This window comes from Actinosynnema sp. NPDC023587 (assembly GCF_040640215.1).
Classification (GTDB): domain Bacteria; phylum Actinomycetota; class Actinomycetes; order Mycobacteriales; family Pseudonocardiaceae; genus Actinosynnema.
Window position 1 is genome coordinate 229,137 of record NZ_JBFABG010000002.1, and the last position, 56,773, is coordinate 285,909.

Here is a 56,773-nt window from a genome sequence, read left to right on the forward strand (position 1 = left end):
CCGGCACCGGGACTACACGTCCGACCCGGAGTGGGACCGCGCGGTGGCCATCGCGGCGGGTCTGGAGACCGTGGCGGCCCCGCCGCCGAGCCCGGTGCTGCCGATGGCCCGCCAGGCCCCGCGCCGATCGCCGGAACCCGAGACGCACTGAGGGCCGGGTCCGCCCCTCGTCCGCCGGGCGAGGGGCGTCGGGCAGTCCCGGGAAGAGCACCCGATTCCGTACTCGCGACGGTAGCTCGCGGACGCCGTCCGGTGCTCCACTGGACGCCGCCGGGCGCGCTGTTCCGCCGGGACCGGTGGGCAGGTGGGGAAGGCGTGGCCCGGTCCGGGACAACCCACCGATCCCCCACCGGACCTCTAGGCTGAACAGCCGTACAACCCTCGACGAGGAGGAGCCGCACCGTGCCGGGGAACGGGCTTTGGCGCACGAAGTCGATCGAGCAGTCGATCGCCGACACCGACGAGCCGGACACCAAGCTGCGCAGAGACCTGACCGCGTGGGACCTGACCGTCTTCGGCGTCGCGGTGGTGATCGGGGCCGGCATCTTCACGCTGACCGCGTCCACCGCCGGCAACCTCGCCGGACCGTCGGTCTCCCTCGCGTTCGTGCTGGCCGCGATCGCCTGCGCGCTGGCCGCCCTGTGCTACGCCGAATTCGCGTCCACGGTGCCCGTCGCGGGCAGCGCGTACACGTTCTCCTACGCCACCTTCGGCGAGTTCGTGGCGTGGATCATCGGCTGGGACCTGGTCCTGGAGTTCGCGGTGGGCGCGGCGGCCGTGGCCAAGGGCTGGTCGCAGTACCTCCAGACCGTGCTCGGGCAGCTCGGGTTCGACCTGAAGACCACGGTCCCGGTCGGCGGGCTGGAGGTCGACTGGGGCTCGCTGCTGCTGGTGGTCGCGCTGACCGTGCTGCTCGCGGTCGGCACCAAGCTGTCGTCACGGGTCAGCGCGGTGATCACGGCCGTCAAGGTGGCCGTGGTGCTGCTGGTGATCGTGCTCGGCATCGGCTACGTCAAAGCGGCGAACTACAGCCCGTACATCCCGCCGGCGGAAACCGGCGGCAGCACCGGCAGCGGGCTTGAGCAGTCGTTGTTCTCACTGGTCACCGGCTTCTCGGGCAGCACCTACGGCGTGCTCGGCCTGCTCGCGGCGGCGTCGCTGGTGTTCTTCGCGTTCATCGGCTTCGACGTCGTCGCGACCACCGCCGAGGAGACCCGCAACCCGCAGAAGGCCGTGCCGCGCGGCATCCTGGGCTCGCTCGCGATCGTCACCGTGCTCTACGTCGCGGTGTCGCTGGTGATCACCGGCATGCTGCCGTACGACCGGTTGAAGACCCAGCCGGACGGCAGCCGCGCCACGCTCGCCACGGCGTTCTCGGAGAACGGCGTCGAGTGGGCCGCCACCGTCATCTCGGTGGGCGCGCTGGCCGGTCTGACCACGGTCGTGATGGTGCTGATGCTGGGCCAGTCGCGGGTGCTGTTCGCGATGTCGCGGGACGGCCTGCTGCCGCGCGGCCTGGCGAAGACCGGCAAGCGCGGCACGCCGTTCCGGATCACGCTCTGCATCGGCGTCCTGGTCGCGATCGCGGCGGGCTTCTTCCCGGCGGGCAAGCTGGAGGAGATGGTCAACGTCGGCACGCTGTTCGCGTTCGTGCTGGTGTCGGCGGGCGTGCTGGTGCTCCGCAAGACCCGGCCGGACCTGCCGCGCGGCTTCCGGGTGCCGCTGGTCCCGCTGGTCCCGATCCTGGCGATCGTCGCGTGCGCCTGGCTGATGCTGAACCTGACCGCGCTGACCTGGGTCCGGTTCCTGGCGTGGATGGCGCTGGGCGTGGTCGTGTACTTCGCCTACAGCCGGCGGAACTCCCTGCTGGGCAAGCGGAAGGGCGCGACCGCCGTCCCCGTGGTGAAGCCCGACGAGGTGCCGTAGTGACGAGCCGCGCGAGGGTGACGAGTCCGGCTCGTCACCCCCGCGCGGTGCCTACGACTGGGTGGTCGAGCGGTCCAGGTCGGGCTCCAGGTAGATCAGCCGGGCGGCCGGGACCTTGGTCCGGACCCGCTGCTCGGCCTCGTCGATCGCCTGAGCGACCTCGCTGACCGGCAGACCCGGGCTGAGCGCGATCTTCGCCGCCACCAGCAGCTCGTCCGGCCCGATGTACTGGGTCCGGATGTGGATGACCCGCCGCACCTCGCCCGACGTGAGCTCGTCCACGATCGTGTCCAGCTCGACCGGGGCCGCGCCCTCGCCGATCAGCAGCGACTTCATCTCCACGATCAGGATGATCGCGATGATGCCCAGCAGCACACCGATGCAGATGGTGCCGACGGCGTCCCACACCGGGTCGCCGGTGACCGTCGACAGCCCGACGCCGAGCAGCGCCAGGACCAGGCCGAACAGCGCGCCCGCGTCCTCCAGCAGCACCACGGGCAGCTCGGGCACCTTCGACTGCCGGATGAACTGCCACCAGGTCGCGTTGCCCTTGACCAGCTTCGACTCGGTGATCGCGGTCTTGAAGCTGTAGGTCTCCAGCCCGATCGCGACCACCAGGATGATCACCGCGACCAGCGGCGACGACAGCGCCTCGGGGGCCTGCAACTTGTGGATGCCCTCGTACAGCGCGAACACCGAACCCATGCTGAACAGCAGCAGGGCGACCACGAACGAGTAGAAGTACCGGTCCCGGCCGAAGCCGAACGGGTGGTTGCTCGTGGCCCTGCGCCGGGACGTCTTCTGGCCGAGCAGCAGCAGACCCTGGTTGGAGGTGTCCGCGACCGAGTGCACCGCCTCGGCGAGCATCGACGACGAACCCGTCACCAGGAAGCCGACGAACTTCGCCACCGCGATCCCGGCGTTCGCCACCAGCGCGGCGATGATGGCCTTGGTACCGCCCCCTGCTGACACAGCTTCTCCCTCGCCCAAAGTCCGATTTGTCGGAGTGACCCGGTTCCGCGGGTGACCCTAGTGGGCAGACCCTAATCGGTGCCCGCGGTGGCCCGGAAAAGGCGCGTCGGCTCGTCGGCGGTGACCACGACCACCGGGTCGGACGCGGGCAGCCACACCGACTGGCCGCGCTCGACCAGCAGCGACGCGCCGGACGGGTTCGTCAACCGCGCCCGGCCCCGGGTGACCAGGAGGATCTGCGGACCGTCGTGGTCGACCGCCAACTCCTCGCCGGGGACGACCTCCAGCCTGGACAGCTCGAACTCCGGGCTCGGCGTGCGGTAGGTCCACAGGCCCGGCGCGGTCTGCTCGCCGGTCTGCACGGGCATGTCCCCGCACGCGAAGTCCAGCACGCGCATCAGCTCGGGCACGTCCACGTGCTTGGGGGTGAGGCCGCAGCGCAGCACGTTGTCCGAGTTCGCCAGGATCTCCACGGCCGTGCCGTGCAGGTACGCGTGCAGGTTGCCGGCGGGCAGGTGGATGGCCTCGCCGGGCTGGAGCACCAGCCGGTTGAGCAGCATCGCGGCCAGCACACCGGCGTCACCGGGGTACGCCTCGCCGAGCTCCAGGACCGTGCGGCACTCCATGTCGAAGTCACCCCGGCCCTTCACGTGCAGCACGCACGCGTCCAAGACCTGCGGCAGCAGGCCGTCCAGCGCGGTCTGCGGCAGGGTGATCAGGGTGGTGAACAGGGCGCGCAACCCGTTCTCGTCGGGCTGGGCGGCCAGCAGCTCCGTGTACGGGGCGAAGTCCGGGGCCTCCAGCGACCGCAGCAGCGCCACCGTCCGGTCCGGCGCGCGGAACCCGGCCAGGGCGTGGAACTCGGTCAACGCGCAGACCAGCTCGGGCTTCGCGGACGGGTCCTTGTAGTTGCGCACCGACGAGTCCAGCGCCAGGCCCGCCGCCTCCTCGGTGGCGAACCCGCGCGCGGCCTGCGCGGCCGACGGGTGCGCCTGGAGGCTCAGCGGCTCCTCCGCCGCCAGCACCTTGAGCAGGAACGGCAGCCTGCTGCCCCAGCGGTCCGCGCACCGGGTCCCGAGCTGGCCGGCGGGGTCCTCGGCGAGCAGCTCCACCAGCGAGCGGGCCCCGTCCGGGCGGATCACCCGGGACGGGTCGCCCGGGTGGGCACCCATCCACAGCTCCGCCTCGGGGTGCGGGGCCGGCACCTCCCTCCCGAGGAGTTCGGCGATGGCCGTGCGCGATCCCCACGCGTACGCCCGCACCGCGTTGTGCAGCAGTTCCACAGCCAGCTTCCCCTCAGACGGCGGGCGCGTACTGCCCCGGACCGCCCAGCGTTCCCGCCGCCAGACCCAGGTACAGCGCCGCCAGTTCGAACCGCAGCGCGAGCAGCGCGGCACACACCGCGTCGCCCCCGGTCACTTCCTCGGCCGGTTCGAGCACGTCGGCTCCCGGCAAGGTCTCCATCGCGGACCGCCGCGCGAACTCGGCCTGCCGCCCCCGGCGCACGGCCAGCAGCAGCACGCGCACCAGCCCGTCCTGCTCGTCGTCCGGGTCGGCGAAGATGTCCGACCCGGACGTGCCGTGCACGGCGCGGCGGTGCAGCACCGACTTGGTCAAGGCCTGCGGGTAGCCCGAGACGTCGCTCACCAGGCCGGCGTAGCAGGCGAGCACGCCCGCGCCGTGCGCGGCGACCGCCGTCGCCGGCCCGTCCAGGCCCCACAGCAGCGGGGTCCGGTCGGCGACCCGCAGGGCCAGGGACTTGGCCGGGTTCACGAACGACTCGTGCACCGGGTGGTCGCGCTCGGCCTCCCGGTCCAGTTCGTCGGCGATCGCCTGGACGTCCACGTCGAGCAGGTGCAGCGCGTTGAGCGCCAGCACCCACGCCGCGAAGCCGCGGGCGAAGCCGAAGCCCTGCGGCACCGGCACGCGCGGCGGGATGAGCAGCGCGTGCTGCGCGGCGGACGCGGCCACCGGCCCCTCGGCCTCGGCGGTCAGCAGCACCCGCGCGCCCCGCCGGGCCGCCCGGTCCACCGCTTCGGCGAGCACCACGTCACCGGGGTCCTCGGTGTGCGCGAGGACCACGTCCAGCGCGCCCACCCAGCCCGGCACGTCGTCGGCCACCACCACCGGCACCGGGCAGTGCGGCCCGAGCAGGGAGTTCACCAGCTTGGCCACCGAGTGGCCGACGCCGGGGCGGGTGACCAGCACCAACGCCCGTGGCCGGTCCTGGAGCACCCGTCGCACCCCCAGTTCCTCGGCCGCTTCGGCGGTGGCCCTGACCTGTGCGCCGGCCCGTGCCGCAGCGTGCAGCAGGCCGCCGGTGTCGGCGTCGAGGAGGCGGGACCGGTCGTCCAGGAGGCTGTCGTCGAGCACCGGGGATCACCCCGCCGTCGGCGTGACGGCCTCGTCCAGCAGGAGCACCGGGATGCCCTCCCGGACCGGGAACGACCGGCCGCACGCCGTGCAGGTCAGGAAGTCCGCCTGCGCGTCCTCGGCCGTGCCGGGCCGCAGCGGCGCGTGCTCCGGGCACGGGCAGGCCAGGATCTCCAACAGCTTGGCGTCGAGTTGGACGACCACGGTGTTCATCCCCTCACGATCGCCAGGACCTCGTCGCGCAACGCCGCGACCGAGGCCGCGTCGGCGGCTTCGACGTTCAGCCGCAGCAGCGGCTCGGTGTTGGAGGCCCGCAGGTTGAACCACGAGCCGTCGGGCAGCCCGACGGTGAGACCGTCCAGCTCGTCCAGCGTGACGCCCTCGCGACCGCCGAACTCCGCCTTGATGGCGGCCAGCCGGCCGGCCTGGTCGTCCACCGTCGAGTTGACCTCGCCGGAGGCCGCGTAGCGCGCGTAGTCGGCGGTCAGCGCGGACAGCGGGCCGTCCTGCTCGCCCAGCGCGGCCAGCACGTGCAGCGCGGCCAGCATGCCCGTGTCGGCCCGCCAGAAGTCGCGGAAGTAGTAGTGCGCGGAGTGCTCGCCGCCGAAGATGGCACCGGTCCGGGCCATCTCCTCCTTGATGAACGAGTGCCCCACCCGGGTGCGCACCGGGTTGCCGCCGTGCTCGCGGACGATCTCCGGCACGCCGTGCGAGGTGATCAGGTTGTGGATGATCGTGCCGCCGGGGTCCTTGGCCAGCTCGCGCACGGCCACCAGGGCGGTGATCGCGCTGGGCGAGACCGGCTCGCCGCGCTCGTCCACCACGAAGCAGCGGTCCGCGTCGCCGTCGAACGCGACCCCCGCGTCCGCGCCCTCCTCGCGCACCCGCGCCTGGAGGTCGACGATGTTCTTCGGGTCGAGCGGGTTGGCCTCGTGGTTCGGGAAGCTGCCGTCCAGCTCGAAGTACATCGGGACCACCTCGATCGGCAGCCCGGCGAACACCTCCGGCACCGTGTAGCCGCCCATGCCGTTGCCCGCGTCGACCACGATCTTCAACGGCCGGGAGCCGGTCAGGTCGACCAGTTCGCGCAGGTAGGCGGCGTACTCGGTGAGCATGTCGCGCTGGGAGACCGAGCCGCGCGCCGCGCCCTCGGCGTCCGCCACGCCCTGCTCGACGTCGGCGCGGATCTGCCCCAGCCCGGTGTCCTGCCCGACCGGCGCGGCACCGGCGCGGCAGAGCTTGATGCCGTTGTACTTCGCCGGGTTGTGCGAGGCGGTGAACATCGCGCCGGGCAGGTCGAGCTTGCCGGAGGCGAAGTAGAGCATGTCGGTGCTGGCCAGACCGATGTCGATCACGTCGACACCCTGGCGCGTGACGCCCTCGGCGAACGCGGCGGCGAGACCGGGCGAGGACTCGCGCATGTCGTAGCCGACGACCACCGCCGACCCACCGACCAGCCGCGCGAACGCCGCGCCGAACTCGCGGACGACCTCCGCGTCGAGCTGTTCCCCGACGACACCGCGGATGTCGTAAGCCTTGACGATGCCGGACAGATCGCGCACAGCCACACTCCCGGTTTTGGCTCTTGACGTGGGCGTCGAAAGCCTACCGGCGCTCGCCCGCGAGCCGTGCCCGGTACATTCAGTCTTCGTTGGGATCGGGCAGGACCCGCAGGTGACCACGCCTGACCGTGCCCGCGCGCACCTCCGGCGGGTCCACCGGCCGGTCGGCGCGCCCCGCCTCCCGCACGGCCTCGGCCAGCGCGGTCAGGTCGTCCACGGTGGGTTCGGGGGCCCGGAACTCGCCCTGGTAGCGGACCACCTCCCAGCCGCGCGGCGCGGTGAGCCGGAGGGCGTGCTCCTCGCACAGGTCGTAGCTGTGCGGTTCGGAGTAGGTGGCCAGGGGTCCGACGACCGCCGTGGAGTCCGCATAGGCGTACGTGAGCGTGGCGACTGCCGGGTTAGCGCACCCGGTTCGCGAGCACCGTCTCACGCTCCGCACGGCGGGGACGATATCGCGTCGCGGCTGAGGTGTGTTGGATTACCTCCGGCGCGGCGGTCGAGTTCGGCAAGTCCGCAGGTCGCCGACAGCCTGTCGCCCCCGCCAACTACCCTCTACCCCGTGGTGATGGCCAGAGGTTCGCGACGACAGGGCAGCCCGCGCCGACGCAACCGCGACCGTCACGGCCGAGGTCTGCGCGGCCCGCTCTACCCGGCGACCCTGCCGGCCGCGCGGAGCCGGGCGGAACGGTTCGACGCGCTGGTGCTGGAGGCCCTGGAGCCCATCGAGACGCGGTGGCGGACGGAGCTGACGCAGTTGGACGTGGCGGTGGACGACGTCCCGGACGTGCAGGCGGCGGACGAAGACGGCGACATCGTGGAAGACGGCAACGTCCCCCTGGCCCGCCTGCTGGCGGCGGGGACGGACCGGAGGGCCAGGATCGTCCTCTACCGCCGTCCCCTGGAGGCCAGGGCGAAGGACGGCGCGGACCTGGCCGACCTGGTGCACGACGTCCTGGTGGAACAGGTGGCCAACTACCTGGGCCTGGACCCGGACGTGATCGACGGCGACTGACTCCAGCCAAGTCCCCTAAGACCCCCGCCACCACCTGCGCTCCCGCGCCCGCCCGCCCGCCCGCGCCCGCCCGCGCTCCCGCCCGCCCGCGCTCCCGCTCCCGCACACAACCCCTCCCCCCATGCCCCCCACGCCACAGGCGCGCAAGCCCACCACCAAGCCGCGCTTCCTCCCGTATGGCCTGCCCGCAGGGAACCGCAGGTGTCAAGGGGATAGACCGCACCACCAACCCCGACGTCAGCAAGATCCCCTTGACGCCTGTGGTTGTCTTTGACCAGGCCATACGGGAGGAAGCGACGCTCCTCCCCCGGAGGTCTGCCGCGCGGCGAGCGCCGCTTTCAAGCTAGAAAACCCGGCCCGCCGCCGCCACCACTTCACCGCCTCCACCACTTCACCGCCGCAGCCACCACGCCGCCGTCGCCGCAGCCACTTCACCAAACACGCCACTTCACCGTCGTCGCGACGGGATCGCCGTGAGCACCGTGAACAGGGCAGCCGCCGCCTGGACCAGCAGCAGCAGTTCGCGCAACGTCCCCGGCACCTCCACCCGCACCTCGGACCCGGAGGCCGGCACCGGCACGCCCACCAGGTGTCCCCAGGCCCGGACGACCGCCACCGCGCGGCCGTCCACCGTCGCGCTCCACGCCGGTTCCTCCTCGGCCGCCACCACGAGCAGCCGGCCCCCGGGCCCGTCCGACACCCGGGCCCCCACCTCCGGCGGTCCGGCCTCGACCGGGGCGATCCCCGGCACACCGAGCGAGTCCGGCGGGTTCCCGCCGGTCCGGGCGCGCCGGGCCAGCTCCGGCGACAGCAGCACCGCGTTGCCCGCCGCCAACTGCACCCGCAGCACCGGCCGTCCGTCCGACATCGGCGGCGCGACGGTTACCAGGTCGCCCACCGCGTCCCGCACCCGCTGGGCGGACGCCCGGTCCGGCACCACCACGAACGCCACCCCCGACGCGGCGGCCTGCGCCAAGGCCACCTTCGCCGAGCCCGCCGACCCGGACACCAGGTCCCGGTTCCACCGCGCCAACCGCGCGGCACTGGTCACCACCGGCACGAGATCGTCGTCCCCGAAGGCGGGCAACCGCCCCGCGACCAGCCGCGCCACCACCCCCGACCCGTCCGTCCCATCCGACCCCAGCACCAGCACCGACCGCCCCGTCCGGGGCAACTCCCGCTCCACCGTCGACGGCAACCGGGCCGTCGACGCCGTCAACGGCCCGGACCGCAACCCGGCGAAACCGAAACCGGCCATCCCCACCACACCGACCACGCCGACGACCCCCACCACCCGCGCCCAGGGCACCGGCACCGCGTCCCGCCGGCACGCGGCCAAGACCACCCACAGCAACCCCCACGACGCCACCACCAGCGGCGCACCGGTCCACCCGTGGAAGGAGACCCCGCCGACCACCGGAGTGACCGGCACGGTCCGCAGCACGATCACCGCGAACCCCGCGAGCGCCACCACCGCCAGGCCGGGCAGCATCGCCCGCGACGGCCGGGTCACCGCCGCACCCAGCGCGAACAGCACGACCAGCACCCCGACGAACGCCTCCGCACCCGGTCCGCCGGGCCGCAGCGCCACCAGGTCGACCAACCCGACCGGCGCGTTCTCCAGGTACGCGCCCACCCCGTGCAGCACGACGGACGGGTTCCGCAGCACCACGGCCGGCCACGGCAGGAGCAACGCCATCGGCAGCAGCACGACGGTGAACAACCCGGCCACCCGCCGCCGCCCGTCGCCTTCCCTCCCCGGCACCACGACGAACCCGATCAGCGCCCCGAGCACCACCAGCGCGTGCACCAGCGGCGAGAACGCGCCCAGCGCGGCGACCGCCAACGCGGTCCCCGACGCCACGGGCAGCCAGGCCGCCCCGCTGCCGCCCCGCAGCACGGCCGCCACCCCGGCGAACACCAGCGGCGCGAGGACGTGCACCACGACGACGTCCAGCCGCCCCTGCCCGACGGCGGACGTGGCGGCGGGCACCAGCGCGTAGGCCGCCGCGACCACCGCGCGCGCCGGCCGCCGGACGGGCAGCCGCCGGGACGCCAGGTACGCGGTCAGCCCGGCCAGCGGCGCGTCGCCGAGGAACAGCACCGCGACCAGGGCCGGCGGTCCGCCGAACACCACGCCCACCGTCCCCAGCACCGCCAGCGCGGCGGGCGCGGGAGCGGTGGTCCCGCCGCCGACCGGGTGCCAGGAGGCCAGGTACGACGACCACGTCCCACCCAGGTCCCGCACCGGTAACAACCGGCCGCCCGACAGGTCCAGCCCGATCCGCCCGGCGTTCGCCAGGACGCCGAACACCGCCAGCCCGAACACCAGCAGCAGCGGCGGCCCGAGCACCAGCGACCGCAGCACCCGGGCCCGGTCGACTTCGACGAACACCACGGCGGGCGCGCCCCCGCGCGGCGACGGCGACGGGCGCGGGCGCGGCGAGGGCCGCGACGCGCCCGGTAACGAGGCTTCGACCGGCACGGTGGTCGCGGGCAGCCGCAACCCGCCGGTCACCCGGACGGGTCGCCTGCGGGACAGCACGCCGGCCGGCAGCGCGGGCGGCCCGACCACCCGGCGCTCCACTTCGGACGGTGGCGACCAGACGGCGGACCGGCCGCCGCCCTCGGGCAGCCGGCCGAGTGCGGCGTCCGCCTCGACCCGCCGCCGGATCAGGTACGCCGAAGCGCCGCCGATCGCGTTGCGCAGCCGGGTGACCCGGCTGGTGGACAGTCCACGAACGACACCCCTCGCCGGCCGCGCGGCGCGGGCCGCGCGCAGGCGCGCCCGACCGCCCAGCAGGTAGCCGAGCGCGCCGAGTTCCGCGTGCGCGTCGGAGAACCGCCGCACCAGCGCGAAGCCCAGCGCCCGCAGCAGTCCGAGCACGACCAGTCGCGGCACGCCGACCGCGAACGACACCGTGCCGCAGTTCACCAGGAACGTGCGCAGCCCGTGCGCCCGGTCCACACCGCGCAGCGCCGGTCCGGGCCGGGCGGCGACCGCGTCCAGCCGGCGTTCACCGCGCGCGAGCGCGCGCGCGTGGCGAATCCGCGCGACGGGCACCGACAGCACCAGGTGGCCGGCCAGGTTGACCCGCCACCCGAAGTCGACGTCGTCGCGCAGCAACGGCAGCCGCCGGTCGTAACCGCCCAGCGACTCCCACACCGACCGCCGGACCAGCGACCCGGCCGACGCCACCGCCAGCGCCTCGGTGCTCTGCTCGAACGACCCGGACCACGCGGCCCCGACGCCGGCGACGCCGGTCTGCCGGTGCCCCGACGAGTCCGTCGACACCCCCGCTTCGACCACCACGCGCGGGTCGGCCCAGTCCAGGGCGAGCGGGCCGAGCACCGCCGCCGACGGCGACACGTCGGCCGCCGTCAGCAGCAGCGACAGGCAGTCCGGCTCGGGCGCGCAGTCGTCGTGCAGCAACCACAGCCACGCGCCCGGGTCACCCCACCGCTGCACGGCGTGCTCGACCGCCGCGTGCACCGCTTCGCCGAAGCCGGTGCCGCGCGGCAGCGTCAGCACGCCGTCTATCACCCGATCGGGACCTTCGGATGCCTCCGCCAGCAGTTTCGGCGTGCGGTCCAGCGATCCCGTGTCGACCGCGATCACGTGCCGAGGCCGGGGCCGCTGCCCGCGCAACGCGGACAGGGCCGTGCCCAGCCACCGATCTCCGTCGTGGCACACCAGCACGGCCAGCACGGGCGCGGTGCGCAACCGCGCAGGGGCACCGCTCGTCAACTGCCGCTCCTCGTTCGTCCGACTACGCCGTGGAACGACCACGGTAAGCCGGCGCGATCACGAAGCGGATCACACGGCGCGCTTTTTGAGCTTCCTCCGCTCGCGTTCGGACAGCCCGCCCCAAATGCCGAAGCGCTCGTCGTGCTGCAAGGCGTACTCCAGGCATTCGGAGCGCACCTCGCAACCCAGGCAGATCCGCTTGGCCTCCCTCGTGGAGCCGCCCTTCTCCGGGAAGAACGCCTCGGGGTCGGTCTGCGCGCACAGGGCGCGCTCCTGCCAGTCCTGCTCATCGGTCGCGTCGAACAGATCGATCAACGCCGCCGGCTCCCGTGCCGACGCGTCCCCGTCCACGTTGCGACCCCCGTCGAATTCCTGCATACCGTCCGCCTCCTCGCCTTCCGCTCTCCCCGGTTGGCGGACACCACTCGCCGTCCCCACAACGACGAATGACACCGATGTGATTACACCTGTGTCACAACACCCGGTCAAGCCGAGTCCACAGGACGGGGGATATTCGCGCGGTTGGCGGCAAAAGCCTTGACTAGCAGCACAGACGGTGATTTAAGCGGCACGCCGAGCTATGACGGCTGCGCGGATGGCTCAGGCCACCCCTGTGGGGCACCGCACCCGGGAGGTCACACTGGGAGGGTGAAGCGATCAGCGGTGCGACCGAGTCCACTGTTCCTCAGCCTGCTCGCGGTGACGGTGGCAGGTGCCGTGCTGACCCTGTTCGACGACTCCGAGCCGGCGTTGATCGGCGGCACCGTGCTGCTCGTGCTGGGCGGGTGGGCGGTTTCGCTGTGCCTGCACGAGTTCGGCCACGCGATCGTGGCCTACCGGGGCGGTGACCACGCCGTGAAGGCGAAGGGCTACCTGACCCTGGACATCCGCCGCTACACCGACCCGATCATGTCCATCGTGCTGCCGCTGGTGCTGCTGGCGTTCGGCGGCATCCCGCTGCCCGGCGGCGCGGTGTGGATCAACCACCACGCCTTGCGCAACAAGCGGGTCGAGGCGCTGGTGTCGCTGGCCGGACCGCTGAGCAACCTCGTGCTGGGCGCGGTGCTGAGCCTGTCCGTGCTGCTGCTCGACCCGCCCGCCGGGCTGTCCGCCGCCCTGTCCTACCTGGCGCTGTTGCAGGTCTTCGCGTTCGTGCTGAACATCCTGCCGATCCCCGGCCTGGACGGCTGGGGCGTGATCGAGCCGTACATGTCGTACCAGGCGCAGCAGTTCGGCGCGAAGGCCCGGCCGTGGGCCCCGCTGGTGCTGTTCGCCGTGCTGATCGGGTTCCCGACCATCGCGCGGGTGTTCTTCGACCTCGCCGACGCGGTGTTCGTGCTGGTCGGCGGCGAGCCGCTGTGGGCCCAGTACGGGCAGGCGACGTTCATGTTCTGGCGCTAGGGACCGGTCCGGACGGGCCGCGCGGCGGCCCCGGGGCGTCAAGTCGGTGTGTGGTGGCGGAGTGGCGTTGGCGTTGCGGCGGCGCGGGACCCGGACCGGGTGCCGCGATGACCGCACCCGGTGGGAGGATGGCGACCCGTGAAGGTTGTCGTACTGGTGGGCGGGGTCGGCGGGGCGCGTTTCCTGGTCGGCCTCAAGGCGTTGTTGAGCGCGCCCGAGCACGAGATCACCGCGGTGGTGAACACCGGTGACGACGTGTGGATGCACGGGCTGCGGATCACCCCGGACCTGGACACCTGCATGTACACCCTGGGGGGTGGCATCGACGCCGAGCGCGGCTGGGGGCGGTCCGGCGAGTCGTGGTCGGTGAAGGAGGAGCTCGCCGCGTACGGGGCCGAGCCGTCCTGGTTCGGGCTCGGCGACCGGGACATCGCGACGCACCTGGTGCGCACGCGGATGCTCCGCGCGGGGTACCCCCTGTCGGCCGTGGTCGAGGCGCTGTGCGACCGCTGGCGGCCCGGCGTGCGGCTGCTGCCGATGTCCGACGACCGGGTGGAGACCCACGTCGTGGTCGAGGACGGCGACGAGACCCGGGCGATCCACTTCCAGGAGTGGTGGGTGAAGCACCGGGCCGGGCTGACCGCGCGGTCGTTCGCGTCGGTCGGCGCGGAGACCGCCACCGCCGCGCCCGGCGTGCTGGACGCCGTGCTGGAGGCCGACGCCGTGCTCATCGCCCCGTCGAACCCGGTGGTCAGCGTCGGCACGATCCTCGCCGTGCCGGGGGTGCGGGACGCGCTGCGCAAGACCGAGGCGGGGGTCATCGGCCTGGCACCCATCGTCGGCGGCAAGCCGCTGCGCGGGATGGCCGACGCGTGCCTGACCGCGATCGGCGTGGAGACCTCCGCCCAGGCCGTGGGGCGGCACTACGGCTCGCGCAAGACCACCGAGAACGGCGTGCTGGACGGCTGGCTGGTGCACACCGGCGACCGCTGCGACGTGCCCGGCGTGGCCGTGCGCGCGGTACCGCTGCTGATGTCCGATGTGGACGCGACGGCGGCGATGGCCCGTGCCGCGCTGGAGCTGGCCGGAGTCCCGCTTGCCTGAGCACACCCCCGCGACCCCGACCGGCGGACTCCCCGCCGACGGGCTCCCCGCCGACACACTCCCGACCGATCACGCCGCCGCCGACTCGCTCGTGGTGCGCCCCGTGCGGGGGCTGCCCGAGTTCCGGCCCGGCGACGACCTGGCCGGGGCGCTGGCGTCCGCCACGCCGTGGCTGGCCGACGGCGACGTCGTGGTGGTGACCAGCAAAGTCCTGTCCAAAGTGGAGGGACGGCTGGTCCGGGTGCCCGCCGACCCCGCCGAGCGGGACGCGGTCCGGCGCGCCCACGTGGCCGCCGAGGCGGTCCGGGTGCTGGCCCGCCGGGGCCGGACGCTGATCACCGAGAACAAGCTCGGCGTCGTGCAGGCGGCGTCCGGCGTGGACGCCTCGAACGTGGCCGGCGACGAGATCGCGTTGCTGCCGGTCGACCCGGACGGCTCGGCGGCGGCGTTGCGCGCCGCGCTGCGGGCGCGGCTCGGCGTCGAGGTCGCGGTGGTCGTCACCGACACCATGGGCCGCGCGTGGCGGGTCGGCCAGACCGACGCCGCGATCGGCGCGTCCGGGCTGGCCGTGCTGCACCGCTACGCGGGCGCGGTCGACCGCCAGGGCAACGAGCTGGTCGTCACGGAGGTCGCGGTGGCCGACGAGGTCGCCGCCGCCGCCGACCTGGTGAAGGGCAAGCTCGGCGCGGTCCCGGTGGCCGTGGTGCGCGGCCTGGCGGTGGCCGACGACGGCTCCACGGCCCGCGACCTGGTCCGCCCCGCCGCCGACGACATGTTCCGCCTGGGCGTCGAGGAGGCCGTGGCGCAGGGCCGGGCCGAAGCGGTGCTGGTGCGCCGGTCGGTGCGGTCGTTCACCGCCGAGCCGGTCGACCCCGACGTGCTCCGCCGCGCGGCGGGCGCGGCGCTGACCGCCCCCGCGCCGCACCACACCCGCCCGGTGCGGTTCGTCCACCTGACGGGTCGGCGGACGGCGCTGCTGGCCGCGATGCGCGACCGGTGGGCGGCCGACCTGCGCGGCGACGGCCACACCGCCGAGCAGATCACCCGGCGGCTGGCGCGCGGCGACTTCCTGCGCGACGCACCCGAGATCGTCCTGCCGTTCCTGGTCGCCGAGGGCGCGCACGCCTACCCGGACGCGGTCCGGGCGGCGGCCGAGCACACCATGTTCACGATCGCCGGCGGCGCGGCCGTGCAGGGCCTGCTGGTGGCGCTGGCCGCCGAGGGCCTGGGCTCGTGCTGGGTGTCGTCCACGATCTTCTGCGCCGACGTGGTCCGCGAGGTGCTGGACCTGCCGCCGTCGTGGGAACCGCTCGGCGCGGTCGCGGTGGGGCACCCCACCGAGCCGTTGACCCCCCGCCCGCCCCGGGCCCCGCACGAAGGGTTCCTCGCGCTGTGAGCCTGCACGCCGACGCCACGTCGGTCCTGACCGACTGGCGGCCACCGGACCACGGTCAGGAGGCGCTGCGCCAGGCCTACCTGGGCTTCCTCGCCGCGCGCGAGGACGCGTGCCGGCGGTCGTGCGAGCCCGGCCACCTCACCGCGTCGGCCCTGGTGCTGGACGCGACCGGGGACCGGACGCTGCTCACGCTGCACCCGAGGGTGGGCCGGTGGCTCCAGCTCGGCGGGCACTGCGAGCCGACCGACGAGACGCTGGCCGGTGCGGCGCTGCGGGAGGCCGTCGAGGAGTCCGGGATTCGCGGGCTGCGCATCGAGCCGATCCCGATCCACCTGGACGTGCACCCGATCACGTGCTCGCTGGGCGTGCCGACCCGGCACTTCGACGTGCGCTTCCTGGTCCGCGCGCCGATCAACGCCCAGCCGACGCGCAGCGCCGAGTCCGTGGACCTCCAGTGGTGGCCGCTGGACGCGATGCCGTCGAACGTGGACGACCTGTACCCGATGGTGGAAGCCGCCCTGGCCCGGCTGCGCTGACGCGGCCGGCCCAACCCCCGCCGCGCGGGCGTCAGCCCTCGCCGCTGAGCCGCCGGCTGAAGCCGGGGGGCCGCTGCTCCTGGCCGCCCGAGAGCCGCTGCGACAACGTCGGCCGGGAGGTCTCCACCTGCTGCACGGTCGGCACCGGGCCGGGCGCGACCCGCAGCTCGGGCTGGGTGTCGGTCGGCGGGAGCGGTGCCGGCGGGACGGGACGACCCGACACCACCTGCGCCGACAGGACCATGGTCGAGTCCGGGTCGGCGGTGCGCGGGTCGGCCGCGATGACCACCGAGCGGGGGATCTGCTGGGTTGCCGAGGAATCCATCGGCGACGTCATGTTGTCCGGGGTCACGACGTGGACGCCACGTGCACGAGCACGGGCGAGCGCAGCGTCGGCCCGAGCGCGGGGGTCCATCCGGATCTCTCCTGCGGTGCCTTGGGCCGGCGGGAAGCGCCGGCGGTGCCGATCGGTGACGCTCGCCGACACGGACCTGGGACCGTGTCGTCAAGGTGCTCGTGCCAGAGTATTCGCATCTACGGGTGGAAGTAAGCGGAGGAGGAAAAACGGCATGTCGGAGCCGCAAGGCGTCGAGGCGGTGGTCCTGGTCGGCGGGAAGGGGACCCGGCTGCGGCCACTGACCCTGTCCGCCCCCAAGCCCATGCTGCCCACGGCCGGGGTGCCGTTCCTGACCCACCTGCTGTCCCGTATCCGGGAGGTGGGCATCACGCACGTGGTGCTGGGCACGTCCTACAAGGCCGAGGTGTTCCAGGAGCACTTCGGCGACGGTTCGGCGCTCGGCCTCGAACTGGAGTACGTGGTCGAGGAGGTGCCGCTGGACACCGCCGGCGCGATCCGCAACGTGGCGCACAAGCTGCGCGAACGCGACGTGATGGTGTTCAACGGGGACATCCTCTCCGGCGTGGACCTGCGCGGCGTGCTGGACACCCACCGCCGGTCGTCCGCCGACGTGACGCTGCACCTGGTGAAGGTGGAGGACCCGCGCCGGTTCGGCTGCGTCCCCACGGACGCCGAGGGCCGGGTCACCGCGTTCCTGGAGAAGACCGAGAACCCGCCGACCGACCAGATCAACGCGGGGTGCTACGTGTTCCGCCGCGAGGTCGTCGAGGCGATCCCGACCGGCCGCCCGGTGTCCGTGGAGCGGGAGACGTTCCCTGGGCTGCTGGCGTCCGGCGCGCGGCTCCAGGGTCACATCGACACCTCCTACTGGCTCGACCTGGGCACACCGGCGGCGTTCGTGCGGGGCTCGGCCGACCTCGTGCGCGGGGTCGCGCCGTCCGCCGCGCTGCCCGCGCCGGTGGGTGACGCGATCGTGCTGGCGGGTGCGACCGTCGACCCGGGCGCGGTGCTGACCGGCGGTGCCACGATCGGCGCGGGCTGCACGGTCGCGGCGGGCGCGGTGGTCGACGGCTCGGTGCTGTTCGACGGGGCCGTGGTCGGCGAGGGCGCGCGCGTCGAGCGCAGCGTGGTCGGGGTGAACGCGCTGGTCCAGGCCGGGTCCGTGGTGTCGGACGCGGTGATCGGCGACAACGCGGTGATCGGCGCGCGCTGCGAGCTGATCGGCGGCGCGCGGGTGTGGCCGGGTGTCGTGCTGCCCGAGGCAGGAGTGCGGTTCTCCACCGATGCCTAGGACGTGGCGTCCCCCGTTCCCGCTGGACCTGGCCGGTGTGCTCGGTCCGCTCCGGCGGGGCCCGGGTGACGTCGCGTACCGCGAGTCCGGCGGTCTGTGGCTGACCGCCAACACCCCCGACGGCCCGGCCACGCTGCACGTGACCAGGCCGGACGACGTGTCGGCCGAGGCGTGGGGCGACGGCGCGGAGTGGCTGCTGGACCGGCTGCCGGCGCTGCTGGGCGCGGAGGACGACGATTCGGCGTTCGAGTGCCACCACCCGCTGGTCGCGGAGTCCCGCCGCCGCCGGCCGGGGTTCCGCCTGGGTGCGACGGGCCGGGTGTGGGACGTGCTGCTGCCGGCGGTGCTGGAGCAGAAGGTCACCGTGGTCGAGGCGCACCGCTCGTACCGGGAGCTGTGCCGGGGGTTCGGCACGCCCGCGCCGGGTCCCGCGCCGGCCGGGATGCGCGTGCCGCCGACCCCGCGAGCGGTCCTGGGCATCACGGACTGGGAGTGGCACCGCGCGGGCGTGGACGGCGCGCGCCGCCGTGCGCTGGTCGCCGCCGCCCAGGTGGCGCACCGCCTCGAAGCGGCGGCGCTGCTGCGGGGCGAGGAGGGCCGGGCGCTGCTGTGCAAGGTGCCGGGCGTCGGCGGGTGGACGGCCGCCGAGGTGGCCCAGCGCGCGTGGGGCGATCCGGACGCGGTCAGCTTCGGCGACTTCCACCTGGCCGGGCTGGTCGGGTGGGCGCTGCTGGGCCGTCCGCTGGACGACGACGGGATGGCCGAGGTGCTCACCCCGTACGCGCCGCAACGGCACCGCGCCGTGCGGTACGTGGAGATGTCGGGCGCGCGCAAGCCCCGGTTCGGCCCCCGCTTCTCGCCGCGCGACTACCGCGCGATGTGACCGGGAACCCCGGCGGCGCGGCGGACCGGACCCGTCAGCGCCGGGTGACGAGCTTGAGCCGCAGCCCCAGGCCGGCCTGCACGGCGACCCGCAGCGGGGCCCACAGCAGGCCCTGGTGGCGGTCGGCGAGGTAGCGGTAGGCGCTGCTGTGGTGGGCGGCCAGCATCCGGCTCGACGCGCGGGCCGTGGAGTGGCCGCCGATGTGGGTGACCTCGGCTTGCGGCACGTAGACGTTGAGCCAGCCGGCGCGACCGATCCGGTCGCCGAGGTCGACGTCCTCGAAGTACATGAAGTACCTCGGGTCGAACCCGTCGACCGAGTCGAACGCCTCGCGGCGCAGCAGCAGGCACGACCCGGACAGCCAGCCCGCGGTGCGCTCCCGGATGGACGCCTTCTCCTGCCGGTACCCGGTGGTCCACGGGTTGGCGGGCCAGACCTTGGCGAACACCGCGTGCCCGAGACCGCGCCCGAGCGCGGGTAGCTGCCGCGCCGACGGGTACACCGCGCCGTTCGGCTCGCGGATCAGCGGCCCGAACGCGCCGCCGCGCGGCCACCGCCCGGCGGCCTCCAGCAGCACGTCGAGGCTGCCGGGGCCCCAGGACAGGTCGGGGTTGGCGACGACGACCCAGCCGACGTCGTCGGGCAGCGCGGCGACGCCCCGGTTGGCACCGCCGCCGTAGCCGAGGTTGCCGCCGGTGGGCAGGAACGTCACGTGGTCGTGCTCGGCGGCGGCGCGCTCGGGCACGCCGTCGGTGGAGCCGTTGTCGGCCAGCACCACGGTGACCGGCCGGGTGGTGGCACCCGCCAGCGTGGTCAGGAAGCCGTCGAGAGTCTCCCCCGGCGAGTAGGTGACGGTCACGACCGCCAGTCCGTCTCCGTAGCGCGTCACGGCGGCCACCCTAGTGGTGGTGGAGGTGGTGCACGACGGCGTGCCCCTTGCCGCGCGCGATGAGCCACCGGTTGACCGGCACGGTCAGCACGAACGCGACGGCCAGGGAGAACGCCAGCGCGGTCCAGAACAGCCAGGACGCCAGGCCGGCGTCCATCGCGCCGGGCACGACGAGCATCACCGCGTTGTCCACGACCTCCATCACGAGGATGGAGACGGTGTCGGCGGCGAGCGCGGTCTTGAGGGCGGCCCGGAAGCCGAGGCCGGCGCGGAGCACGCCGCGCAGGGTCAGGGCGTAGCCGAAGAAGAAGGCCAGGACGACGGCCAGCACGATCGTGCCCCAGTTGGGCAGGCCGAGGGCGGTGCCGACGACCATGCCGAGCACCTCGCCGATGGCGCAGCCGGTGAGGCAGTGCAGGGTCGCCGACATCGCCGTCTTCCAGGAAGCGTCCATGCCGCACACCGTACCCCCTGGGGGTATATCCCGCACGGGGTGGCACCACGGGTCCACCGCCCCGCCGCAGCCGACCCGGACCGGTCGGGGGCGGCGGGCCCGCGTCAGAGCCGGTGGGTGCGGGCGGCGCGGTCGTAGGCCAGGCGGTGGCGCGCGGCCGACGTCGACCAGGAGAAGTCCTTGGCCCGCACCAGGGCCGCCGCCGCCAGCGCGTCCCGCCGGGCCGGGTCGTCGAGCAGCTCGCCCAGGGCGGCGGCGATGTCCCCGGCCCCGACGCCGCAGTACGCGACCGCGTCGCCGCCCACCTCCGGCAGGCTCAGCCGCCGGGTGGTCAGCACCGCCGCGCCGCAGGCCATCGCCTCCAGCACCGGCAACCCGAACCCCTCGCCCAACGACGGGTAGGCCACCACCTCGGCCCCGCCGAGGAAGCCCGCGAGCTGCTCGAACGGCAGGTACCCCGCCCGGATCACCCGCACCCGGTGCGGCACGGCGTCCAGGGCGCGCTCCACCTGGCTGTCCCAGCCCGGCTGCCCGGCCAGCACGAGCGTCGGCGGGTCGACCCGACCCCGGCACGCCTGCGCGAACCCCCGGATCAACGCCGGCACGTTCTTCCGGGGCTCCAACGCGCCCAGGAACGCCACGTAGGGCGCGCTGCCCAACGACAACGACCGCCGCACCACCGCCACCTCGTCGACCGTCGGCGGGTGGAACCGCTCGGTCTCGACGCCGTGCTGGGCGATGTGCAGCAAGCGCCGGTCGGCCCCGGCGACCCGGGCCAGCTCGTCGGCCGTCGCCCGGCTCGGCACGACGCACAGCGCCGCCCGCCGCAGCGCGGCCCTCGTCCAGGCCCGGAAGAACCGCGCCTTGACCGACGAGTGCAGCACGGGGTCGGTGAAGAACGTGGCGTCGTGCAGCGTCACCACCGACGCGGCCCGGTTCGCCAGCGGCACGGTGTAGTGCGGGGAGTGCACGACCTGCACGCCGAGCCGGGAGGCCAGGCGCGGCAACGAGGTCTGCTCCCAGGTCAGGCGCGCGGTGCGGGTGGCGACGGCATCGGCGGCGGTGATCACCCGCGACCGGGGCGCGAGCCGGGAGTACAGCTCGCCGTCCCGGGGCTGGCACACGACGCTGAGCCGCCCGCCGTCCGCGTCCAGGGCCGCCACCAGCGAATCCACGTACCGCCCGACCCCGCCCCGGTCCGTCGGCACGGCGGTGGCATCGATCAGCACGCTGGGTTCGGCGGATGACACGCGCAGAAGAGTACGGGTGGCGGACCGGCGGTTGCCGGGATTTGACTCAAACGGGACGCGGCTCCTCGGCCGACAGGTGTACCCCCCACACCGCGCGGGCGGCGTTTTCCCAGGTGAAGGCCCTTGCCCGGACCAGTCCCGAGGCAATTGCGCGATCCGCCACGTTCTTCTCGTGCCACACCGACCGCAGTGCGGCCACCAAGGCGGGCCGGTCGCCCCGGGGCGCGACCAGCCCGGCCCCGCCGGCCACCTCGACCAGGGCCGGGGCGTCGGAGTGCACCACCGGCACCCCCGCCGCCATGGCCTCCACCACCGGCAGCCCGAACCCCTCCGCCAGGCTCGGCGCGGCCAGCACCGCCGCCCGCCGCAGCACGTGGGCCAGCTCCGGGTCGGTCAGCCGGCCGAGCAGCCGGACGTGCGGCGCGCGCAGGTCCACCCCGCCCCACCCCTGCGGCCCGACGACCACCAGCGGCACGCCCAGCTCGGCGGTCGCGGCCACCAGCTCGGCGAACCCCTTGCGCGGCTCGATCGTGCCGATGGCCAGCACGTAGCGACCGGGCAGGTCGGGCACGGCCAGCTCGGTCCCGAACCCGGTCACGCCGTTGGGCACCACCCGGACCGGGGCGGGGCCGGGCGCGTGCCGGCGCAGCTCGTCCGCCACGGCGGCGGTCGGCACGACGATCGCGGCGGCCCGGGACACCGCCCGCAGGATCACCTTCCGGTGCCACGCCGCACCGCGCGCGGTCAGCGTCCCGGGGTGGGTCCACGGCACCACGTCGTGCACGGTCACCACCACGCGGCCCCGGGGTGGCGCGAGCGGGGTCGGCGCGTGCACCGCGTCCCCGCCCGGCCAGTACGGCACGCCGTGCTCCCACGCGGCGATCAGGGCGCGCCGGGGCAGAGGCAGGACGCGCGGCCCGTGCACGCCCGGGATCACCGCCCCGCGCACGTCGGCCCGCCTGCTCACCACCCCGGTGACCTCCCACCCCGGCGGGGCGGTGGCGGCCAGCGCGGCGGCCAGCTCGCGGGTGTGGCGACCGGTGCCGCCGGGCACCGGGGCCAGCAACTGCTCGGTCAGCACCACCAGGTTGGGCATGTCGCGTACCGTCTCACGCCGTGTCCATCCCGAGCACGACGGTGGTCGTGGTGACGTGGCGCGGCCGGGACCACATCACCGCGTGCCTCGACGCACTGGCCGAGCAACGTCCACACAGGACACTCGTGCTGGACAACGCGTCCGACGACGGCACCGCCGCGCTGGTCGCGGCCCACCCCACCGGGCCGACCGCGGTCCGGCTGCCGCGCAACGCGGGGTACGCGGGCGCGCTGGCGGCCGTGCTCCCGCACGTCGACACCGAGTTCATCGCCTGGCTGAACGACGACGCCGTCCCGGACGCGGGCTGGCTGGGCCACCTCGAAGACGCCCTGCGCGCCGCGCCGGGTGCCGCCGCCGCGACGTCGTCGTTGCTGCTCGCGGACGGTGCCACGCAGTCGGTCGGGGTCCGGTTGACGGCCGACGGCCACGGCGCGGACCTGGTCCGGGCGGGCCACGAGGTGTTCGGGTTCTGCGGCGGCGCGGCCCTGCTGCGCACCGACGCGCTCAAGTCCTGCGGCGGCGTGCCGAGCGGCTTCTTCTGCTACTACGAGGACACCGACACGGCGTTCCGGCTGCGCCTGGCCGGGCACCGGGTGATCCCGGTCGGCCCGGCGCGGGTCCGGCACCGGCACGGCGCGAGCACCAACCCCGGTTCCCGGCTGTTCCACCGCTGGAACGAGCGCAACCGGCTGCTCATGCTGCTGCGCTGCGCCCCGGCCCGGGTCGCGGTCGCCCAGGTGGCCCGCTTCGCCGCGCTGACCGCCGTGCTGCCGTTCCGCCGGGCCCCGGAGGCGGGGAACTTCCGGCTGCCGCTGCGCCTCCAGGTGCTGGCGGAGGTCGTGCTCCGGCTGCCCGCCACGGCGGTCCAGCGGTTCGCGATCGGCCGCCGCGCGAAGGTGTCCCGCGCCGCCGTGTGGCGGGACTGGGCCGGGCGGTAGTCGATTTCCCGCCGCCCGTCCGCCGGGGTGGAGCAGGATGGCCGGGGATGTGCCCGACGGGCCGTTCACCGGCCCGGTCTGTCGAGGGGAGTGACGTGGCGGAGTACGTCGAGGTGCGCACCGAGGACGGCGACCTGGTCCCGTTCGAGCTGGACGAGGAGGACTACGACGGGCCGACGCGCGCGGGCCGGCGCTGGGACGCCGCCGTGGAGAAGATGGACGAGACGCTCGAAGCCGGCGTCGAGCGGGCGAAGAAGGTGGCGCGGGCGGTCGCCACGAAGATCGGCAGCATGCCGAACCCCCGGCCGGACAAGGTGGCCGTGGAGATCGGCCTCAAGGTCGGCTCCAGCGCGGCGCTGGCGATCGCCAAGTCCTCGGCCGAGGCGCACATCAAGATCACCGTCGAGTGGCAGCGGGACAGCCTGCCCGCGCCCCCTCCGGTCGACGACCCGGACGACGACGGGGACGGTGACGGGGACGGCGGGGAGGCCGGGTCGGAGTCGTAGGGCCCCCTTCGTCGAGTACCCCGGAGCACCATGAGGCAGGCTTAGCGCGTGGAGCGAGCAAGCCTGCCTGACGTGTCGGTGGTCGTGGTGAACTACCGGGGCACCGACGACACCATCACCTGCCTGCGTTCCTTGTTCGCCGAGCTGTCCTACCCGGCGGAGAAGCTCCAGGTCATCTGCGTCGACAACGCCTCGGGCGACGGCGGCGCGGACCGCATCCGGGCGGCCGTGCCGGCGGCCCTGGTGGTCGACGCGCCGGAGAACCTGGGTTTCGCGGGCGGGTGCAACCTGGGCGCGCGGCACGCCACCGGCACGGTGCTCGCGTTCCTGAACAACGACGCCCGCCCCCACCCGGACTGGCTGCGCGCGGCGGTGCGGGTGCTGCGCGCCGAGCCGACCGTGGGCGCGGTGGCGTCGAAGGTGCTGGACTGGGACGGCCGGGCGATCGACTTCGTGGACGGCGGCCTGACCTGGTTCGGCATGGGCTACAAGCGGCACGCCGGGCAGCCCGACGACGGGACCCACGACGTGCCGCGCGACGTCCTGTTCGGCACCGGTTCGGCGCTGGTCGTGCGGGCCCGGCTGTTCCAGGAGCTCGACGGGTTCGACGAGCGCTTCTTCATGTTCTACGAGGACGTCGACCTCGGCTGGCGGCTGAACCTGCGGGGCTGGCGGGTGCGCTACGAGCCGACCTCGCTGACCTACCACAAGCACCACGCGTCGATGTCCACTGTGGACGCCAGCCGGGAGTTCTTCCTGCTGGAGCGCAACGCGCTGGCCGCGCTGTACAAGAACGTCTCGGACGAGACGCTGGCGAAGGCGCTGCCCGCCGCGCTGGCCCTGGTGGTCCGCCGGGCGACCGCGCGCGGCGGGATCGACCCGCTCCAACTGGAGATCACCCGCCGGCCCGCCGACCCCGCCGACGACGCCGCGCCGGTGCCCGTGTCGCGCCAGGCGCTGGCGGGCTTCCTGGCGATCGACCAGTTCGTCGAGCTGCTGCCCCGGTTGGCCGAGTCGCGCAAGGTCGAGCAGGCCGCGCGCCGGGTGTCCGACGCCGACCTGGTCCCGTTGATGCGCAAGGCGTTGGAGCCCGCGTACCCGCTGGAGCGGTACCTGGCCGCGCACGACGTGCTGGTGGACGTGTTCGGCATCGAGGAGCTGTACGGGCGACCGCGCCGGGTCCTGATCGTGACCGGCGACGCCATCTCGAAGAAGATGGCCGGGCCCGCCATCCGCGCGTGGAACATGGCCGACGTGCTCGCCGACGAGCACGAGGTCCGGCTGGTGACGTTCAACCCGCTGTGCGCGCCGCCCGACGCGCCCTTCGAGGTGCGGGGCATCCGGCCGCGCGAGGTCGACCCGCACCTGGTGTGGGCGGACGTGATCGTGTTGCAGGGCCACGCCCTGGAGCTCCTGCCGCAGCTCAAGACGCCGGGGTCGACCAAGATCGTCGTCTGCGACATCTACGACCCGATGCACCTGGAGCTGCTGGAGCAGGGCCGCGACGACACCGACGAGCAGCGCGAGAAGGACCTGGTCGGCGTCACCCGGGTGCTCAACAACCAGTTGGCGCGCGGCGACTTCTTCCTGTGCGCGTCGGAGCGCCAGCGGCACTTCTGGCTGGGCCACCTGGCGTCGATGGGTCGGCTCACCCCCGCCCTCTACGACACCGACCCGACGGTGAAGTCGCTGCTGGCCGTCGTCCCGTTCGGCCTGTCCGGCAAGCCGCCGCAGCGCACCGGGCCCGGCCTGCGCGACACCCTGGGCATCGACCCGGACGACAAGGTCGTGCTGTGGGCGGGCGGCGTCTATAGCTGGTTCGACCCGCTGACGCTGATCCACGCCGTGGACCGGCTGCGCGGCGCGCACCCGGACGCCAAGCTGGTGTTCCTCGGCATGAAGCACCCCAACCCCGAGGTGCCGGACATGGGCATCACCGGGCAGACCCGCGCGCTGGCCGAGCAGCTCGGGCTGACCGGGACGACCGTGTTCTTCAACGAGTCCTGGGTGCCCTACCAGGACCGGCAGAACTGGCTGCTGGACGCCGAGTGCGGTGTCACCACGCACTACGAGCACGTGGAGACCACCTTCGCGTTCCGCACGCGGGTGCTGGACTACCTCTGGGCCGGGCTGCCCATCGTGACCACGGACGGCGACTCGTTCGCGGACCTGGTGGAGCGCGAGGGCCTGGGCGTCGTGGTGCCCTCGGAGGACGCCGGGGCGCTGGCGGCGGCGCTGGAGAAGGTCCTGTACGACGAGGAGTTCGCCGCCGGGTGCGTGGAGCGCATCGCGGCGGTCCGCGAGCGCTTCACCTGGGAGGCGGTCCTGGCCCCGCTGGTCGACTTCTGCCGCCACCCCCGCCCCGCCGCCGACCGGCTGCCCGGCGCGGCCCCGATGATCCGCAACCGGCCGTTGGGCCGCAAGGAGAAGTTGCGGCGCGACGTGCTGCTGGTCAAGGAGTACCTGGACCAGGGCGGCGCGGCCGAGGTCGCCAAGCGCGCGACCGGCCGGGTCCTCAAGAAGCTGCGCGGCCGTGGCTAGGCCGCTCAAGGTGCTCATCGACGGCACCCCCCTGCTCGGTCACCGGACCGGGATCGGCCGGTACACCTCGGCGCTGGCCGAGGAGCTCGCTTCGATGCGGGACGACGTCGACGTCCGCGCGGTGGCCTTCACGCTGCGCGGGTGGCGTGCGCTGCGCACCGTGCTGCCGCACGACGTGATCGCGCGCGGGCTGCCGGTGTCGGCGCGGTTGCTGCGGCAGTTCTGGCTGCGCGGCCCGTTCCCGCCGGTCGAGTTCCTGGCCGGGCCGACGGACGTCATGCACGCCACGAACTTCGTGCTGCCGCCCGCGATCCGGGCGGGCGGCGTGGTCACCATCCACGACCTGGCCTTCCTCGACACGCCGCAGGACCTGCCCCACTCCGACCGCAGGCTGCCCGAGCTGGTCCACAAGTCGGCGATGCGGGCCGACATCGTGTGCACCCCGACCCAGGCGGTCGCGAACGTCGTCGTGGAGCGGTTCGAGGTCGACCCGGAGAAGATCGTGGTCACGCCGCTGGGCGTGGACCCGGCGTGGTTCGCCGCGAGGCCGCCGGGCGACGCGCTGAGGGCCCGGCTGGGGCTGCCCGCCGAGTACCTGCTCTTCGTCGGTGCCGGCGGCCCCCGCAAGGGCCTGGTGACGCTCGTGGAAGCCCACGCCACGCACCCCACCCTGCCGCCGCTGGTGCTCGCCGGACCCGGTCACGTCGGGACGGAGGGCCGCGTGCTGCGCACGGGCTACCTGAAGGACGTCGACCTGCGCAGCGTGGTCGCGGGCGCGACGGCCCTGGTGCTGCCGTCGCGGGACGAGGGCTTCGGCCTGCCGGTGCTGGAGGCGTTGGCCTGCAACGTGCCCGTGGTGTGCACGGACGTGCCGGCGCTGCGCGAGGTGGCCGGCGGTCACGCCGTGCACGTGCCGGTCGGCGACGCGGAGGCGCTGGGCCAGGCCCTGGTGGAGGCAGTGGAGACGCCGCCGGACGCGGCGGCCCAGGCCGCGCGGCGCACCCACGCGGCCGAGTTCACGTGGCGCAGGACGGCGGAGAAGACCGTGGAGGCCTACCGGTTGGCGGCATCCGCCCGGCGGTGACCGGGCCGGCTCCGGCACGGGCCGGTACCGCTGCGGCGCACCTCGGCGGCGAACACCCCGGGGCCGCCCTGACCCACGTCCGGTTCCGGATCATCCCCACCCGCGCGGGCGAGCACGTGGCAACGGGTGCCTTTCTCCTGCTTCCGATTCGACGGATGCGGAACCGTGGCGGTCGACCACTTGAGTAGAACGTTGTTTCTGGAAGAAGAACAGGACGTCGACCGGTATAGGCCCGCGTTCCGACACGTGTGCGGTGTCGCGCTGAGCCAACAGGATTCCCTGACCCTGCTCCGCCGCTACGGCGAAGAGGAGCACGACGAATGGGAAACGCCGGCCCTCATGGGCGTCCGCGACAGCAAGAACCCGGGAGCCGGCCGGTTGACCGTCACCCGCGCGACCTGGCCGATCTTCCTCGCCGACCAGCGCTGACCACCGGCATCGAGCTGGCGGCCCGCCCGCCGCCAATTGAGACACGCGAAGATACGCAGAGTTGTGCGACGCCGATCCCCGAACCGGGCGGATCGGTGCCCCTCGGCGTGCGCGCTAGGAAGTCCGCACCGGGCGTTCCGCCGAACCGCCGGTGAGGACGCTCCACGAGATCTGCCGCGAACCGGTCACGGCGCAGACGCGGCGCAAGAAGCGCTGGCGCTCACCATCGGAGCGCGGAACGGAGACATCAGCAAGTCGCCCGTGGTCGGACATGACGGAAAGGCTCTCGCATTGATTGTCCACAAAACCAGTGCGCGAGGCCGGCTCCACTCCAACGGCGCAACACCCGTCTCAGGTGGTCACTCAGCGCGTTCACTGCCATGATGCCGCCCATGAGTTTCACCGCTGTGTGGCCGATCAACGACCGGGCCGACGCCGAGGCCGCCGACGAGCTGACCGTCAGCACGCCGGACGACGTGGACGCGCTGCTGGGCCGCCTCGCCGAGCCCGGTGCCGGGCCCGCGGTGATCGAGCACCAGGACCGCCCGCTGATGGACGACACCGAGGGCCTCCTGGGCGCTCCCGGCCAGACCAAGATCCCGGACCACGACGTGGCCGCCACCGTCCACGGGGGCTACGGCTACCTCACCTACGCCGACCCGGACCACGACTACTCCACCCTGGTGGGCGAGCCGGACTCCCCCGGCTACCACTCGGAGTACGTCGACTACCCGGCGGGCGCGGGTGTGCCCGTGGAGGCGCTGGGCCTGGCGCTGAAGGACTTCCTCGCCACCGCCGCACGGCCGACCTGCGTGGCGTGGCAAGCGGCCTAGACCCGACGTCCCCCGTCCACAGGGCCCCGGTGGCCGCACGCGAGCGCGCCCACCGGGGTCGTGCGCGGCCTCACCGCCGGGATCAGGGGACGGCGTGCGTCGCGAACGCGGCCCGCAGGGCGTCCCGCCACGGCCGCAACGGCGTCAGCCCCGCCTCGGCCCACGACCGGCCGGACAGCACCGAGTACGCCGGACGCGGCGCGGGACGGGGGAAGTCGTCGGTGCCGCAGCCCCGCACCCGCTCCGGGTCGGCCCCGAGCTCCTCGAACACGGCCTGCGCGAACCCGCGCCACGTCGTCTCGCCGCTGCCCGTGGCGTGCAGCACGCGGGCCGCCGGCCCGGTCCGCACGGCCTGCCCGGCGAGCTCGACCAGCCCCGCCGCGAGGTCCAGCGACCACGTCGGCGAACCGCGCTGGTCGTCCACGACCGCCAGCGACTCGCGCTCGCCCTCCAGCCGGGCGATGGTGCGGACGAAGTTCGGCCCGCCCGCGCCGTACATCCACGACGTCCGGACGACCCAGGACCGCTCCCACGTGCGGAGCACCCGCTGCTCGCCGGCCAGTTTCGTGCGCCCGTAGGCGGATCGCGGGCCGGTCTCGTCACCGGGCTCGTACGGCCGCGTGCCGTCGCCCGGGAAGACGTAGTCCGTCGAGACGTGCAGCAGCGCCACGTTGTGGTCGCGGCACGCCTCGGCCAGCAGGCCGGCCCCGACCGCGTTCACCGCGAAGGCGCGCTCCTCGTCGGTCTCCGCGACGTCGACGGCGGTGTAGGCCGCCGCGTTCACCACCACGGGCCTGAGCTCGTTGTCCCGCGCGGAAGCCGCGAACGAGGCCACCGCGTCGGTGACCGCCTCGGCGTCGGTGACGTCCAGCTCGGCGGACGAGGGCGCGTGCACCAGGCCGTCGGCCGGGGTCGCGGCCACCAGGTCGTGCCCGAGCTGGCCACGGCCACCGGGTACCAGTAGCGCGAGCATCAGCCGGCCAGCGCCGCGCGCTGCTTGAGGGGCTCCCACCACGCCCGGTTGTCCCGGTACCACTCGACCGTCGCGGCCAGGCCGGCGGCGAAGTCGACCCGGGGCGCGTAGCCGAGCTCGGTGGAGATCTTGGTGATGTCGACCGAGTACCGCCGGTCGTGGCCCAGGCGGTCGGCGACCGGCTCGACGGAGGACCAGTCCCGGCCGGTGGCCGCCACCAGGCGCTCGGTGAGCTCGCGGTTGGTCAGCTCGGTGCCGCCGCCGATGTTGTAGACCTCGCCGCCCCGGCCGCCCTCCAGCACGAGCTGGATGCCGTGGCAGTGGTCGTCCACGTGCAGCCAGTCGCGGACGTTGAGGCCGTCGCCGTAGAGCGGGACCTTGCGGCCGTCCACGAGGTTGCTCACGAACAGCGGGATGACCTTCTCCGGGAACTGGTACGGCCCGTAGTTGTTCGAGCACCGGGTGATGCACACCGGCAGGCCGTGCGTCCGGTGGAACGCCCGCGCCAGCAGGTCCGAGGACGCCTTGGACGCCGAGTAGGGCGAGTTCGGCTCCAGGGCGTGCTCCTCGGTCCAGGAGCCCTCCTCGATGGTGCCGTACACCTCGTCGGTGGAGACGTGCACGAACTTCGCCACGTTCGCCTCCAGGGCCGCTTGGAGCAGCGTCTGGGTGCCCAGGACGTTGGTCAGCACGAAATCGGCGGACCCGGAGATCGACCGGTCCACGTGCGACTCGGCCGCGAAGTGCACGACCACGTCCGTCCGGGCCATGAGATCGGTCACCACGTCGCGGTCGCAGATGTCGCCGCGGACGAACGTCAGCCTGGGGTCGTCGGCGACGGGCGCGAGGTTGGCCTCGTTCCCGGCGTAGGTGAGCTTGTCCAGCACCACCACCTCGGCGTCCGCGTAGACCGGGTACGCGCCGCGCACCATCTCCCGCACGTAGTGCGAGCCGATGAAGCCGGCCCCACCCGTCACCAGTACGCGCATGGTCAATGCCCTTCCACAACCGTCGTCCACCGCAGTCTGTCACGGTGATTACCCGTGCAACCCACCCTGTCGTTACAGCGTCTCCCGTATTAAGTGGAAACAGCGGGCCGGAACCCCGGCCCGCCACTAACCTGGGACAGCAGTCGCGGGACACGGGGGAGGCACCACCAGTGGACACCAGTCCGCCCAAATCGGCCGCGAGACCGGCTGCTTTGCGTGTTCTCGTGGTCACTTGGCGTTCACTGATAGCGCTGGTCTCGGCAGCCGTGCTGGTCGTCTCCTGGTACGGGTGGACCTACCTGCGCGACATCAACGAGGGCATCGCCACCACGGACGTCATCCCGTCCTCGATCGCGGAGCAGGGCGCGGCCCGCAAGCCGCTCGACGGCGCGATCGACATCCTGCTGGTGGGGGTGGACAGCCGCACCGACGCGCAGGGCAAGCCCCTGTCGGACGAGGTGCTGGCGCTGCTCAACGGCGGTGTGGCGGACGGCACGTTGAACACCGACACCATGATCCTGGTGCACATCCCGCAGGACGGCACGCGGGCGGTCGCCATCTCCTTCCCGCGCGACGCCTACGTGGAGATCGCGGACGGTTTCGGCAAGCACAAGCTGAACTCGGCGATGCTCCGGCAGAAGACCGAGACCTCGGAGAGGCTGCGCGCCGAGGGCGTCGTGGACGAGGCGCGGATCGAGCGCGAGTCGACCCAGGCGGGCCGCCGCACGCTCATCAAGACCATCGAGGGCCTCACCGGCGGCGCGGTCACCGTCGACCGGTACGCCGAGGTGAACCTGGCGTCGTTCTACGAGGTGACGCAGGCCATCGGCGGGGTCGAGGTGTGCCTGAACGCCGCCACCCGCGACTCCGACTCGGGCGCGGACTTCCCGGCCGGGCGGCAGACCATCGCGGGCGCGGCGGCGCTGTCGTTCGTGCGGCAGCGCGGCGGGCTGACCGGCGGCGACCTGGACCGGATCGTGCGCCAGCAGGTGTTCATCGGCGCGCTGGCCCGCAAGGTGCTCTCCACCGGCACGCTGACCGACTTCGGCAAGCTCGACGAGCTGGTGACGGCGGTCAAGAGGTCCGTGGTGCTCAGCGAGCGGTGGAACATCACCGAGTTCGCCGAGCAGATGCAGGGCCTGGTGTCGGGCAACATCCAGTTCCGCACCATCCCGGTGGGCGACCCGACGGACACGTGGGGTGACGGCAACGTCCTGCCGGTGAACCCGGCGGAGGTGCGCCAGTTCATCAAGGGCCTGGCCGACGACCCGCCGCCGGAGTCCGGTTCGGCCGCGCCGACGACCACGTCGTCCGGGCCGCTGCCGGCGGACGTCACCGTGCGGGTGGTCAACTCCTCGGGTCTCGCCGGGAAGGCCGCCGAGGTGCTGGAGTCACTGGTGGGCAAGGGTTTCCGGCGTGGCGACGCGACCAGCGGCGACTACCTGGACAGCACCGTGGTGCGGCACCCGGCCGGGGAGCGGGCGAGTGCCGACCGGGTGATCTCCGCCCTGGGCGGTAACGCGGCGGCCGTCGAGGACGACTCCGTGCCGAGGGGGCACGTCCAGGTCTACGTGGGCGCGGACTTCGCACCGGCGGACGCGTCCGACATCGCGTCGGTCGGCGGTGCGACGACGATCCCGTCGGCCTCCTCGTCCGCTCCGCCGATCACCGCCCAGGGTGTGGTCTGCGTCAACTGAGGACCGCGTCCCCGGCGGTTGTCGCGTCCGACCGGCGGCAGGTGGTTAGCCTGGTCGGACCAGGCGGGGAGACCGTTCGCGCAGACTTAGGAGGACCGCCCGTGAAGGCCGCGGTGATGACCGGACGCACGCTGCTCGCGTTGCTGTCCGCGGCCGTGCTCGTCGTGGCGGGATATAGCTGGGCGACGCTCAAGCGGGTGCAGGAGAGCGTGAACACGACAGACGTGCTGAACGCGCTGTCGGACATCCCCAACGCCCCGCCCGCCGACGACGGCGCGCTGGACATCCTGCTGGTGGGCAGCGACAGCCGGACCGACGCGCAGGGCCGCCTGCTGCCCGACCGGGTGCTCCGCGAGCTGCGCACCGAGGCGACCGACACGGTCAACACGGACACCATCATCGTCGTCCGGGTGCCGCGCCACGGCGGCAAGGCGCACGCGGTGTCCATCCCGCGCGACACGTACGTGCCGATCCCGGACCACGGCGAGGAGAAGATCAACTCCGCGTACGGGGTGACCAAGTTCTTCACCATGGAGCGGCTCGCCGCCGAGGGCGGGCACGACCTGGAGGAGCGGTCCAAGCTCGGCGACCAGGCCGGGCGGCGCGCCCTGGTGCAGGTCGTGCAGGACCTGACCGGCGTCCGGGTGGACCACTACGCCGAGGTCAACCTCTACGGGTTCTACCTGCTGACGCAGGTGATCGGCGGGGTCGAGGTGTGCCTGAACAACGCCACCAGCGACCCCGACTCGGGCGCGGACTTCCGGGCCGGGGTGCAGACCATCGCCGGCGGCGACGCGCTGGCGTTCGTCCGGCAGCGCAAGAACATCCCCAACGGCGACCTCGGGCGGATCACCCGCCAGCAGGTGTTCCTGAAGTCGGCGGTGTCGCAGCTCCTGTCGGCGGGGACGTTGACCGACCCGGGCAAGCTCACCGGGCTGCTGGACGCGATGTCCAAGTCCGTGGTGGTGGACGAGGAGCTGGACCTCGCCACGCTGGCCGGCCAGGCGCAGGGCCTGGCGGGCGGGAACGTCGAGTTCACCACCATCCCGGTGACCGGCGTCGGCGCGCGCAACGAGCGCGGGCAGAGCATCGTGACCGTGGACCGGGACCAGGTCCGGGCGTTCGTGGCGCAGGTGCTGGGCGCGAAGACCCCCGCGCCGACCCCCGCCACGACGGCCGCCACGACGACCGTGCGGAAGTTCGCCGGCGGCAAGCCGGTGACCTTGGACGGACCGCGCCGCGAGCTCGCCCAGGGCCCGCCCTGCGTCGACTGACCCGGGCTGGGGCGGTTCGCGCCCGGATGGCAGGGTTGGCGGCATGACCGTCACGGAAACCCTGCTGACTCCGCTGTTCGCGGCGGGTCCCGGCCGTCCGCTGATCACGCACTACGACGACGCGGCGGGCACGCGGGTCGAGCTCTCGCGGGCGACCATCGGGAACTGGGCGGCGAAGACGGCCAACTGGCTGCGCGACGAGATGGACGTGGCGGCGGGCGACCCGGTGGCCGTGCTGCTGCCCGCGCACTGGCAGACCGCGGGCGTGCTGCTCGGCGCGTGGTGGTGCGGCGCGGTGGTGACCGAGGACCCGGCCGGCGCGAAGGTGGCGTTCGTGCCACCGGGCGGCGCGGCGGTCGGCGCGGACGCCGTGGCGACGGTTTCGCTGCACCCCATGGGGTTGGGCTGCGGGGCCGAGCTCGACTACGTGGACGAGGTGCGGGTCTACGGCGACGAGTTCACGCCGTGGGGCCCGGTCCCCGGTGCCACGCCCGCGCTCGGCAGGTCCACTGTGGACGAAGTGGTGGCCGAGGCGCGGCAGCGCGCGACCACGTTGGGGATCGGCCCGGACACGCGCGTGCTCTCGACCCTGGAGTGGGCGCAGCCGGACGGGCTGCTGAACGGCTTCCTGGCCGTGCTGGCCGGTGGCGGGTCGCTCGTGCAGTGCAGCAACGCGAAGGCGGACCTGCTGCCCGCGCGGCGGGTCAGCGAGCACACGACCCTGGACCTGGTCGGCTAGAGCTCCCCGCGAGCGGGGGGCGGGCGGTCCACCGCCCGCCCGCCCGCCGCCGCGCGGGTCAGGCCGGCTGCCTGCGCCGGATGAGCCGGTCCACGGTGAGCGAGCCCCCGTTGAAGCCCAGGGCGAGCGCGGCGACGCCGAGCGCGAGCACCAGTTCGTAGCCGCCCTGCCCGAGCAGGCCGTTGGGCAGGTGCACGATCAGCAGCGCGCCGGCCATGTCGATCGCCAGCAGGACGCCCACGACGGGCAGCGCCGCGCCCGCTATGAGCAGCGCGCCGCCGCCGAGTTCGACGAGGGCCGCGAACCAGGCGGACAGCGTCGGGAGCGGGACGCCCATGCCCTCGAAGGCCGCGGCGGTGCCGTCGAGCCCCCACTCGGTGAGCTTCTGCCAGCCGTGCGCGATGAACACCACGCCGACGCCGATCCGACCGATGAGTGCCGCCACGTCCCGAACCATGCCTGTCCCTTCGTCTGCGGATGGGGTTCCGCCGCGACGGTATATGAATCTTCAACAACTTCTTCGGCCACGCCGAGGGGTTGACAGCATGTCGACAGGCGCGTAGATAACTAGATGGTTAGATAACCGGTAGGTTAGGTGAAGATGGCAGACGACCCGCTGAGCACCACTTTCGCCGCGCTGGCCGATCCCACCAGGCGCGCCATCCTGGCCCGCCTGGCCGAGGGGGCGGCCACCGTGAAGGAGCTGTCCGCGCCGTTCGCGATGAGCGGCCCGGCCGTGTCCAAGCACCTGCGGGTGCTGGAACGGGCGGGGCTCGTCACGCGCGGCCGGGACGCCCAGTGGCGTCCCCGCGCGCTCGACGCGGCTCCGCTGCGCGAAGTGGCCGAGTGGACCGACGGCTTCCGCCGGTTCTGGGACGACAGCCACCGCCGCCTGGACGGGTACCTGGAACGGATGAAGGAGCAGGAAGATGACCGCTGACCCGGCAACCGCGTGGAGCACCCCGTCGGACCTGGAGGTGGCGGTCACCCGCCGCTTCGACGCGCCCCGGCGACTGGTGTTCGAGGCGTTCACGTCGCCGGAGCACGTGGTGCACTGGATGCTCGGCCCGGAGGGGTGGACCATGCCGGTGTGCGAGGCCGACCTGAGGTCGGGAGGGCGTGGCACCGGACGTGGCGACGGGCCGACGGCACCGAGATGTCGATGAGGGGGACGTACCTGTCGGTGACGCCGCACTCGGAGTTCGTGCAGACCGAGGAGTGGGGCGACGGGTGGCCGGAGATCGTGAACACGACGAGTTTCGTCGACGAGGGCCGGTGGACGACCGTGGTGCAGACGATGAGGTTCCCGTCGAAGGAGGCCCGTGACCGGGCGACGGCGACGGGGATGTCGACCGGCGCGGACACCAGCTACGACCGCTTGGTCGGCTACCTGGCCGAACTCGCCCCCTGACCCTTGAGCAGGGCGGGACCCCGGACGACGACACCTTCCGGGGATTCACACCAAGGACTCAGAAGGCGGACTGGACCAGCCCCAGGAGCGCTTCGACCAAGTGCGGCGCTGCGGCGATCGTGTGCGCCGACGCCGACGAGTGATCGTGCCCGGTGCTGTCGAGCACGATTGCCCCGGCCTCACGAGCGATGAGGACTCCGGCGGCGACATCGAGCGTCTGATTGGACAGGACTACCGCCCCGTCGATTCGGCCTTCCGCCACCCACACCAGATCGTGAGCAGCCGATCCGAACATGCGGACGCGCTCCACATCGGCCGCGAGCGCAGCGGTGACGGCAATACGCAGCCTGTTCTCCACAGCCGCCCGAGGGCCAAGCGCGTAGTCGCCGACGGCGATCATCGCCTTGGCGAGATCGACCGTCGGGCTTGCTCGAATCGACTTCCCATTGACAAACGCGCCGCCACCACGAACAGCCGAATAGTGCAGGTCGGACAGCGGCAGCGAGATTGCCGCGACCAACGCCCGATCTCCGCGCAGAAGAGCGAGGGAAACAGCGGACAGTGGTACTCCGTGCACGAAGTTGGCGGTACCGTCGATCGGGTCGAGCGCCCAGACGCACTCACTTTCCGCAGCCCGGTCGCTACGGCCCTCCTCTTCTCCGACAAACCCGATCTCGGGCGTCGCCTCAGCCAGATACGCGCGCACCTCGTGCTCGATCCTGATATCCACATCGGTGCAGGTGTCCCGGTCGGACTTCTCCGTGACCGCCTGCGGACGGGTGTGCTTGATCAGGTCGTTGCCGATGCGGACAGCTTTCTGCGCGATCTCGGCCAACTGGTCGAGGTGCCGCATCAGGCGATCTCCTTCGCTCGGTCCCACGTCGAGTCGAGCACCTGGCCGAAGGTGTGGAGATGGTGCGCCGCTGGTCGGCTATCCGCATGAGAAGCAATCGTTGCGGATGTCCGGTGACGGACTTCTCAAGATCACGGCGTGGAGGCGGCATGATCAGGGAATCAGCCGCCTCCACGCCGGGGTGAAGATCGTCGGTCTAGCCCTTGAGCAGGGCTCGCGACATCACGACGCGCTGGATCTGGTTCGTGCCCTCGTAGATCTGGGTGATCTTCGCGTCGCGCATCATGCGCTCGACCGGGAAGTCGCGGGTGTAGCCGGCACCGCCGAAGAGCTGGACGGCGTCGGTCGTCACCTCCATCGCGACGTCCGACGCGTAGCACTTGGCCGCCGCCGTGATGAAGCCGATGTTCGGCTCGCCGCGTTCCGCCTTCGCCGCCGCCACGTAGACCATGTGGCGGGCCGCCTCGACCTTCATCGCCATGTCGGCCAGCATGAACTGCACGCCCTGGAACTCGGCGACCGCCTTGCCGAACTGCTTGCGGTCCTTGACGTAGGCGATCGCGGCTTCCAGGGCTCCCTGGGCGATGCCCACCGCCTGCGCGCCGATGGTCGGGCGCGTGTGGTCCAGGGTGCGCAGGGCCGTCTTGAGGCCGGAGCCCGGCTCGCCGATGATGCGGTCCGCCGGGATCGTGCAGTTCTCGAAGTGGATCTCCCGCGTCGGGGAGCCCTTGATGCCGAGCTTGCGCTCCTTCGAGCCCACCACGAAGCCCGGGTCGTCCTTGTGCACCACGAACGCCGAGATGCCCTGCGACTTCTTCGGCGCGTCCGGGTCGGACACGGCCATCACGGTGTACCAGGTCGACTCGCCCGCGTTGGTGATCCAGGACTTCGTGCCGTTGAGCACCCAGTGGTCGCCGTCGAGCCGCGCGCGCGTGCGCATCGACGCCGTGTCGGAGCCCGCCTCGCGCTCGGACAGCGCGTAGGACGCCATCGCCTCGCCGGCCGCGATGGAGGGCAGCACCTGCCGCTTCAGCTCGTCCGACGCGGCCAGCAGGATCGGCATGGTGCCCAGCTTGTTCACGGCCGGGATCAGCGACGAGGACGCGCAGACGCGCGCGACCTCTTCGATCACGATGCAGGTGGCGACCGAGTCGGCACCCTGGCCGTCGTACTCCTCGGGCACGTGCACGGCCGCGAAACCGGATTTGACCAGGGCTTTGAGCGCTTCGACCGGGAAGCGCTCCTGTTCGTCGACCTCGGCCGCGTGCGGCGCGACCTCCTTGTCGGCGAGCGCCCGGACGGCCTCGCGCAGCGCCTCGTGCTCCTCGGCGAGCTGGTAGGTACCGAAACTCGGGTCCACGTTAAGTTACCTCCCGGTAGGTCTTCTACCGAGATGTTAGCGCGCGTTCACCGGCGGAAGCCCTGTGCCGTGGGCAACAGGGCCCGAACCGGCTACAGCGACGCCCGCAGCGCCGCGTCCTTCTCCAGCACCAGCCGCTCCAGCGACTCCTGGAACGCCGCCATCCGCTCCCGCAGCGCCGGGTCGGCCGCCGCCAGCACGCGCACCGCGAGCAGGCCCGCGTTGCGCGCGCCGCCGACCGACACGGTCGCCACCGGCACGCCGGCGGGCATCTGCACGATCGACAGCAGCGAGTCCATGCCGTCCAGGTACTTCAGCGGCACCGGCACGCCGATCACCGGCAGGACGGTCGCCGACGCGACCATGCCGGGCAGGTGGGCCGCGCCGCCCGCGCCGGCGATGATCACCCGCAGGCCGCGCCCGGCGGCCGACGCGGCGTAGTCGAGCATCCGCTGGGGCGTCCGGTGCGCGGACACCACGCTGACCTCGAACGACACGTCGAACTCGGCCAGCGCCTCGGTGGCGGCCTTCATCACCGGCCAGTCCGAATCGCTGCCCATGATCACGCCGACTGACGTCACTGCTGTCCTCCGTGGATGTCGTACCCGTCCAGCCACACGCCGTCGGACAGCCAGTGCGCCGCGAGCCGCGCCCGCTCCCGCACCTCGTCCAGCCGCTCCCCGAGCAGCGTCACGTGGCCGATCTTGCGTCCCGGTCGCTCCGCCTTGCCGTACAGGTGCACGTGCGCGTCGGGGAACCGGGCGAACAGGTGGTGCAGCCGCTCGTCGGGGCCCATGTCGGGCGGTGCCGCCGCGCCGAGGACGTTCGCCATCACGACGGCGGGCGCGACCAGGTCGGTCGCACCGAGCGGGTAGTCCAGCACGGCCCGCAGGTGCTGTTCGAACTGGGAGGTGCGCGCGCCCTCGATGGTCCAGTGGCCGGAGTTGTGCGGGCGCATGGCCAGCTCGTTGACCACGAGGCCGTCGGCGGTCTCGAACAGCTCCACGGCCAGCAGGCCGACCACGTCGAGCTCGGCGGCGATCCTCAGCGCCAGCTCCTGGGCCTCTTCGCCGGAGGTGTCGGGGGCGGGGGCGAGCACCTCGACGCAGATCCCCTCCTTCTGCACGGTCTGCACCACGGGCCACGCCGCGCCCTGCCCGAACGGCGAGCGCGCCACCAGCGCGGCCAGCTCGCGGTGCATCGGCACGCACTGCTCGACCATCAGCGGGGTCCCGGCGGCGAGCAGCTCGGGCACCACGCGCTGCGCGCTCTGCGGGGTGTTCAGCATCCAGACGCCGCGCCCGTCGTACCCGCCGCGCACCGCCTTCAGCACGCACGGCCACCCGTGCGCCGCGCCGAACTCCAGCACGTCCGCCGTGTCCAGCACCTCGCTGAACGGTGGCACCGGCAGCCCCAGCCCGGCCAGCCGGACCCGCATGACCAGCTTGTCCTGGGCGTGCTCCAGCGCCTCCGGACCGGGCTGCACCTTCACCCCGTCCGCGACCAGCGCCTTCAGGTGCTCCTGCGGCACGTGCTCGTGGTCGAACGTGAGCACGTCGCACGACTTGGCGAACGCCCGCAGGGCGTCGAGGTCGGTGTGCTTGCCGTACTCGACGTCCCGCGCGACCAGCGCGGCGGGGTCGGAGTCCGATTCGGCGAGCACCCGCAGCGACTGGCCCAGCGGGATGGCGGCCTGGTGGGTCATGCGGGCGAGCTGCCCGCCGCCGATCATGCCGACGATCGGGAGACGAGTTCGGGAGTCCACGGGAAGCGGATTCTACCTGGGCAAACGGAGGCCGCCGACCACCCCGTCGAACGGGTGCCGCGACGAGGAGGTCCCGCGCACCCCCCGAACGCGCGGGACCTCCCCCAGCGGGGCCGTTCGCGGTGCGACGGACCGGGTCAGAGCCGGTGCGACCGGCGGACCAGGCGGAAGGCCAGGGCCAGCAACCCGGCCGCGAGCACCGCGAAGACCGCGAACTCGAAGAGCTGGAACGGCACCAGGCGGTCGATCGGGTGGTGGTCGGCGAAGAACGAGACCACCCCGCTCTCCCGGAGGCACTGGTTGAAGTCGGTCTCGTAGCAGGAGCGCGAGAGCTCCACCTCGTTGCCGCTGCCGTCCAGGTACCCGCTGCCGACCGGCATGCTGTCGTCCATCTTCGCGTACAGCACGTCGAACTCCGCGCGACCTTGATCGTCGATCGGCGTGACCAGGCGCTCCGGTGTCCAGAAGCGCGGTCGCCACACCACCGCGACCAGCAGGCGGACCAGGAGGAAGAGCCCGAGCGCGATGCCCATCGAGACGACCGTCCGCCGGGTGAGGGCGCTCACCACCAGGCCCAGCGCGAACCCGAACGCCGCGAACCCGACCTGCACCAGCGGGTCGCTCTCGTAGGAGTCCAGCAGGAACGGCGGGAACGGCAGGTGCCCGGTGACCGTGCCCCGGGTGCCGACGTGGGTGTTCACCGCCGTCAGCAGGTGCTGCACCGCCGCGCCGGACACGGCCGTCAGACCGATCGCCGACACCCCGAGCAGCACCACCTTGCCGAGCAGCCAGCGGGCCGGCGAGAGGTCCTGGCCCCAGGCGACGAAGTGCGTCTTCTGCTCGTACTCGCTCGCCAGCAGCGGTGCCGCCCAGAACACCGCGACGAGCGCGCCGAACGCCATCGGGAACATCGTGAGCAACTGGCCCGCGACGCGGGGCTGGAGGTGCGCGGTCAGGAACTCGGCCGCGGAGTTGCCGGGGGAACCGACGGCCCAGGCCACGGCGACGGCGGTCAGCGAACCCAGCGCGGCCAGGCCGACGCCGATGACGATCAGCAGCCGGTGCTGCCGCCAGGTCAGCCACGCGAGGTCGCCCCAGCCGACCTTCGTCCGGGACCGAACCGGGGTGGACGTGGTGGCGGTCATGCGCCGACTTCCTTCCTGGTCACCGCGAGCTGCGCGAGCACGTACTCCTCCAACCCCACCGGCCGCCGCACCCACGGCTCCGCGACCACCGGCCGGGGCTGTCCCCCGGGCAGCTCGACCAGGAACGTCGACTGCGCGCCGTGGTGCCGGGCCTGCACGACCACGCCGGGCACGGGCGGTGCCTCCGAGGCCGGGCCGACGAACGTCGCGTGCCGGGCGAGCAGGTCGTCCACGTCGCCGCCGGCCAGCAGCCGGCCGTGCGCGAGCAGCAGCAGGTAGTCCGCGACGCCGCTGAGTTCGGCCACCACGTGGGTGGACAGCAGGACCGTCATGCCGGTCCGCTCGACCTCGGCGAGCAGCTCGGTGGTCACCTCGCGGCGGGCCAGCGGGTCGAGGTTGGCCAGCGGCTCGTCCAGCAGCAGCACGGTCGGCCGGGCCCCGAGGGCCAGCGCGAACGCCACCTGCGCCTGCTGGCCGCCGGAGAGCTTGCCGCACGCCCGGTCCAGCGGGATCTCGAACCGCTCCAGCCAGTCCGTCGCGCGGGCCTGGTCCCACACCACGTTGAGGTGCGCGCCCAGGCCCAGCATCTCGGCGGCGGTGAAGTGCCGGTAGACGGGCTTGTCCTGCGACACGAGCGACACCCGGCCCGCCGTGCGCACCGACCCCTCGTCGGCACCGAGCAGGCCCGCGAGCACGCTCATCAACGTCGACTTGCCCGCGCCGTTCGCGCCGACCAGCGCGGCCACCCGGCCCGCCGGCAGCTCGAACGAGCACCCGCGCAACGCCCACTTGGCGCGGTAGCGCTTGCCCAGCGACTCGGCCCGGACCGCCAGTGCGGTCCGGTCGGCGGACTCCGCCACGGTAGAGGTCATCGGACCGCCACCTCTTCCCCCTCGGTCTCGCCGGCGGCCAGCACGGACCGCACCAGCGCGTCGATGTCCTCTTCTTCCAACCCGGCCGCGCGGGCCTCGCGCACCCAGGCGGCGAGGCCCGCGCGCAGCGCGTCCATCACCCCCGGGTCGGTCGAGCCCAGGCCGGCCTTCACGAACGTGCCCGAGCCCTGGCGTGCTTCGACCAGGCCGGACATCTCCAGCTCGCGGTACGCCTTGAGCACGGTGTTCGCGTTGACACCGCTGCTCGCCACCACGTCGCGGACGGTCGGCAGCCGGTCACCCGGCCCCACCCACCCGAGCCTCAGCGCCTCCCGCACCTGGCGGACGAGCTGCAAGTACGCCGGGAGGCCGCTGGACCGGTCGATGCGGAACTCCACCTACCGCCTCCAGATTGTTCTACTCAACTAAGACACTAGAAGAGCAGAACACGCCAAAGGCTGTCAAGCGTGGTCGACCGGGTGATCGCGGAGGTGCCCGACTGAGTGGTCGTGGAGGTGCCCGTCCGGGGCGTTCGCGGCGCGCGAGGAGGCGGTGCCACGTCCTCGCCGCGCCGCTGACCCCGCAGCGATTTACCGCTGACGAGACGAGGCCCGCGACGTGAGGGGATACGTCGCGGGCCTCAAGGTGGGCAGCGCCGGGGGACGCTGGACAGGGGGATCAGCGCCCTGACCCGGTTACCAGTTCGGCGGCCTGTTCATAAGTGGCCGGCAGCTCCTCCACCCAAACCTCGGCCGGTCCCGTCGGAGCCACGTGGGGGTCCACGGCCAGCCGGTCGGCCGTCAACAACCGGAGGTTCCCGACCGTCCGGTGCAGTCGTTCGTCCTTCTTCACCAGCACCGCGGCCAGCGACGGCCCGATGGACGCGATCGTCTGGCCCGCGTCGAACACCTCGCGCAACGCGTCCGCCAGCAGCGTCATCGCCACCACGCGCGACCACCCGGACGTGCGGTCCAGGTCCAGCGCCACCAGCACCAGCAGGTAGTCCTGGCGGCCGGCGGTGCGCGCCTCGGCGTACACCTCGCGGAGCCTCGCCCGCAGGTACGCGCCGGTCGCCAGGCCGGTCAGCGGGTTGTCCACCGAAGTGCTCGCCGCCTGCCGGCTCAGCACGTCACCCCAGCCCAGCGCGGTCGCGCGGAGCATCGGGGACGGGACGGCGTCGACGTTCGGCGACACGATGCCGGCGGAATCCGCCGAGCCCTCGACGACCGCGTGCAACGCGGCCAGGTCGACCAGGGTCTCCGCGAGACTCGCACCGCCCTCGGCCCGCGCGCCGCCCAGCCGGTGCAGCGCGGGGCCCGGGTCGGCCGTGCCGACCACGGCCGCGCAGACCTGGTCGACCTCGTCCAACGGCCAGTCGGCCGGGTAGGACCACCCGGCCGCCAGGGACGCCGTCCGCCACCTCCACCTCAGCGCCCGTGCCTCGTCCGCGCCGGCCCGGCGCGTCGTCGTCGGCTCGCCGACCTCGCCGGCGGCTGCTTCCCGCACACCCACCCGGATGCCTCCTCGACCTGGGGATTCGAATACGGGACGTCGCGGGGGCTGATCCATGACGGCAGTCCGCCTCCCCGGTCGGGGGGTTCCGGGTGACGGTGCGCTATCCGGTAGGTCACACTGAGCGCGCGAGGGAGGGATTACACGTGGCGACCGTTCCTGCCGACGTTCGGGGACCGAGCGATGCGGAGCTCATCGACTCCGTGCGCGGTGGGGCGATCGATGCCTACGGGCAGCTCTACGAGCGCCACGTGGGCGCGGCCTACAACCTGGCCCGGCAGCTCGCCCGGTCTTCCGCCGAAGCCGACGACCTCGTGTCGGACGCGTTCGCGAAGGTCCTCGACACGCTCCGCGCCGGACGCGGCCCGGACTCGGCCTTCCGCGCCTACCTGCTCACCGCGCTGCGGCACACCGCCTACGACAAGACCCGCCGGGACAAGAAGGTCGACCTCGCCGACGACGTCACCGCCGTCGCGGGCGCGGAGGCCACCTCCGTGCCGTTCCGGGACACCGCCGTGGCCGGCCTGGAGCGGTCGATGGCCGCGAAGGCGTTCGCCCGGCTCCCCGAGCGCTGGCAGACCGTCCTGTGGCACACCGAGATCGAGGGCCAGTCCCCCGCCGAGGTCGCCCCGCTGCTCGGGCTGACCGCCAACGGCGTGTCCGCCCTCGCCTACCGGGCCCGCGAGGGCCTCAAACAGGCCTATTTGCAGGTGCACCTGGCGGAGAGCCAGGCCGAGCGCTGCCGCGCCACCGTGGACCGGCTGGGCGCGTGGACCCGAGGCGGTCTGTCCAAGCGGGAGACCACGCAGGTCGAGGCGCACCTGGACGAGTGCGCCGACTGCCGGGGGCTGGCCGCCGAGCTCGCCGACGTCAACGGCGCGCTGCGCGCGTTCGTCGCCCCCCTCGTGCTCGGGCTGGGCGCGGCCGGCTACCTGGCCGCGACCGCCACCACCGCCAAGGCCGCGACCGTCGTCGCGGCGGCGACGGCCGGCGCGGGTGGCACGGCCGGCGCGGTCACGTCCGCGCCCCGGCAGTTGTTCGGCGTGGTGGCCTCGGCGGCGGCGCTGGCCATCGCCGTGGCGGTCGGGCTCGCGTCGGAGGGTGAGCAGCAGGTGCCCGCCGCGCAGACGTCGACCACCCAGGCGCAGACGACCGAGCCGAAAACCACCCAGCCGCAGACCTCCCCGCCGCAGGCCACCCAGCCGGCCCCGCCACCGGTGCAGAGCCCGGACCCGCCGGCCGCCGAGGACCCGCCGCCGGTGCCGACGGCCGACCCGACGTCGGAGCCGACGTCGGAGCCCGCGCCGGAACCGCAGCCGGAACCCGAACCGCAACCCGAGCCCCAGCCGGAACCCGAACCGCAGCCGCAGCCGCAGCCCGAACCGGAACCCGAACCCGAACCGACACCACCGACCCTGGTGCCGACGGTGCCCAGCGGGTTCGCGCTCACACCCGGCGAAAGCCCGACCGACCTGCCGATCACCGTGCGCAACACCGGCGGCACCGCCTCGCAACCCGCCAGCGCGTCGCTGGTGCTGCCGCCCGACGTGCGGTCGGTGGGCCCGACCGGGTCGCTGGTCGGCGGCCGGCTGCTGCGGCTCGACGGCGCGGCCGACCAGACGGTGCCGTGCCCGGCCGGCGAGGGCGAGCTCACCTGCGTCACCACCCAGGGCATCGCGCCCGGGGGCTCCGCGACGTTCCTGTTCCGGCTGCGCGCCGGCGACAGCGCGGTGGGCGGCACGATCACCGGCCTGGTCTCCGCCGGCACCACGATCTCGGTGGGCGTCCAGGTGGACGTCGACATCCGGCCCCTCCCCGACGACCTGGACCTCCAGGCGAACCAGTGGCACCACGGGTTCTTCGAGTCCCGGATCGACGTCAAGGCCACCAACACCGGTGGCCGCGCCGGCACGCTCCGGCTGGTGGTCGAGGCCGACCACGACATCGTCCTGGTGGGGCTGCGGTCGGACTGCGAACGCGGCCGGCACCGGATCACGTGCGAGCGGCCGTTGGGCCGGGGCGAGTCGTTCCGGCTGTCCGCGTGGGCGTTCAGCCTGCCCCACCGGGGCGGGGACGTGACCGTCACGGCCACCCTCGGCTCGGCGTCGAAGTCGCTCACCGTGCCGGTGCGGCAGCACCCCGGCCACGACGACCAGGTGCCCGAGCCGCCGGGGGGCGACCCCGACGAGCCCACCACCGTGCCGCCGACCACCACGACCACCACACCGGGCACCACCCCATCGGGCACGACCCCATCGGGCACCACCCCGCCGACCACGACCACGCCGGACGTGGACCCGCCCGCCGGGACCACCCCGCCGGAGGAACGGCCGACGTCCGAGCCGACCGCGCCGCCGGCCGGCACACCGGCACCGCCGGTCACCACGCCACCACCACCGGTCACCACGCCGCCGGCCGAGACCCCGCCGCCGCCGCGTGCGGAACCGTCCTGCCGACCGGCACCGCCGTGGTGGCCGCCCGGTCTGGAAGACCTGCTGCCGCCGGGGTTCTGCCGGCCCCCTCGGTGATCGACCCCGGCCGCCGTCGGTAGGCTGCCCGGGTGCTGCCACTCGTGCGCAGGATCTTCACCCGCTTCCCCGAACCCGTGCGGTTCCTGCTCAACAAGCACCGGGAGCTGATCAGGTTCGCCCTCGTCGGCGGCACGACGTTCCTGATCGACAACGGCATCTGGTACGCGCTGAAGCTGACGGTCCTCCAGGACAAGGTGGTCACCGCGAAGGCCATCGCCGTGCTGGTGGCGGTGATCTCGTCCTACGTGCTCAGCCGCGAGTGGTCCTTCCACACCAGGGGCGGGCGGGAGCGGCACCACGAGGCCGCGTGGTTCTTCGTGGTCAGCGGGGTCGGCATCGGCGTGACCCTGGTGCCGCTGACCGTGTCGCGGCACTTCCTGGACCTGCACAGCGAACTGGCCGACTTCGTGAGCGGGTCGGTCATCGGCATGGTGCTGGCGACCGCGTTCAAGTACTGGGCGATGCGCAGGTTCGTCTTCCCGCAGGCCGACGCGCGACCGGACGTGCGCCCGCTCCGGGTGGTCTCCGACGACCAGCGCGACGTGGCCTGAGCAGCGTTTCCGCTCCCCCTCCGTACACTCGGCCGGGTGTCCGTAGTCGAGAACGTCGTCCGACGCCTGCCCGAGCCGCTGCGTTCGCTCGCGCTCAAGCACAGAGAGCTGCTCAAGTTCGCGGTCGTCGGCGGCACGTGCTTCGTGATCGACACCGTCATCTTCCTGGTGCTGAAGACGACCGTGCTGGTCGAGAAGCCGGTCACGGCGAAGGTCGTGGCGACGCTGGTGGCCACGATCGTGTCGTACGTGCTCAACCGCGAGTGGTCGTTCCGGACCCGGGGCGGGCGGGAGCGGCACCACGAGGCGGCGCTGTTCTTCCTGATCAACGGCCTGGGCATCGCCCTGAACTCGATGCCGCTGTGGGTGTCGCGGTACCTGCTGCACCTCCAGGAGCCGCACGTGAGCCGGCTCGGCGAGGAGGTCGCCGACTTCGTGAGCGCGCAGATCGTCGGCACGCTGATCGCGATGGTGTTCCGCTGGTACGGCTACAAGAAGTGGGTGTTCCCGGAGGCCGACGCCCGCCCGCGCGCCAAGCGCTCCTACGACTCCGCCGACGAGGACCCCGGCCCCTCCTGACCGGGCCGAGGTCGGGCGGACCGGCTCAGGCCGGGTCGTCGGTGCCGTTGCCCGCCGGGTCGGCGTGGCCGGAGCCGCGTCCACCGAGCAGGGACAGCGCGGCGTCGTGCAGCAGGCCGTTGGTCGACAGCGCGCTCCCGCCGTCGAACCGGTCCACCCCGGACAGGTCGCTGAACCGCCCGCCCGCCTCGCGCACCAGCACCTGGAACGGCGCGACGTCCCACGGGTTCACGATCGCCTCGGCGGCGATGTCGATCGCGCCCTCGGCCACCAGGCAGTGCTGCCAGAAGTCGCCGAACGCCCGGTTCTCCCAGCACGCGTCGACCAGCCGCAGGTACGCCTCGCGCGAGTGGTGCTCCACCCACGACCCGAGGTGCGTGGTCGACAGGTAGGCGTCCGACAGGTCCGCCACCCCCGACACGCCGATCCGGCGCTCCCCCGCCGCGTCCAGGGTGAACGCGCCCCGCCCGGCGGCGGCCCACCAGCGGCGGCCCAGCGCGGGCGCGCTGACCACGCCGACCTGCGGGGTCCCGTCCACCACGAGGGCGATCAGGGTGGCCCACACCGGCACGCCGCGCAGGAAGTTCTTGGTGCCGTCGATCGGGTCCACGACCCACGTCCGGCCCGCGCCGACCTCGCCGCCGCGCTCCTCGCCCGCGACCTGGTCGCCGGTGTCCGCGAGCACCTCCCGGATCGCGTCCTCGACGGCCACGTCGGCGTCGGTCACGGGGGTGCGGTCGGGCTTGCGCCGCACCACGAGGTCCCGGGCGCGGAAGCGGGACGTGGTGATGGCGTCGGCGGCGTCGGCGAGACGCAGGGCCAGCGTCAGATCGGTGGACACGCGGGGATCGTGCCACGCCTACGCTGTGTGCCGTGAGCGTGGTCTTGTTGGCCGAGGACGATCCGGCTATCGCGGAACCCCTCTCCCGCGCGTTGCAGCGGGAGGGGTACCAGGTGCACGTGGTCGGCGACGGCCCGGGAGCGCTGGAGGCGACCGCGCACGGGGGGATCGACCTGCTGGTGCTCGACCTGGGGCTGCCCGGGATGGACGGCCTGGAGGTGTGCCGCCGGCTGCGCGCGGGCGGGCGGGGCATCCCGGTGCTGATGCTCACCGCCCGGTCCGACGAGGTGGACTTCGTGGTGGGGCTGGACGCGGGCGCGGACGACTACGTGGCCAAGCCGTTCCGGCTGGCCGAGCTGATGGCCCGCATCCGGGCCCTGCTGCGCCGCCGCGCGCCCGGCACGCTGGAGGTCAACGGCGTGCGGATGGACCTCGCGGCGCGCCGGGTCACCGTGGACGGTCAGGAGGTGCAGCTCGCCAACAAGGAGTTCGAGCTGCTCCGGGTGCTCATCCAGCGCGCCGGGCAGGTGGTGCACCGGGACGAGATCCTCTCCGAGGTGTGGAACGACCCGGAGCTCAAGAGCAGCAAGACGCTGGACATGCACATGTCGTGGCTGCGCCGGAAGCTCGGCGACGTGCGATCCGTGGAACGGCGCATCGCCACCGTGCGCGGCGTCGGCTTCCGGTTCAACACGGCCGACTGACGTGCGCAGCCGAATCCTCCGCGCGATCCTGCTGGCCGTCGCGGTCACCGGGTTCGCCCTCGGCATCCCGCTCGGGTACGCCGCGCTGCGGCTGGTGGACGACGGTGCGCACACCGACCTCCAGGCCCGCGCGCAGCGGATCGCCGCGTCCGTGGACGACCAGATCGCGGCCGGGCAGCCGATCGACCTGGCCCCGCTGGAGGTCGGCGTGCCGACCGGCGGGCACCTGATCGTCACCTCCGGCAGCGGGCGGCAGGAGTTCGGCCTGTCACCGGGCGAGGACGCGCTGGCCGTCGAGGTGCCGATCGCGCAGCAGGGCACCGTGCGGCTGGAGGTGTCGTCCGGGCCGATGCGGACGTCGCAGTACCAGGTGGCGGCGTTCGTGGTGCTGCTGGTGGTGCTGTCGGTGGGCACCGGGACCGTGGTGGCGACGGTGACGGCGCGCAAGCTGGCCAAGCCGCTGCGGCACGTGGCGGTGCGCGCGGCCCGGCTCGGCGCGGGCGACTTCCGGCGCGACGACCGGCGGCACGGCGTGCCCGAGCTGGACCTGGTCGCGGAGGCGCTGGACCGGTCGGCGGGCGCGCTGGCGTTGCTGGTGCAGCGCGAGCGCGAGCTGGTCGGCGACGTGTCGCACCAGCTCCGCAGCCGGTTGACCGCGCTGCAACTGCGGTTGGAGGCGTTGGCCGAGCACCCGGACCCGGAGACGGCGGCCGAGGCGCGGGCGGCGCTGGAGCAGGCCGAGCGGCTGGCCGGCGTGCTCAACGAGCTGCTGGCGGCGGCGCGGGCGGCCCGCGCGGTCGGCGCGGAGCCGTTGGACCTGGGGGCCGAGCTGTCCGCGATCGCCGAGGAGTGGCGGGAACCGCTGCGCGGGGTCGGGCGGGCGCTCCGGGTCCGGGTGCCCGAGGGCCTGCTGGCGCGGGCCACGCCCGCGCGGCTGCGCGAGGCCATCGGGGTGTTGCTGGACAACGCCCTGCGGCACGGTGAGGGCCAGGTCGTGGTGTCCGCGCGCAGCGACGAGGGGACGGTCGTGGTCGAGGTGGCGGACGGCGGCGCGGGCGTGCCCGACGAGCTGGCCGGGCACATCTTCGAGCGCGGGGTGTCCGGCGGCGGGTCGACCGGGGTCGGCCTGGCGCTGGCGCGGGCGCTGGTGGACGCGGACGGCGGGCGGCTGGAGCTGTCCACCGCCCGGCCCGCGACGTTCGCCGTCTACCTGCCGGTGCCCAAGGCCGACGACGTCGTGGGCGTGACCTGGCGCTCCGACCTCACGCCTCGGTGACCCCGCTCGACGCGGGTGCCGCAGGCGCGGCGGCCTGGTCGGGCACGGTCGGCGTGGGTCGGGCGGGCGGCGTGGGTTGAACGGGTGGCGTGGGTTGAACGGGCGGTGCGGATTGGTCGGGCGGTGCGGGTTGCGGCAGGAGACCCACCGCGCCGCGCACGACCTGCGCCCACACCAGGCGGCCGAACAGGTAGTGGCAGGCCACGTCCTCGCTGGTGAACCGGGCCCAGTCGTAGCGGTTGCCCTGCTCGCGCCAGAACACCTCGAAACCCTCGTGGTCGGCGACCAGGCACCAGGCGTTGTCCGCCTCCGCGCCGACCGACACGACCTCGGCGGGCACCCCGACGGCCAGCAGCCAACCCTGGATCGCCTCGGCGTTCATCGGACCTCCTCCAGGTAGCCCAGCGCGACCAGTTCGGCCACCGGGTACGTCGTCCGGTACCGGACACCGCCGCCCTCCTGGCCGAACCACTCGGCGGACAGCGTGAACCACACGGGAAGGTCGCGCGCGACGCGGTACCGGTGGTACCCGGCGTCCAGCGCGGCGGGCGGCAGCGAGCGGCTCGTGAACGACGTGCCCGCCTCGGCCAGCACCCGCCCCTCGGGGCCGCCGAACCGGTCCAGCTCGACCCCGGCGGCGAGCATGCCGGGCTGCCCGGCCTCGTACCCGCCCTCGGGGAACAGCTCGGCGGGCGGCCACGCGTACTCGGGCGGGTCGAGGCGGACCAGGAAGCGCCGGTCCCAGTCGCGTTCGTGCATCCCGGCCTGCGGGTCGTAGCCGCCGGTCAGCGCGACGTCCGGCACGCCACCCGGTCCGTGCACCACGCGCGGCCGGTGCCGTGCGGACGCGTCGACCAGGTGGCCGTCCGGGTGGCCCTGCGGCTCGAACCTGAGGCCGGGCGCGAAATCCTGCTCCTCGGGCGGCGCGGGCAGTTGCCGGGCGGGCGCGGAGCGCGCGGGCGGCAGCGCGCCGCCCGGGAACATGTGCAGGAAGAACAGCGCGACCGACTCGTCGGAGGGCTGCGCACCCTGCCCGGCCCGCTGCGTCGCGACCACCTCGGTGGGCACGATCGCCGAGCCCTGGCCGGAACCGAGCAGCCCAGAGCCCAGCAGCCCAGAACCGAGCAGCCCAGAACCGAGCACGCCGGAACCCAGCGTGCCGGACATCGAGCCGAACCCGGTGCCGGGCGGGAAGCCGCGCCCGCCGGTGACCGTGCCGGGATCGGGGAAGCCCTGGCCGGGCACCGTTCCGGGTGGGAAGCCCTGGCCGCCCCGGACGACGGTGTCACGCCCACCGGTCGACAGCGGCAGCACCGCGAAGCCCATCGCCGCGTCGTCGCGCGACTTGGCCGCCGCGTCCTTCGCGGCCTGCGCCGCGTCCTTCGCGGCGATGTCCTTGGTGGCGATGTCCTTCGCGGCGACGGCGTCCTTGGTCTGGGTGGGCTGGCCGGCGTCCTTCGCCTGCCCCGCCTGGTTTCCCTGGCCGGATTGACCCGATCCCGTCTGGCCCGATCCCGTCTGGCCCGATCCCGCCTGGCCCGATCCCGCCTGGCCGGGCAGGTGGCCGCCGTCCTTGGTCGGCACCGGGCCGCGCTGGTCCGCGCGCTGGTTGCCGGACTGCTGCGACTGGCCTGCGGCCTGGCCCTGCTGACTCGCCGGCGACTGAGCCGTATGCGACTGGGCCGCTTGCGACTGGGCCGCCGGGGAGTGGGTCGTCGAGGACTGGGCGGCACCCACCGGGCCGGCAGCCGTCGGAGCACCTGCCACCGCACCACCGGCCGCACCGCCCACCGGACCGGAGGACACACCGCCCGGACCGCCGAAACCGGGGGCCTGCGGGGTGTTCGCGGCCGGAGCCGCCGGCTGCGGGGCCGGCGCGTGCGCATCGACCGGCAGCACCGGGCGTTCCAAAACCGCCGCCGACGACGAGGTCACCGTGTCCGCCGCGCGCACGACCGGGTCCACGACCGGCCCTAGGCCCATCGGAGCGCCACCGGGCAGGATTCCACCGTGAACGTTCCCGCCGGGCAGGATTCCGCCGGGCAGGTTCCCGCCGATCGGATTCCCACCGGTCAGCGGGGCCGTCACCTGGCCCACCGGGCCGGGCCCGCGATCCGGACCGGGCCCGCCGGCCGGACCGTTCCCCGGCGCGACGCCGTGGCCGTGACCGCCGTCAGGTCCGCGCCCGGGAAGGTTGTCCAGGCCGCCGTGGACCGCGCGGTCCACCGTGTCGGTGACGGTGTCGGCGGTCCGGTCCACGGTGTCGGTCACCGTGTCGGTCACGGTGTCCACCGCGCCGCCCACCACGTCGTCGACCACGCCGACCACCGGGTCGACGATCCCCGCGACGGGCTGCACGACCGCGTCCACCAGACCGCCGACCAGACCACCCTCCGACTGGCCGCCCTCCGACTGGCCGCCCTCCGACTGGCCGCCGCCGAGCACGGTGCCCAGCAGGCCGCCGCCCTGACCGCCCTGCCCTGAATCGCCTTGCCCCGGATCGCCTTGTCCTGCGCCCTGATCACCCTCGCCGGCCGGGGTTCCGCCGTCCTGGCCACCGCCGAGCAGACCGCCCACGTCACCGAGCAGACCGCCCACGTTGGGGGGTGCGCCGGCGGGCGCGTGCACGCCGGGGTTGGTGTCGACCGGCAGCGGGCCGCCGATCTGCACGCCCGTGTCGAGGCGGATCGCGTTGGTCAGCGTGTTCGTCAGGTGGCTGACGTTGGCCACCGCGCCCTGCAACGCCGTGTCCAGCCCGAGCAGGGCGTCCGGGTTGCCGGCGGACGCGGCCTGGTTGGCGGCGTCGGTGTTCTTCGCGAGCTTCACCAGCTCGCGCACCAGCTCGACCTTCGCCGCGCCCACCTGCTGGGCGGCGTGGTCGAGCCGGTCGGCGGCGGTGGTGCAGCCGCGCACGGCGGCGTTCAAGCGGCCGTCCGGTGCGGTGAACGTGTTCCAGTGGCGGCGGGCCGCGTCGCCGGCCTCGCCGGTCATCGCGGACAGCGCCTTGCCGGCCGCGCCGTCCGACTCGCCGGCCAGCGTGCCCAGCTTCGCGCCAGCCTCGCGCCACGCGACGGCGGACGAGCGCAACGCGTCCTCGTCGGCCTTCGGCCAGGTGACGCCGGCTCTGGCGGCGACCTCGGCGAGTTCCGCCGGCAGCTCGATCCCCATGTCGGTGGCCCCCTGTGTCAGACCGCGCGGAACGCGGCGCTGTTGCCGTCTTCGGCGGCGCGGTAGGTGCGGGCGGTCTCGGTGAACCGGTTGCCGACGCCGTCGAAGCCCGCGCCGAGGTCACCGAGCCCGGTCAGCGCGTCGGCGGCCGGCCGGACGTGCGAGGAGGCGAAGCTCTGGCCGATGGCGTCGTCGCCCCAGCACGCGCCGAGCGCGTCGAGCGCGCCGCCCAGGTCGCCGAAGATCCTCCCGGCCCGCTCGGCGAACGTGCCGAAGTCGGCCGCGCCGGCGTCGATCTTGGCGAGATCGGTGTCGAACCCGCTCATCTCGGTCCCCCGGAGGTCTCGACGTTCAGCCAGTCGCGTTGTTCGAAGTCCTCGTCGTCGTCGTCGACGGCGCGGCGGCGCTGCGGCGGCGGCGCGATCTCGTCCGGCCGCAGGTCGGCCGTGCCGCGCACGAGGGCTTCGGGGTCGGTGCCGGCGGGCAGCACCGGGCCCAGCACCCGGTAGGTGCGCTCGGCGGCCTCGGTCGCCGCCTCCCGCGCGGTCCGCAGGATCACCTGGGCGAGCTGCCCCGGCCGCAACCGGTAGGCGGCGTCGGCGAGTTCCAGGCCGGTGAGCGAGCCCCGTGCGCCGACGGTCGCGGTGACCGCGCCGTCCGGGCTCGTCGCCGTCGCGGTGACGCCGGCCAGTTCCCGCTGCACGGACGCGAGCTGGTCCCGGCTGCGGCGGTAGTCGGCCAGCAGCTCGTCAACCTGGGCGCGGTGATCGGTCGTCACACGGCCACCTCCGGTCTCCACCGCCGCCGGGCATGGTCGTCGGTCGCGCGTTGGACGCGGCGGCCGGGAACCCGGTTCCCGCCCGTTCCCGGCCGGTTTCACCGAACGCACCCGCGCGGCTGCGCCGACCGGCGCACGACGGCGTCACCCCCGCAGGGCCCGCACCACCCGGGACGGGCTCGGGCGGCCCAGCTCGGCGGCCATCCACGCGCTGGTGTCGCACAGCTTGTCCAGATCGACGCCGTGCTCGACGCCGAGCCCGTCGAGCATCCACACCAGGTCCTCGGTGGCGAGGTTGCCGGTGGCGGATTCGGCGTACGGGCAGCCGCCCAGGCCGCCCGCCGACGAGTCGACCGTCCGCACCCCGGCCAGCAGCGCGGCGTAGGTGTTGGCCAGCGCCTGCCCGTAGGTGTCGTGGAAGTGCACGGCCAACTGGTCGACCCGGTCGAACCCCTTGATCAGGCCGGTCACCTGGCCGGGCGTGGCCACGCCGACGGTGTCGCCCAGCGAGAGCTGGTCGCACCCCATGTCCAGCAGCCTCTTGCCGACCCCGACGACCTGGTCGCGCGGGACCGCGCCCTGCCACGGGTCGCCGAAGCACATCGACACGTAGCCGCGCACCGCCAGCCCCTCGGCCTTCGCGCGCGCCACCACCGGGTCGAACATGCCGAACTGCGCGTCGAGCGTCGAGTTCAGGTTCCTGTTCGCGAACGTCTCGGTGGCGCTGGCGAAGATCGCGATGTGCGAGACGCCCGCCTTCAACGCCCGGTCCAGGCCGCGCTCGTTGGGCACCAGCACCGGGTACTCGACGCCGGGCCGCCGGCTCAGCCCCGCCAGCAGCTCCTCCGCGTCGGCGAGCTGCGGCACCCACTTCGGGTGCACGAAGCTGGTCGCCTCCAGGACCGTGCCGCCGGCGTCCGCGAGCCGGTCCAGGAACTCCAGCTTCACCGCGACCGGGACGGTCGAGTCCTCGTTCTGGAGGCCGTCGCGGGGACCGACCTCCCAGATGGTGACGCGGTCCGGCAGCCCCTCGCCGACGACCCGGTCCGGCAGTCCGACGTCACGCGCGCCCATCGCTGACCCTGCTCTCCGGCTGGAAGTCGTCGTCCGGGTTGTCGTTGATCTCCCGGTAGAGCAGGGAGTGCACCTTCTCCACGCCGGGGATGTCGTCGAACTCCAGCGGCTCGTCGGACGCCGACTCGATGATCAGCGTGCCGCAGCCCAGCACCCGGTCGACCACGCCGTGCTCGAAGCGCACGCTGTTGATCCGGGTCAGCGGGATGTCCAGGCCGGTGCGCTTGAGCACGCCCTCCCGGTACATCACGCGATCGCCGGTGATGACGAAGTGCGTGGTGCGCCAGCGGACCACGGGGGTCAGCACCAGCCACGCGACCAGGACCGCCGACACGACGGCGAGGACCACCCAGGCGGTGGACGCCCAGGACAGGTCGGCCGCGAGCGCCGCCAGCGCGGGCGCACCGCCGGCCACGACGAGGAACACCAGCACCGGCGTGAGCAGCGCCTTCCAGTGCGGGTGCTGGTGGATCACGACGTGCTCGCCGGGGCTGAGCAGGTCGTCCGGGTAGGCCACGACGGTCCTTTCGCCAGGCGCGGGTGCCGGGCCTCACCGTACCCGGAGGTGCACCACGTCCCCGGCGGAAACGGTGTGGTCCGCGCCGGATTCGTCGCGCAGCACCAACGTGCCGTCCGCCTCGACGGAGCGGGCCGTGCCGACCAGGTGCCCGCCGGGCAGCTCGACCCGGACGGGACGGCCGAGCGTGCCGCAGTGCGCCCGGTACTCCGCCAGCAGACCGGTGTCGACCGGGTCGCCGCCAGCGTCCCGCCAGCGCCGCTCCAGCCCGTCCAGCTCGGTGAGCAGGGTGACCGCCACCTCGGCGCGGTCGACCGGGCCGCCCGCGTGCTCCTCCAGGCTGGTCGGGACGAGTCCGCCGGCACCCGGTTCGACGTCGGGCGGCAGCGCGGCGACGTTCAGGCCGGTGCCGACGACGACCGCGTGGCCGGTGGTGATCTCGGCCAGCACGCCGGCCGCCTTCCGGTCCCCGACCAGCAGGTCGTTGGGCCACTTCAGGTTCGCCTCGACGCCGACCGACGCGGCCGTGCGCACCAGCGCGATCCCGGCGAGCAGGGTCAGCCACGGCAGCCGGTTCGCCGGCACGCCCGCCGGCGTGAACAGGACGCTGGCGTAGAGCCCGCCGCCCGGCGACGACCAGCCGCGCCCGCGCCGCCCCTGGCCGGCGGTCTGCTCCTCGGCGATCAGGACGGTCCGGTCCCGCGTCGCGGCGCGCAGGTCGGCGTTGGTCGAGCCGGTCGAGCCGACCACGTCGAGGGCCGCGTAGGGGCCGACGAGGCGGGTGCGGAGGTCTGCGGCGTCCAGTGGCGTGCTCACCCCGGGAGCGTAGGAGCGACCCGCCCCACGCGCTTCGTCGGAGCGGTGTGGAGGTGGGGCGGGCCGCACGCCGACCAGCCTGCACCCTCCAGCGCGGTGGAGGTCAACCCCCGGGGTGAGGTGGGCTACTCGCGGGTCACCCGGCTCCGCGCCGCCGGCTAAGCTGCCCGGTCATGAGCAGTGCGACCGCCCCCACCGGTGAGGAGCCCGACCTCCGCACCACGGCCGGCAAGCTGGCCGACCTGCACCGCCGCGACGACGAGGCGGTGCACGCCGGGTCCGCGCGGATGGTGGAGAAGCAGCACGCCAAGGGCAAGAAGACCGCGCGCGAGCGGATCGACCTGCTGCTCGACCCGGGCTCGTTCGTGGAGCTGGACGCGCTGGCCCGGCACCGCTCGACCAACTTCGGCCAGGAGGGCAACCGCCCGTACGGCGACGGCGTGGTGACCGGCTACGGCACCGTCGACGGCCGCCCGGTGTGCGTGTTCAGCCAGGACGTCACGGTCTTCGGCGGCTCGCTCGGCGAGGTGTACGGCGAGAAGATCGTCAAGGTCATGGACCTGGCGATCAAGACCGGCCGGCCGATCGTCGGGATCAACGAGGGCGGCGGCGCGCGCATCCAGGAGGGCGTCGTCTCGCTCGGCCTGTACGGCGAGATCTTCCGCCGCAACGTGGCCGCGTCCGGCGTCGTCCCGCAGATCTCGCTGATCATGGGCGCGACCGCGGGCGGGCACGTGTACTCGCCGGCGCTGACCGACTTCGTGGT

The 56,773-nt window shown here is 73.6% G+C and carries 56 protein-coding genes and 3 pseudogenes (2 of these 59 only partly in view); 27 read left to right on the forward strand and 32 right to left on the reverse strand.

What is annotated here, in order from left to right; genetic code table 11:
- Together AB0G01_RS06110 and AB0G01_RS06115 are read left to right on the forward strand one after the other, a co-directional pair.
- Positions 1-151 carry the final stretch of a hypothetical protein gene (locus tag AB0G01_RS06110; RefSeq protein ID WP_360940262.1) on the forward strand. It extends 2,237 nt beyond the left edge of the window, so 151 of the gene's 2,388 nt are visible here — the last part of the coding sequence; its start codon lies beyond the left edge, outside the window; its stop codon occupies positions 149-151.
- A gap of 251 nt (positions 152-402) precedes the next feature.
- Complete coding sequence (locus AB0G01_RS06115; RefSeq protein WP_360940264.1) at positions 403-1,926, forward strand: amino acid permease; 1,524 nt, start codon at positions 403-405, stop codon at positions 1,924-1,926.
- 51 nt (positions 1,927-1,977) lie between these two features.
- Here the strand turns inward: AB0G01_RS06115 and AB0G01_RS06120 are convergent, their stop codons facing one another.
- The 6 genes from AB0G01_RS06120 to AB0G01_RS06145 all read right to left on the reverse strand — a co-directional run bounded on the left by AB0G01_RS06120 (position 1,978) and on the right by AB0G01_RS06145 (position 7,272).
- Positions 1,978-2,898, reverse strand: a complete 921-nt coding sequence (locus tag AB0G01_RS06120; RefSeq protein WP_360940266.1) for a cation diffusion facilitator family transporter — start codon at positions 2,896-2,898, stop codon at positions 1,978-1,980.
- A gap of 71 nt (positions 2,899-2,969) precedes the next feature.
- A complete protein-coding gene (gene manA, locus AB0G01_RS06125; protein WP_360940268.1) occupies positions 2,970-4,181 on the reverse strand; it encodes a mannose-6-phosphate isomerase, class I in 1,212 nt (403 codons plus the stop codon).
- 13 nt (positions 4,182-4,194) lie between these two features.
- The gene (locus AB0G01_RS06130) at positions 4,195-5,271 is read right to left on the reverse strand and encodes a hypothetical protein (RefSeq protein ID WP_360940270.1); all 1,077 of its coding nucleotides are present in this window, start codon (positions 5,269-5,271) and stop codon (positions 4,195-4,197) included.
- Between the two features lie 6 nt (positions 5,272-5,277).
- Entirely contained in the window at positions 5,278-5,475 is a 198-nt protein-coding gene (locus tag AB0G01_RS06135) for a Trm112 family protein (protein ID WP_360941220.1), read from the reverse strand.
- Between the two features lie 5 nt (positions 5,476-5,480).
- On the reverse strand, positions 5,481-6,833 hold the full coding sequence (locus tag AB0G01_RS06140; protein WP_360940272.1) for a phosphomannomutase/phosphoglucomutase: 1,353 nt from the start codon (positions 6,831-6,833) through the stop codon (positions 5,481-5,483).
- Positions 6,834-6,912: 79 nt separating this feature from the next.
- Complete coding sequence (locus AB0G01_RS06145) at positions 6,913-7,272, reverse strand: DUF3499 domain-containing protein (protein WP_360940274.1); 360 nt, start codon at positions 7,270-7,272, stop codon at positions 6,913-6,915.
- Positions 7,273-7,398: 126 nt separating this feature from the next.
- Between AB0G01_RS06145 and AB0G01_RS06150 the strand changes: the two genes are divergently transcribed.
- Positions 7,399-7,845, forward strand: a complete 447-nt coding sequence (locus AB0G01_RS06150; protein WP_360941223.1) for a metallopeptidase family protein — start codon at positions 7,399-7,401, stop codon at positions 7,843-7,845.
- 448 nt (positions 7,846-8,293) lie between these two features.
- Here AB0G01_RS06150 and AB0G01_RS06155 read toward each other — a convergent pair whose 3' ends face one another.
- Together AB0G01_RS06155 and AB0G01_RS06160 are read right to left on the reverse strand one after the other, a co-directional pair.
- A complete protein-coding gene (locus AB0G01_RS06155; RefSeq protein ID WP_360940276.1) occupies positions 8,294-11,593 on the reverse strand; it encodes a glycosyltransferase family 2 protein in 3,300 nt (1,099 codons plus the stop codon).
- A gap of 69 nt (positions 11,594-11,662) precedes the next feature.
- Positions 11,663-11,971, reverse strand: a complete 309-nt coding sequence (locus AB0G01_RS06160) for a WhiB family transcriptional regulator (RefSeq protein WP_360730873.1) — start codon at positions 11,969-11,971, stop codon at positions 11,663-11,665.
- A gap of 270 nt (positions 11,972-12,241) precedes the next feature.
- Between AB0G01_RS06160 and AB0G01_RS06165 the strand changes: the two genes are divergently transcribed.
- The 4 genes from AB0G01_RS06165 (at position 12,242) to AB0G01_RS06180 (ending at position 16,030) form a co-directional block, all read left to right on the forward strand.
- On the forward strand, positions 12,242-12,994 hold the full coding sequence (locus AB0G01_RS06165) for a site-2 protease family protein (protein ID WP_360940278.1): 753 nt from the start codon (positions 12,242-12,244) through the stop codon (positions 12,992-12,994).
- 138 nt (positions 12,995-13,132) lie between these two features.
- On the forward strand, positions 13,133-14,098 hold the full coding sequence (cofD, locus tag AB0G01_RS06170) for a 2-phospho-L-lactate transferase (RefSeq protein ID WP_360940280.1): 966 nt from the start codon (positions 13,133-13,135) through the stop codon (positions 14,096-14,098).
- Positions 14,091-15,494, forward strand: coding sequence for a coenzyme F420-0:L-glutamate ligase (locus AB0G01_RS06175; RefSeq protein ID WP_360940282.1), 1,404 nt, complete (start codon positions 14,091-14,093; stop codon positions 15,492-15,494). Before cofD ends, AB0G01_RS06175 begins: the two co-directional genes overlap by 8 nt.
- A complete protein-coding gene (locus tag AB0G01_RS06180) occupies positions 15,491-16,030 on the forward strand; it encodes an NUDIX hydrolase (protein WP_360940284.1) in 540 nt (179 codons plus the stop codon). Before AB0G01_RS06175 ends, AB0G01_RS06180 begins: the two co-directional genes overlap by 4 nt.
- Positions 16,031-16,061: 31 nt before the next feature.
- On the opposite strand, the gene AB0G01_RS06185 is transcribed toward AB0G01_RS06180, so the two are convergent.
- Positions 16,062-16,355 (reverse strand): hypothetical protein, encoded by a 294-nt coding sequence (locus AB0G01_RS06185; RefSeq protein ID WP_360941309.1) that lies wholly within the window; start codon positions 16,353-16,355, stop codon positions 16,062-16,064.
- Positions 16,356-16,599: 244 nt separating this feature from the next.
- Between AB0G01_RS06185 and AB0G01_RS06190 the strand changes: the two genes are divergently transcribed.
- Both AB0G01_RS06190 and AB0G01_RS06195 read left to right on the forward strand, forming a co-directional pair.
- Complete coding sequence (locus tag AB0G01_RS06190) at positions 16,600-17,679, forward strand: NDP-sugar synthase (protein WP_360940286.1); 1,080 nt, start codon at positions 16,600-16,602, stop codon at positions 17,677-17,679.
- On the forward strand, positions 17,672-18,562 hold the full coding sequence (locus AB0G01_RS06195) for a DNA-3-methyladenine glycosylase 2 family protein (RefSeq protein ID WP_360940288.1): 891 nt from the start codon (positions 17,672-17,674) through the stop codon (positions 18,560-18,562). The genes AB0G01_RS06190 and AB0G01_RS06195 overlap by 8 nt, the downstream gene beginning before the upstream one ends.
- Positions 18,563-18,596: 34 nt before the next feature.
- On the opposite strand, the gene AB0G01_RS06200 is transcribed toward AB0G01_RS06195, so the two are convergent.
- The 4 genes from AB0G01_RS06200 to AB0G01_RS06215 all read right to left on the reverse strand — a co-directional run bounded on the left by AB0G01_RS06200 (position 18,597) and on the right by AB0G01_RS06215 (position 22,251).
- On the reverse strand, positions 18,597-19,451 hold the full coding sequence (locus AB0G01_RS06200) for a glycosyltransferase family 2 protein (RefSeq protein WP_360940291.1): 855 nt from the start codon (positions 19,449-19,451) through the stop codon (positions 18,597-18,599).
- Positions 19,452-19,461: 10 nt separating this feature from the next.
- Positions 19,462-19,905: a DUF4396 domain-containing protein gene (locus AB0G01_RS06205; RefSeq protein ID WP_360940293.1), complete on the reverse strand. Its 444-nt coding sequence runs from the start codon at positions 19,903-19,905 to the stop codon at positions 19,462-19,464.
- Positions 19,906-20,009: 104 nt separating this feature from the next.
- Positions 20,010-21,134 (reverse strand): glycosyltransferase family 1 protein, encoded by a 1,125-nt coding sequence (locus AB0G01_RS06210; protein ID WP_360941226.1) that lies wholly within the window; start codon positions 21,132-21,134, stop codon positions 20,010-20,012.
- Between the two features lie 67 nt (positions 21,135-21,201).
- A complete protein-coding gene (locus AB0G01_RS06215) occupies positions 21,202-22,251 on the reverse strand; it encodes a glycosyltransferase (RefSeq protein ID WP_360940295.1) in 1,050 nt (349 codons plus the stop codon).
- Between the two features lie 26 nt (positions 22,252-22,277).
- On the opposite strand from AB0G01_RS06215, the gene AB0G01_RS06220 reads away from it, so the two are divergent.
- The 7 genes and pseudogenes from AB0G01_RS06220 to AB0G01_RS06250 all read left to right on the forward strand — a co-directional run bounded on the left by AB0G01_RS06220 (position 22,278) and on the right by AB0G01_RS06250 (position 28,582).
- Positions 22,278-23,189, forward strand: coding sequence for a glycosyltransferase (locus AB0G01_RS06220; RefSeq protein ID WP_360941229.1), 912 nt, complete (start codon positions 22,278-22,280; stop codon positions 23,187-23,189).
- A gap of 95 nt (positions 23,190-23,284) precedes the next feature.
- Entirely contained in the window at positions 23,285-23,695 is a 411-nt protein-coding gene (locus AB0G01_RS06225; protein ID WP_360940297.1) for a CU044_2847 family protein, read from the forward strand.
- A 48-nt stretch (positions 23,696-23,743) separates the two neighbouring features.
- Complete coding sequence (locus AB0G01_RS06230) at positions 23,744-26,236, forward strand: glycosyltransferase (protein WP_360940299.1); 2,493 nt, start codon at positions 23,744-23,746, stop codon at positions 26,234-26,236.
- Positions 26,229-27,320 carry a glycosyltransferase family 1 protein gene (locus AB0G01_RS06235; RefSeq protein ID WP_360940301.1) on the forward strand — a complete coding sequence of 364 codons (1,092 nt, stop codon included), beginning with the start codon at positions 26,229-26,231 and terminating at the stop codon, positions 27,318-27,320. Before AB0G01_RS06230 ends, AB0G01_RS06235 begins: the two co-directional genes overlap by 8 nt.
- Before the next feature lie 117 nt (positions 27,321-27,437).
- Positions 27,438-27,605 (forward strand): annotated as a pseudogene (locus AB0G01_RS06240) (Scr1 family TA system antitoxin-like transcriptional regulator); the annotation flags it as partial.
- 54 nt (positions 27,606-27,659) lie between these two features.
- Positions 27,660-27,749, forward strand: a complete 90-nt coding sequence (locus AB0G01_RS06245; RefSeq protein ID WP_360941232.1) for a DUF397 domain-containing protein — start codon at positions 27,660-27,662, stop codon at positions 27,747-27,749.
- Positions 27,750-28,141: 392 nt separating this feature from the next.
- Complete coding sequence (locus AB0G01_RS06250) at positions 28,142-28,582, forward strand: Imm1 family immunity protein (RefSeq protein ID WP_360940303.1); 441 nt, start codon at positions 28,142-28,144, stop codon at positions 28,580-28,582.
- An 82-nt stretch (positions 28,583-28,664) separates the two neighbouring features.
- Here the strand turns inward: AB0G01_RS06250 and rfbD are convergent, their stop codons facing one another.
- Together rfbD and rfbB are read right to left on the reverse strand one after the other, a co-directional pair.
- A complete protein-coding gene (gene rfbD, locus AB0G01_RS06255) occupies positions 28,665-29,555 on the reverse strand; it encodes a dTDP-4-dehydrorhamnose reductase (RefSeq protein ID WP_360940305.1) in 891 nt (296 codons plus the stop codon).
- The gene (gene rfbB, locus AB0G01_RS06260) at positions 29,555-30,544 is read right to left on the reverse strand and encodes a dTDP-glucose 4,6-dehydratase (protein WP_360940307.1); all 990 of its coding nucleotides are present in this window, start codon (positions 30,542-30,544) and stop codon (positions 29,555-29,557) included. Before rfbB ends, rfbD begins: the two co-directional genes overlap by 1 nt.
- A gap of 224 nt (positions 30,545-30,768) precedes the next feature.
- Here rfbB and AB0G01_RS06265 point away from each other — a divergent pair, with 224 nt between their 5' ends.
- The 3 genes from AB0G01_RS06265 (at position 30,769) to AB0G01_RS06275 (ending at position 34,254) form a co-directional block, all read left to right on the forward strand.
- Entirely contained in the window at positions 30,769-32,241 is a 1,473-nt protein-coding gene (locus AB0G01_RS06265; RefSeq protein WP_360940309.1) for an LCP family protein, read from the forward strand.
- A 101-nt stretch (positions 32,242-32,342) separates the two neighbouring features.
- Positions 32,343-33,515 carry an LCP family protein gene (locus AB0G01_RS06270; RefSeq protein WP_360940311.1) on the forward strand — a complete coding sequence of 391 codons (1,173 nt, stop codon included), beginning with the start codon at positions 32,343-32,345 and terminating at the stop codon, positions 33,513-33,515.
- A gap of 43 nt (positions 33,516-33,558) precedes the next feature.
- Positions 33,559-34,254 carry a TIGR03089 family protein gene (locus AB0G01_RS06275; RefSeq protein WP_360940313.1) on the forward strand — a complete coding sequence of 232 codons (696 nt, stop codon included), beginning with the start codon at positions 33,559-33,561 and terminating at the stop codon, positions 34,252-34,254.
- Positions 34,255-34,312: 58 nt separating this feature from the next.
- Here the strand turns inward: AB0G01_RS06275 and AB0G01_RS06280 are convergent, their stop codons facing one another.
- Entirely contained in the window at positions 34,313-34,711 is a 399-nt protein-coding gene (locus AB0G01_RS06280) for a DoxX family protein (protein WP_360940315.1), read from the reverse strand.
- 144 nt (positions 34,712-34,855) lie between these two features.
- Here AB0G01_RS06280 and AB0G01_RS06285 point away from each other — a divergent pair, with 144 nt between their 5' ends.
- Both AB0G01_RS06285 and AB0G01_RS06290 read left to right on the forward strand, forming a co-directional pair.
- Positions 34,856-35,194, forward strand: a complete 339-nt coding sequence (locus tag AB0G01_RS06285; protein WP_360940317.1) for a metalloregulator ArsR/SmtB family transcription factor — start codon at positions 34,856-34,858, stop codon at positions 35,192-35,194.
- Between the two features lie 118 nt (positions 35,195-35,312).
- A pseudogene (locus AB0G01_RS06290) lies at positions 35,313-35,665 on the forward strand (SRPBCC domain-containing protein).
- 58 nt (positions 35,666-35,723) lie between these two features.
- Here the strand turns inward: AB0G01_RS06290 and AB0G01_RS06295 are convergent.
- From AB0G01_RS06295 to AB0G01_RS06330, 8 genes are all read right to left on the reverse strand, one after another.
- Positions 35,724-36,518, reverse strand: coding sequence for an inositol monophosphatase family protein (locus tag AB0G01_RS06295; RefSeq protein WP_360940319.1), 795 nt, complete (start codon positions 36,516-36,518; stop codon positions 35,724-35,726).
- A 196-nt stretch (positions 36,519-36,714) separates the two neighbouring features.
- Positions 36,715-37,878, reverse strand: coding sequence for an acyl-CoA dehydrogenase (locus AB0G01_RS06300; RefSeq protein ID WP_360940321.1), 1,164 nt, complete (start codon positions 37,876-37,878; stop codon positions 36,715-36,717).
- 92 nt (positions 37,879-37,970) lie between these two features.
- A complete protein-coding gene (gene purE, locus AB0G01_RS06305) occupies positions 37,971-38,438 on the reverse strand; it encodes a 5-(carboxyamino)imidazole ribonucleotide mutase (protein ID WP_360941235.1) in 468 nt (155 codons plus the stop codon).
- Between the two features lie 17 nt (positions 38,439-38,455).
- Entirely contained in the window at positions 38,456-39,643 is a 1,188-nt protein-coding gene (locus AB0G01_RS06310; protein WP_360940323.1) for a 5-(carboxyamino)imidazole ribonucleotide synthase, read from the reverse strand.
- A gap of 137 nt (positions 39,644-39,780) precedes the next feature.
- Positions 39,781-40,788 carry a hypothetical protein gene (locus AB0G01_RS06315; protein ID WP_360940325.1) on the reverse strand — a complete coding sequence of 336 codons (1,008 nt, stop codon included), beginning with the start codon at positions 40,786-40,788 and terminating at the stop codon, positions 39,781-39,783.
- Positions 40,785-41,660, reverse strand: a complete 876-nt coding sequence (locus tag AB0G01_RS06320; RefSeq protein WP_360940327.1) for an ABC transporter ATP-binding protein — start codon at positions 41,658-41,660, stop codon at positions 40,785-40,787. The genes AB0G01_RS06315 and AB0G01_RS06320 overlap by 4 nt, the downstream gene beginning before the upstream one ends.
- Entirely contained in the window at positions 41,657-42,058 is a 402-nt protein-coding gene (locus AB0G01_RS06325) for a GntR family transcriptional regulator (protein WP_360940329.1), read from the reverse strand. The genes AB0G01_RS06320 and AB0G01_RS06325 overlap by 4 nt, the downstream gene beginning before the upstream one ends.
- A 280-nt stretch (positions 42,059-42,338) precedes the next feature.
- Positions 42,339-43,172: a GGDEF domain-containing protein gene (locus AB0G01_RS06330; RefSeq protein WP_360940331.1), complete on the reverse strand. Its 834-nt coding sequence runs from the start codon at positions 43,170-43,172 to the stop codon at positions 42,339-42,341.
- Between the two features lie 146 nt (positions 43,173-43,318).
- Between AB0G01_RS06330 and AB0G01_RS06335 the strand changes: the two genes are divergently transcribed.
- Genes AB0G01_RS06335 through AB0G01_RS06345 form a run of 3 tightly spaced genes read left to right on the forward strand, consistent with a single transcriptional unit; the run spans position 43,319 to position 46,833 of the window.
- On the forward strand, positions 43,319-45,700 hold the full coding sequence (locus AB0G01_RS06335) for a sigma-70 family RNA polymerase sigma factor (protein ID WP_360940333.1): 2,382 nt from the start codon (positions 43,319-43,321) through the stop codon (positions 45,698-45,700).
- 35 nt (positions 45,701-45,735) lie between these two features.
- Positions 45,736-46,254 (forward strand): GtrA family protein, encoded by a 519-nt coding sequence (locus AB0G01_RS06340; protein ID WP_360941238.1) that lies wholly within the window; start codon positions 45,736-45,738, stop codon positions 46,252-46,254.
- Between the two features lie 36 nt (positions 46,255-46,290).
- Positions 46,291-46,833 carry a GtrA family protein gene (locus AB0G01_RS06345; protein WP_360940335.1) on the forward strand — a complete coding sequence of 181 codons (543 nt, stop codon included), beginning with the start codon at positions 46,291-46,293 and terminating at the stop codon, positions 46,831-46,833.
- 25 nt (positions 46,834-46,858) lie between these two features.
- Here the strand turns inward: AB0G01_RS06345 and hisN are convergent, their stop codons facing one another.
- Positions 46,859-47,674 (reverse strand): histidinol-phosphatase, encoded by an 816-nt coding sequence (hisN, locus tag AB0G01_RS06350; RefSeq protein WP_360940337.1) that lies wholly within the window; start codon positions 47,672-47,674, stop codon positions 46,859-46,861.
- Between the two features lie 38 nt (positions 47,675-47,712).
- Between hisN and AB0G01_RS06355 the strand changes: the two genes are divergently transcribed.
- Positions 47,713-48,378: a response regulator transcription factor gene (locus tag AB0G01_RS06355; RefSeq protein WP_360941241.1), complete on the forward strand. Its 666-nt coding sequence runs from the start codon at positions 47,713-47,715 to the stop codon at positions 48,376-48,378.
- 1 nt (position 48,379) lies between these two features.
- Entirely contained in the window at positions 48,380-49,654 is a 1,275-nt protein-coding gene (locus AB0G01_RS06360) for an ATP-binding protein (RefSeq protein ID WP_360940339.1), read from the forward strand.
- Between the two features lie 133 nt (positions 49,655-49,787).
- Here the strand turns inward: AB0G01_RS06360 and AB0G01_RS06365 are convergent.
- The 7 genes and pseudogenes from AB0G01_RS06365 to AB0G01_RS06395 form a co-directional block, all read right to left on the reverse strand.
- Positions 49,788-50,036: pseudogene (locus AB0G01_RS06365) on the reverse strand (hypothetical protein); the annotation flags it as partial.
- Positions 50,033-52,822 (reverse strand): TNT domain-containing protein, encoded by a 2,790-nt coding sequence (locus AB0G01_RS06370; protein WP_360940341.1) that lies wholly within the window; start codon positions 52,820-52,822, stop codon positions 50,033-50,035. The gene AB0G01_RS06370 and the pseudogene AB0G01_RS06365, both read right to left, overlap by 4 nt.
- Before the next feature lie 17 nt (positions 52,823-52,839).
- Positions 52,840-53,148: a hypothetical protein gene (locus tag AB0G01_RS06375; protein WP_360940342.1), complete on the reverse strand. Its 309-nt coding sequence runs from the start codon at positions 53,146-53,148 to the stop codon at positions 52,840-52,842.
- Complete coding sequence (locus AB0G01_RS06380) at positions 53,145-53,600, reverse strand: YbaB/EbfC family nucleoid-associated protein (RefSeq protein WP_360940344.1); 456 nt, start codon at positions 53,598-53,600, stop codon at positions 53,145-53,147. The genes AB0G01_RS06375 and AB0G01_RS06380 overlap by 4 nt, the downstream gene beginning before the upstream one ends.
- Positions 53,601-53,744: 144 nt before the next feature.
- Positions 53,745-54,674, reverse strand: coding sequence for a hydroxymethylglutaryl-CoA lyase (locus tag AB0G01_RS06385; protein ID WP_360940346.1), 930 nt, complete (start codon positions 54,672-54,674; stop codon positions 53,745-53,747).
- Complete coding sequence (locus AB0G01_RS06390; RefSeq protein ID WP_360940348.1) at positions 54,661-55,191, reverse strand: PH domain-containing protein; 531 nt, start codon at positions 55,189-55,191, stop codon at positions 54,661-54,663. Before AB0G01_RS06390 ends, AB0G01_RS06385 begins: the two co-directional genes overlap by 14 nt.
- Before the next feature lie 33 nt (positions 55,192-55,224).
- Positions 55,225-56,007 (reverse strand): biotin--[acetyl-CoA-carboxylase] ligase, encoded by a 783-nt coding sequence (locus AB0G01_RS06395; RefSeq protein WP_360940350.1) that lies wholly within the window; start codon positions 56,005-56,007, stop codon positions 55,225-55,227.
- Positions 56,008-56,180: 173 nt separating this feature from the next.
- On the opposite strand from AB0G01_RS06395, the gene AB0G01_RS06400 reads away from it, so the two are divergent.
- A protein-coding gene (locus tag AB0G01_RS06400) for an acyl-CoA carboxylase subunit beta (RefSeq protein WP_360940352.1) crosses the window boundary here: on the forward strand, positions 56,181-56,773 show its 5' portion. 1,036 nt of this gene lie beyond the right edge of the window; only the first 593 of its 1,629 coding nucleotides appear in the window; its start codon is at positions 56,181-56,183; its stop codon lies beyond the right edge, outside the window.

Excerpts from the sequence above, each read along its gene's own strand:
- AB0G01_RS06150 (WP_360941223.1), top strand. The coding sequence starts at position 7,399 with ATGGCCAGAGGTTCGCGACGACAGGGCAGCCCGCGCCGACGCAACCGC.
- AB0G01_RS06160 (WP_360730873.1), bottom strand. The coding sequence starts at position 11,971 with ATGCAGGAATTCGACGGGGGTCGCAACGTGGACGGGGACGCGTCGGCA.
- AB0G01_RS06185 (WP_360941309.1), bottom strand. The coding sequence starts at position 16,355 with ATGGATTCCTCGGCAACCCAGCAGATCCCCCGCTCGGTGGTCATCGCG.
- AB0G01_RS06190 (WP_360940286.1), top strand. The coding sequence starts at position 16,600 with ATGTCGGAGCCGCAAGGCGTCGAGGCGGTGGTCCTGGTCGGCGGGAAG.
- AB0G01_RS06195 (WP_360940288.1), top strand. The coding sequence starts at position 17,672 with ATGCCTAGGACGTGGCGTCCCCCGTTCCCGCTGGACCTGGCCGGTGTG.
- AB0G01_RS06205 (WP_360940293.1), bottom strand. The coding sequence starts at position 19,905 with ATGGACGCTTCCTGGAAGACGGCGATGTCGGCGACCCTGCACTGCCTC.
- AB0G01_RS06215 (WP_360940295.1), bottom strand. The coding sequence starts at position 22,251 with ATGCCCAACCTGGTGGTGCTGACCGAGCAGTTGCTGGCCCCGGTGCCC.
- AB0G01_RS06245 (WP_360941232.1), top strand. The coding sequence starts at position 27,660 with ATGGGCGTCCGCGACAGCAAGAACCCGGGAGCCGGCCGGTTGACCGTC.
- AB0G01_RS06250 (WP_360940303.1), top strand. The coding sequence starts at position 28,142 with ATGAGTTTCACCGCTGTGTGGCCGATCAACGACCGGGCCGACGCCGAG.
- rfbD (WP_360940305.1), bottom strand. The coding sequence starts at position 29,555 with ATGCTCGCGCTACTGGTACCCGGTGGCCGTGGCCAGCTCGGGCACGAC.
- rfbB (WP_360940307.1), bottom strand. The coding sequence starts at position 30,544 with ATGCGCGTACTGGTGACGGGTGGGGCCGGCTTCATCGGCTCGCACTAC.
- AB0G01_RS06275 (WP_360940313.1), top strand. The coding sequence starts at position 33,559 with ATGACCGTCACGGAAACCCTGCTGACTCCGCTGTTCGCGGCGGGTCCC.
- AB0G01_RS06280 (WP_360940315.1), bottom strand. The coding sequence starts at position 34,711 with ATGGTTCGGGACGTGGCGGCACTCATCGGTCGGATCGGCGTCGGCGTG.
- AB0G01_RS06285 (WP_360940317.1), top strand. The coding sequence starts at position 34,856 with ATGGCAGACGACCCGCTGAGCACCACTTTCGCCGCGCTGGCCGATCCC.
- AB0G01_RS06295 (WP_360940319.1), bottom strand. The coding sequence starts at position 36,518 with ATGCGGCACCTCGACCAGTTGGCCGAGATCGCGCAGAAAGCTGTCCGC.
- purE (WP_360941235.1), bottom strand. The coding sequence starts at position 38,438 with ATGGGCAGCGATTCGGACTGGCCGGTGATGAAGGCCGCCACCGAGGCG.
- AB0G01_RS06315 (WP_360940325.1), bottom strand. The coding sequence starts at position 40,788 with ATGACCGCCACCACGTCCACCCCGGTTCGGTCCCGGACGAAGGTCGGC.
- AB0G01_RS06320 (WP_360940327.1), bottom strand. The coding sequence starts at position 41,660 with ATGACCTCTACCGTGGCGGAGTCCGCCGACCGGACCGCACTGGCGGTC.
- AB0G01_RS06370 (WP_360940341.1), bottom strand. The coding sequence starts at position 52,822 with ATGGGGATCGAGCTGCCGGCGGAACTCGCCGAGGTCGCCGCCAGAGCC.
- AB0G01_RS06375 (WP_360940342.1), bottom strand. The coding sequence starts at position 53,148 with ATGAGCGGGTTCGACACCGATCTCGCCAAGATCGACGCCGGCGCGGCC.
- AB0G01_RS06385 (WP_360940346.1), bottom strand. The coding sequence starts at position 54,674 with ATGGGCGCGCGTGACGTCGGACTGCCGGACCGGGTCGTCGGCGAGGGG.